The organism is Actinoplanes lutulentus (assembly GCF_003259845.1).
GTDB lineage: Bacteria > Actinomycetota > Actinomycetes > Mycobacteriales > Micromonosporaceae > Actinoplanes > Actinoplanes lutulentus.
The window spans coordinates 165888-222348 of sequence record NZ_QLMJ01000016.1 but is presented as its reverse complement, the minus strand read 5'-3'; the positions used below and the strand labels follow the sequence as shown (position 1 = coordinate 222348).

At 69.3% G+C, this 56461-nt stretch carries 55 protein-coding genes and 1 pseudogene (1 of these 56 running past the window's edge); 31 read left to right on the top strand and 25 right to left on the bottom strand.

Annotated elements, in window-relative coordinates:
• From B0I29_RS30735 to B0I29_RS30720, 5 genes are all read left to right on the top strand, one after another.
• A protein-coding gene (locus B0I29_RS30735; RefSeq protein WP_146616929.1) for a DUF5956 family protein crosses the window boundary here: on the top strand, positions 1-162 show its final stretch. The gene continues 747 nt to the left of window position 1, outside the view; only the last 162 of its 909 coding nucleotides appear in the window; its start codon lies off the left edge, out of view; it ends in the stop codon at positions 160-162.
• A 147-nt stretch (positions 163-309) separates the two neighbouring features.
• The gene (locus tag B0I29_RS47555) at positions 310-444 is read left to right on the top strand and encodes a hypothetical protein (RefSeq protein WP_260329959.1); all 135 of its coding nucleotides are present in this window, start codon (positions 310-312) and stop codon (positions 442-444) included.
• Between the two features lie 45 nt (positions 445-489).
• Complete coding sequence (locus tag B0I29_RS30730; RefSeq protein ID WP_220091439.1) at positions 490-1683, top strand: Na+/H+ antiporter NhaA; 1194 nt, start codon at positions 490-492, stop codon at positions 1681-1683.
• A 36-nt stretch (positions 1684-1719) separates the two neighbouring features.
• Positions 1720-2118, top strand: coding sequence for an NUDIX hydrolase (locus B0I29_RS30725; protein ID WP_111652660.1), 399 nt, complete (start codon positions 1720-1722; stop codon positions 2116-2118).
• 67 nt (positions 2119-2185) lie between these two features.
• Positions 2186-3559 carry an alpha/beta hydrolase gene (locus B0I29_RS30720; RefSeq protein ID WP_111652659.1) on the top strand — a complete coding sequence of 458 codons (1374 nt, stop codon included), beginning with the start codon at positions 2186-2188 and terminating at the stop codon, positions 3557-3559.
• Here B0I29_RS30720 and B0I29_RS30715 read toward each other — a convergent pair.
• The 3 genes from B0I29_RS30715 to B0I29_RS46355 form a co-directional block, all read right to left on the bottom strand.
• Positions 3552-4508, bottom strand: coding sequence for a threo-3-hydroxy-L-aspartate ammonia-lyase (locus tag B0I29_RS30715; RefSeq protein WP_111652602.1), 957 nt, complete (start codon positions 4506-4508; stop codon positions 3552-3554). The genes B0I29_RS30720 and B0I29_RS30715 overlap by 8 nt on opposite strands.
• A complete protein-coding gene (locus B0I29_RS30710) occupies positions 4505-5230 on the bottom strand; it encodes a hypothetical protein (protein ID WP_111652601.1) in 726 nt (241 codons plus the stop codon). Before B0I29_RS30710 ends, B0I29_RS30715 begins: the two co-directional genes overlap by 4 nt.
• Positions 5231-5353: 123 nt before the next feature.
• Complete coding sequence (locus B0I29_RS46355) at positions 5354-5506, bottom strand: hypothetical protein (protein WP_220091438.1); 153 nt, start codon at positions 5504-5506, stop codon at positions 5354-5356.
• Positions 5507-5855: 349 nt separating this feature from the next.
• Here B0I29_RS46355 and B0I29_RS30700 point away from each other — a divergent pair, with 349 nt between their 5' ends.
• From B0I29_RS30700 to B0I29_RS30690, 3 genes are all read left to right on the top strand, one after another.
• Positions 5856-6245, top strand: a complete 390-nt coding sequence (locus B0I29_RS30700; RefSeq protein ID WP_146616928.1) for a hypothetical protein — start codon at positions 5856-5858, stop codon at positions 6243-6245.
• Positions 6246-6278: 33 nt separating this feature from the next.
• Positions 6279-7145, top strand: coding sequence for a DUF1295 domain-containing protein (locus tag B0I29_RS30695; protein ID WP_111652599.1), 867 nt, complete (start codon positions 6279-6281; stop codon positions 7143-7145).
• A 72-nt stretch (positions 7146-7217) separates the two neighbouring features.
• Positions 7218-7976, top strand: coding sequence for a tetratricopeptide repeat protein (locus B0I29_RS30690; RefSeq protein ID WP_111652598.1), 759 nt, complete (start codon positions 7218-7220; stop codon positions 7974-7976).
• A gap of 124 nt (positions 7977-8100) precedes the next feature.
• Here B0I29_RS30690 and B0I29_RS30685 read toward each other — a convergent pair whose 3' ends face one another.
• Genes B0I29_RS30685 through metX form a run of 3 tightly spaced genes read right to left on the bottom strand, consistent with a single transcriptional unit; the run spans position 8101 to position 11020 of the window.
• Entirely contained in the window at positions 8101-8583 is a 483-nt protein-coding gene (locus B0I29_RS30685) for a CoA-binding protein (RefSeq protein WP_111652597.1), read from the bottom strand.
• Positions 8580-9866 carry an O-acetylhomoserine aminocarboxypropyltransferase/cysteine synthase family protein gene (locus B0I29_RS30680; RefSeq protein ID WP_111652596.1) on the bottom strand — a complete coding sequence of 429 codons (1287 nt, stop codon included), beginning with the start codon at positions 9864-9866 and terminating at the stop codon, positions 8580-8582. The genes B0I29_RS30685 and B0I29_RS30680 overlap by 4 nt, the downstream gene beginning before the upstream one ends.
• Positions 9863-11020: a homoserine O-acetyltransferase MetX gene (gene metX / locus B0I29_RS30675; RefSeq protein WP_111652595.1), complete on the bottom strand. Its 1158-nt coding sequence runs from the start codon at positions 11018-11020 to the stop codon at positions 9863-9865. The genes B0I29_RS30680 and metX overlap by 4 nt, the downstream gene beginning before the upstream one ends.
• Before the next feature lie 91 nt (positions 11021-11111).
• Between metX and B0I29_RS30670 the strand changes: the two genes are divergently transcribed.
• From B0I29_RS30670 to B0I29_RS30655, 4 genes are read left to right on the top strand one after another with little or no spacing between them, the layout of a single operon-like run.
• Positions 11112-11660, top strand: a complete 549-nt coding sequence (locus tag B0I29_RS30670; protein ID WP_111652594.1) for an OsmC family protein — start codon at positions 11112-11114, stop codon at positions 11658-11660.
• 2 nt (positions 11661-11662) lie between these two features.
• Positions 11663-12907, top strand: coding sequence for an NAD(P)-binding domain-containing protein (locus B0I29_RS30665; protein WP_181558049.1), 1245 nt, complete (start codon positions 11663-11665; stop codon positions 12905-12907).
• A gap of 9 nt (positions 12908-12916) precedes the next feature.
• Entirely contained in the window at positions 12917-14050 is a 1134-nt protein-coding gene (pdhA, locus tag B0I29_RS30660) for a pyruvate dehydrogenase (acetyl-transferring) E1 component subunit alpha (RefSeq protein WP_111652593.1), read from the top strand.
• 39 nt (positions 14051-14089) lie between these two features.
• Positions 14090-15136 (top strand): lysylphosphatidylglycerol synthase transmembrane domain-containing protein, encoded by a 1047-nt coding sequence (locus B0I29_RS30655; RefSeq protein WP_111652592.1) that lies wholly within the window; start codon positions 14090-14092, stop codon positions 15134-15136.
• On the opposite strand, the gene B0I29_RS30650 is transcribed toward B0I29_RS30655, so the two are convergent.
• Genes B0I29_RS30650 through B0I29_RS30640 form a run of 3 tightly spaced genes read right to left on the bottom strand, consistent with a single transcriptional unit; the run spans position 15050 to position 18146 of the window.
• Positions 15050-15880 carry a carbohydrate ABC transporter permease gene (locus B0I29_RS30650; RefSeq protein ID WP_111652591.1) on the bottom strand — a complete coding sequence of 277 codons (831 nt, stop codon included), beginning with the start codon at positions 15878-15880 and terminating at the stop codon, positions 15050-15052. The genes B0I29_RS30655 and B0I29_RS30650 overlap by 87 nt on opposite strands.
• Positions 15881-15882: 2 nt before the next feature.
• Positions 15883-16854, bottom strand: a complete 972-nt coding sequence (locus B0I29_RS30645) for a carbohydrate ABC transporter permease (protein WP_220091437.1) — start codon at positions 16852-16854, stop codon at positions 15883-15885.
• A 2-nt stretch (positions 16855-16856) separates the two neighbouring features.
• Positions 16857-18146: an ABC transporter substrate-binding protein gene (locus tag B0I29_RS30640; RefSeq protein ID WP_111652590.1), complete on the bottom strand. Its 1290-nt coding sequence runs from the start codon at positions 18144-18146 to the stop codon at positions 16857-16859.
• A 275-nt stretch (positions 18147-18421) separates the two neighbouring features.
• Here B0I29_RS30640 and B0I29_RS30635 point away from each other — a divergent pair, with 275 nt between their 5' ends.
• Positions 18422-19942 (top strand): alpha-N-arabinofuranosidase, encoded by a 1521-nt coding sequence (locus B0I29_RS30635; protein WP_111652589.1) that lies wholly within the window; start codon positions 18422-18424, stop codon positions 19940-19942.
• An 89-nt stretch (positions 19943-20031) separates the two neighbouring features.
• Here B0I29_RS30635 and B0I29_RS30630 read toward each other — a convergent pair whose 3' ends face one another.
• The 4 genes from B0I29_RS30630 to B0I29_RS46345 form a co-directional block, all read right to left on the bottom strand.
• Positions 20032-21696, bottom strand: a complete 1665-nt coding sequence (locus tag B0I29_RS30630) for a glycoside hydrolase family 43 protein (protein WP_245972835.1) — start codon at positions 21694-21696, stop codon at positions 20032-20034.
• A gap of 248 nt (positions 21697-21944) precedes the next feature.
• Positions 21945-22601, bottom strand: coding sequence for a lysophospholipid acyltransferase family protein (locus tag B0I29_RS30625; RefSeq protein WP_111652588.1), 657 nt, complete (start codon positions 22599-22601; stop codon positions 21945-21947).
• 57 nt (positions 22602-22658) lie between these two features.
• Entirely contained in the window at positions 22659-23465 is an 807-nt protein-coding gene (locus tag B0I29_RS46350) for an RNA-guided endonuclease InsQ/TnpB family protein (RefSeq protein WP_220091436.1), read from the bottom strand.
• A complete protein-coding gene (locus tag B0I29_RS46345; RefSeq protein WP_220091435.1) occupies positions 23422-23700 on the bottom strand; it encodes a helix-turn-helix domain-containing protein in 279 nt (92 codons plus the stop codon). Before B0I29_RS46345 ends, B0I29_RS46350 begins: the two co-directional genes overlap by 44 nt.
• Positions 23701-23780: 80 nt before the next feature.
• On the opposite strand from B0I29_RS46345, the gene add reads away from it, so the two are divergent.
• Positions 23781-24716, top strand: coding sequence for an adenosine deaminase (add, locus tag B0I29_RS30615; RefSeq protein WP_111652587.1), 936 nt, complete (start codon positions 23781-23783; stop codon positions 24714-24716).
• A 19-nt stretch (positions 24717-24735) separates the two neighbouring features.
• Here the strand turns inward: add and B0I29_RS30610 are convergent, their stop codons facing one another.
• Positions 24736-25539 carry an alpha/beta fold hydrolase gene (locus tag B0I29_RS30610; protein ID WP_111652586.1) on the bottom strand — a complete coding sequence of 268 codons (804 nt, stop codon included), beginning with the start codon at positions 25537-25539 and terminating at the stop codon, positions 24736-24738.
• A gap of 122 nt (positions 25540-25661) precedes the next feature.
• Between B0I29_RS30610 and B0I29_RS30605 the strand changes: the two genes are divergently transcribed.
• The 3 genes from B0I29_RS30605 (at position 25662) to B0I29_RS30595 (ending at position 29195) form a co-directional block, all read left to right on the top strand.
• Positions 25662-26888 carry an MFS transporter gene (locus tag B0I29_RS30605; RefSeq protein ID WP_111652585.1) on the top strand — a complete coding sequence of 409 codons (1227 nt, stop codon included), beginning with the start codon at positions 25662-25664 and terminating at the stop codon, positions 26886-26888.
• On the top strand, positions 26885-28453 hold the full coding sequence (locus B0I29_RS30600) for an FAD-dependent oxidoreductase (protein ID WP_111652584.1): 1569 nt from the start codon (positions 26885-26887) through the stop codon (positions 28451-28453). The genes B0I29_RS30605 and B0I29_RS30600 overlap by 4 nt, the downstream gene beginning before the upstream one ends.
• Before the next feature lie 118 nt (positions 28454-28571).
• Positions 28572-29195, top strand: coding sequence for a YitT family protein (locus B0I29_RS30595; RefSeq protein ID WP_111652583.1), 624 nt, complete (start codon positions 28572-28574; stop codon positions 29193-29195).
• On the opposite strand, the gene B0I29_RS30590 is transcribed toward B0I29_RS30595, so the two are convergent.
• Positions 29188-31719 (bottom strand): FAD-dependent oxidoreductase, encoded by a 2532-nt coding sequence (locus tag B0I29_RS30590; protein WP_146616927.1) that lies wholly within the window; start codon positions 31717-31719, stop codon positions 29188-29190. The genes B0I29_RS30595 and B0I29_RS30590 overlap by 8 nt on opposite strands.
• A 101-nt stretch (positions 31720-31820) precedes the next feature.
• Entirely contained in the window at positions 31821-32366 is a 546-nt protein-coding gene (locus B0I29_RS30585; RefSeq protein ID WP_111652581.1) for a riboflavin biosynthesis intermediates N-glycosidase, read from the bottom strand.
• A 152-nt stretch (positions 32367-32518) separates the two neighbouring features.
• Here B0I29_RS30585 and pdxR point away from each other — a divergent pair, with 152 nt between their 5' ends.
• Together pdxR and B0I29_RS30575 are read left to right on the top strand one after the other, a co-directional pair.
• A complete protein-coding gene (pdxR, locus tag B0I29_RS30580; protein ID WP_111652580.1) occupies positions 32519-34141 on the top strand; it encodes a MocR-like pyridoxine biosynthesis transcription factor PdxR in 1623 nt (540 codons plus the stop codon).
• Between the two features lie 1013 nt (positions 34142-35154).
• Complete coding sequence (locus B0I29_RS30575; protein WP_146616926.1) at positions 35155-36033, top strand: hypothetical protein; 879 nt, start codon at positions 35155-35157, stop codon at positions 36031-36033.
• 13 nt (positions 36034-36046) lie between these two features.
• On the opposite strand, the gene B0I29_RS30570 is transcribed toward B0I29_RS30575, so the two are convergent.
• The 4 genes from B0I29_RS30570 to B0I29_RS30555 form a co-directional block, all read right to left on the bottom strand.
• Positions 36047-36940 (bottom strand): hypothetical protein, encoded by an 894-nt coding sequence (locus B0I29_RS30570; RefSeq protein ID WP_111652578.1) that lies wholly within the window; start codon positions 36938-36940, stop codon positions 36047-36049.
• Positions 36930-37844 (bottom strand): hypothetical protein, encoded by a 915-nt coding sequence (locus B0I29_RS30565; RefSeq protein ID WP_111652577.1) that lies wholly within the window; start codon positions 37842-37844, stop codon positions 36930-36932. The genes B0I29_RS30570 and B0I29_RS30565 overlap by 11 nt, the downstream gene beginning before the upstream one ends.
• Before the next feature lie 109 nt (positions 37845-37953).
• Entirely contained in the window at positions 37954-38523 is a 570-nt protein-coding gene (locus B0I29_RS30560) for a hypothetical protein (RefSeq protein WP_146616925.1), read from the bottom strand.
• A gap of 158 nt (positions 38524-38681) precedes the next feature.
• Positions 38682-39794 (bottom strand): lysylphosphatidylglycerol synthase transmembrane domain-containing protein, encoded by a 1113-nt coding sequence (locus B0I29_RS30555; protein ID WP_245972833.1) that lies wholly within the window; start codon positions 39792-39794, stop codon positions 38682-38684.
• A 93-nt stretch (positions 39795-39887) separates the two neighbouring features.
• Between B0I29_RS30555 and B0I29_RS30550 the strand changes: the two genes are divergently transcribed.
• Positions 39888-40922: a hypothetical protein gene (locus B0I29_RS30550; RefSeq protein WP_111652574.1), complete on the top strand. Its 1035-nt coding sequence runs from the start codon at positions 39888-39890 to the stop codon at positions 40920-40922.
• An 84-nt stretch (positions 40923-41006) separates the two neighbouring features.
• Here the strand turns inward: B0I29_RS30550 and B0I29_RS30545 are convergent, their stop codons facing one another.
• From B0I29_RS30545 to B0I29_RS30535, 3 genes are all read right to left on the bottom strand, one after another.
• Complete coding sequence (locus B0I29_RS30545; protein WP_111652655.1) at positions 41007-41417, bottom strand: response regulator; 411 nt, start codon at positions 41415-41417, stop codon at positions 41007-41009.
• Between the two features lie 84 nt (positions 41418-41501).
• A complete protein-coding gene (locus B0I29_RS30540) occupies positions 41502-42608 on the bottom strand; it encodes an FUSC family protein (protein WP_111652573.1) in 1107 nt (368 codons plus the stop codon).
• 105 nt (positions 42609-42713) lie between these two features.
• Positions 42714-43526 (bottom strand): RNA polymerase sigma factor SigF, encoded by an 813-nt coding sequence (locus tag B0I29_RS30535; protein WP_111652572.1) that lies wholly within the window; start codon positions 43524-43526, stop codon positions 42714-42716.
• Positions 43527-43664: 138 nt separating this feature from the next.
• Here B0I29_RS30535 and B0I29_RS30530 point away from each other — a divergent pair, with 138 nt between their 5' ends.
• Entirely contained in the window at positions 43665-44123 is a 459-nt protein-coding gene (locus B0I29_RS30530; protein ID WP_111652571.1) for an SRPBCC domain-containing protein, read from the top strand.
• Between the two features lie 777 nt (positions 44124-44900).
• On the opposite strand, the gene B0I29_RS30525 is transcribed toward B0I29_RS30530, so the two are convergent.
• Positions 44901-46547, bottom strand: a complete 1647-nt coding sequence (locus B0I29_RS30525; RefSeq protein ID WP_245972831.1) for a methyl-accepting chemotaxis protein — start codon at positions 46545-46547, stop codon at positions 44901-44903.
• A 166-nt stretch (positions 46548-46713) separates the two neighbouring features.
• Between B0I29_RS30525 and B0I29_RS30520 the strand changes: the two are divergent.
• From B0I29_RS30520 to B0I29_RS30475, 10 genes and pseudogenes are all read left to right on the top strand, one after another.
• Positions 46714-47382, top strand: a pseudogene (locus tag B0I29_RS30520) (ABC transporter ATP-binding protein); the annotation flags it as partial.
• 50 nt (positions 47383-47432) lie between these two features.
• On the top strand, positions 47433-48161 hold the full coding sequence (locus tag B0I29_RS30515) for an ABC transporter permease (protein WP_111652569.1): 729 nt from the start codon (positions 47433-47435) through the stop codon (positions 48159-48161).
• A 10-nt stretch (positions 48162-48171) separates the two neighbouring features.
• On the top strand, positions 48172-49356 hold the full coding sequence (locus tag B0I29_RS30510; RefSeq protein WP_111652653.1) for a sensor histidine kinase: 1185 nt from the start codon (positions 48172-48174) through the stop codon (positions 49354-49356).
• Positions 49356-49997: a response regulator gene (locus tag B0I29_RS30505; protein ID WP_111652568.1), complete on the top strand. Its 642-nt coding sequence runs from the start codon at positions 49356-49358 to the stop codon at positions 49995-49997. Before B0I29_RS30510 ends, B0I29_RS30505 begins: the two co-directional genes overlap by 1 nt.
• A gap of 32 nt (positions 49998-50029) precedes the next feature.
• Positions 50030-51037, top strand: a complete 1008-nt coding sequence (locus tag B0I29_RS30500) for an ABC transporter permease (protein ID WP_111652567.1) — start codon at positions 50030-50032, stop codon at positions 51035-51037.
• A 2-nt stretch (positions 51038-51039) separates the two neighbouring features.
• Complete coding sequence (locus B0I29_RS30495) at positions 51040-51816, top strand: ATP-binding cassette domain-containing protein (protein WP_111652566.1); 777 nt, start codon at positions 51040-51042, stop codon at positions 51814-51816.
• Positions 51817-51852: 36 nt separating this feature from the next.
• Positions 51853-52788: a 5-dehydro-2-deoxygluconokinase gene (gene iolC, locus B0I29_RS30490; RefSeq protein ID WP_245972830.1), complete on the top strand. Its 936-nt coding sequence runs from the start codon at positions 51853-51855 to the stop codon at positions 52786-52788.
• Between the two features lie 14 nt (positions 52789-52802).
• Positions 52803-53693 (top strand): sugar phosphate isomerase/epimerase family protein, encoded by an 891-nt coding sequence (locus tag B0I29_RS30485; protein ID WP_111652564.1) that lies wholly within the window; start codon positions 52803-52805, stop codon positions 53691-53693.
• Between the two features lie 2 nt (positions 53694-53695).
• Positions 53696-54652 carry a Gfo/Idh/MocA family protein gene (locus tag B0I29_RS30480; RefSeq protein WP_111652563.1) on the top strand — a complete coding sequence of 319 codons (957 nt, stop codon included), beginning with the start codon at positions 53696-53698 and terminating at the stop codon, positions 54650-54652.
• Positions 54653-54672: 20 nt separating this feature from the next.
• A complete protein-coding gene (locus tag B0I29_RS30475; protein ID WP_111652562.1) occupies positions 54673-55527 on the top strand; it encodes a prenyltransferase/squalene oxidase repeat-containing protein in 855 nt (284 codons plus the stop codon).
• A gap of 482 nt (positions 55528-56009) precedes the next feature.
• On the opposite strand, the gene B0I29_RS46995 is transcribed toward B0I29_RS30475, so the two are convergent.
• Positions 56010-56381, bottom strand: a complete 372-nt coding sequence (locus B0I29_RS46995) for a hypothetical protein (protein WP_245972828.1) — start codon at positions 56379-56381, stop codon at positions 56010-56012.
• Positions 56382-56461: the final 80 nt, after the last annotated feature.

Here is a 56461-nt window from a genome sequence, read left to right as displayed (position 1 = left end):
TCACCCGGCGGCTGCCTGATCCGCGTGCCGGACGCCGCAGCGCTGTGGCACAGTCTCGACGGCCAGCCCACGCTGGGCCCGATCGAGGACGACAACCCGGGCATGGTCACGTTCACCCTGCTCGACCCGGACCACAACCAGCTGCTCTTCGTCAGCACCTGAACTCGAAACGACGTCACACCCACTGCGGGCGTGGCCACACCCGCAGTGGGTGTGGAGTTCGTAAAGGACATAGCCTGGGCGATGCCCGAGCGGCGGCGACATCGCTCCGGCGGCGCCCGAGCCGGTGGCGCGGATAGACTGGCGGGGATGACCATTTGGGTGCCTACCAGTCCGCCCGGAGTGCAACGGCACCCGGGCACTAACGGCTGGCTGTCCTCCTGGGGCACCAACGCGCACGGAGAGATCGCCGGCTGCCCGCCCGGCCGGGAGATGCGCGCCTAGCCGTCTCGTCTCTCCTGCCCTAGGACACCTGTGCCCTTCAAAAATGTGAAAGCCCTTCTGCGCCGCGAGTCCGTCGGTGGCGCTCTCCTCGTCATCGCCGCCGCCGTCGCCCTGATCTGGGCGAACTCGCCGTGGGCGGGCGGTTACGAGACCTTTATTCTGCCGATGCATCCGTGGGCCGCTGACGGACTGCTCGTGATCTTCTTCTTCATCGTCGGCAACGAGCTGAAGCAGGAGTTCGTCCGCGGCGAACTGCGTCATCCCCGCCGCGCCGTCCTGCCGATCGTGGCCTCGATCTGCGGCGCGGTCGTGCCCGCACTCATCTTTGCCGCGATCACTTTCGGACAGGAGGGTGCCGCTGCCGGGTGGGGCATCCCGATGGCGACGGACATCGCGTTCGCCGTGTCGGTGCTCGCCGTCGTCGGCCGGGGCCTGCCGCCGGCGTTGCGGACCTTCCTGCTCACCCTTGCGATCGTCGACGACCTGGTCGCCATCATCGTGATCGCCGTCTTCTACTCGGCCGGCCTCGCCTGGGCACCCCTACTCGGCGCCATCGCAGGCCTGGCCCTGTTCGGCTGGCTGCAACGAGGCCCGATGCAACGAGGCCCGATGCGGCGAGGCCCGATGCAACGAGGCCCGATGCAACGCCGACTGCCGATGAAAATTGTGCTCATCCCGCTCGCCGTCCTGGTCTGGTACCTGATGCACGAGAGCGGCATCCACGCCACCATCGCCGGCGTAGCCCTCGGCCTGCTCATGCGCACCAGCACCCTCCCCGGCGAAACCACCAGCCCGAGCGACCGCGCCGAACACCTGATCCGGCCCTGGACCACCGCGCTCATCCTGCCGATCTTCGCGCTGACCTCGGCCGGCGTCACTATCAGCGGCGCCGGAGACCTCCTCACCCACCCCGCCGCCCTCGGCATCCTCGCCGGCCTGATCGTCGGCAAAATCGTCGGCATCACCGGCGGTGCCTGGCTCACCACGCGTTTCACGCGCGCCGAACTCCACCCCGACCTCACCTGGCCGGACATCTTCGGCATCGCGCAGCTGGCCGGGATCGGTTTCACGGTCTCGTTGCTGATAGCCGAACTCTCGTACCCAAATGATCTTGATTTGCTCGAATCCGCGAAGGCCGCCGTCCTGCTCGCCTCCGGCATCGCGGCCACGCTGGCCACCATCACCCTCACTCTGCGTGCGGCCCGTCACCGCCGCCGCGCGCCGGACCCAGCTGGGTGATCAGCCTTCGGCCCATTCTTGGGTACGGTCGGAGCCGTGCCCATCATCGACAAGATCGCGTGGATCGTGCTGCGGGACGGCGCGATCCTGAGCACCCGTTCGGCCGGAAAGGACGTCTACTACCTCCCGGGCGGCAAACGTGAACCGGGCGAGAGCGACGCCGACACCCTGATCCGCGAGATCCGTGAGGAACTCAGCGTCACCATCGACGCCCCGACAGCGGTGCACGCCGGCACGTTCCACGCCCAGGCGCACGGGCACCCGGACGGCGTCGAGGTGCGGATGACCTGCTACACCGCCGGATTCAGCGGCGAGCTGCGGCCGGACAGCGAGATCGAGGAGATCGTCTGGCTCACCTACGCCGACCGCCACCGCGTCTCCCCGGTCGACCAGATCATCTTCGACCAGCTGCACGGGATGGGCCGGTTGCGCTGACCGATGATCGTGCCCCTACGGGCGCTACCCGATGTGCCGGGCATCGATGGTCGTCGACGATGGCGCGATGATTCGTACCCTCGCTGTTGTTCTTGCTCTTGTGGTTGCCGCGCCGCCGGGCGTGGCTCGGGCCGCGCCACCGGGACCCACGCTGGATTGGGGCGCGTGCGCCGGCGGCACCGCCGCGGTGCAGTGCGCGACGTTGCGCCTGCCGGTCGACTGGTCCGATTCTGACGGGCCGGGATTCGACCTGGCGGTGGCTCGGCGGCCTGCCCGGGTGCCGGCGCAACGGGTCGGGACGCTGGTGTTCGGGCCCGGCGGACCGGGTGACTCCGGCGTTGATCGGCTCGTGCGGGGCAGTGCGCGGTTCAGCGACGAGATCCTGGACTCGTTCGACGTGGTGAGCTTCGATCCGCGTACGGTCGCCGGCAGTGCCGCTCCCGTGTGCGCGAGGGAGCCGGTGCCGGTGATCCTGCGTGACCAGGGCGACTTCGACGCCACCGTGGCCGCGAACCGGGCCCTGTGGCAGCAGTGCCGGGAGAGCAGCCCGGTGTTCGATCACGCCAGCACGCGGAACACCGCGCGCGACCTGGACGCGCTGCGCCGCGCTCTCGGGGAGTCACGGCTGACGTTCCACGGGAGTTCCTACGGCACGCTGCTGGGGCAGCAGTACGCCGAGATGTTCCCCGGCCGGGTGCGTGCCGCCGTCCTCGAGGGCGTGTTCGACCACAGCCTCAACCTGACCGATTTCGTCCGCACGCAGGCCACCGCCGTGCAGGACTCCTTCGACGAGTTCGTGGCGTGGTGCGAGCGCGGCAGCGCCTGCCCGGCCGACGTCCGCGCCACCTGGACCGAGGTCCTGGCCCGCGCGGACGACGGCGAATACGCGCCGTTCACCGCGTTCGACGTGGCCGCCCTGCCGATCGCCACCCTGCAGGGACCGAACTGGCCGGGCCTGGCCGCGGCGATCGAAGGCCTCGCGGCCGGCCGCACCGACACGATGCGAGGCCTGCCGCCGGTGCCGACCGGGGCGTTCTGCGCCGACTTCCCGGTGCCGGTACGCGACTACCGGGAGTACACGAAACTGCTGCGGGTCGCCGCGAAGGCCGGCCCGGACATCCGGTACGGCGCCGGGCTCCTCGCGGTCTCGCTGTGCCTGGGCTGGCCGCAGCCGGTGGACAACCCGCCGCACCGGCCGCGGGTGCACACCCGGGTCCCGGTGCTGCTGCTCAACGCCCGCCACGACCCGCGCACCGGGTACGAGTGGGCCACGCACGTCGCCGGTCAACTGGGCCGCAACGGCCGGCTGGTCACCTACGAGGGCTGGGGTCACGGGGTGTACCGCGACACCGCGTGCACGACGGCGGCCGTCGACCGTTACCTGATCGACCTGGTCGTCCCGGCGCGCGGCGCGAGCTGCCCGGCAGAGCCTGTCAGCTGAGCAGAGTCGCCAGGCGGGCCGCGCCCACGTTGCCTCCGGACAGGATCACGCCGATCCGGGCCGGCAGTGGCTGGACGCGGCCCGTCAGCAGCGCGGCCAGACCCGACGCCCCGCTCGGCTCCAGAACCAGCTTCAACCGGTCCACGGCGAACCGCAGCGCGTCGCGCAGCTCGTCGTCACTGACCAGCACGATCTCGTCCACCACGTCCTTGTTGATGGAGAACGTCAGCTCACCCGGGATCGGCGCACCCTGCCCGTCGGCGATCGTCCGGGGCACCTCGATGCCGACCCGCTCGCCGGCCGCCAGACTGCGTTTGGTGTCGTCGCCGGCCTCCGGTTCGACACCGATCACCCGGATGCCCGGCTGCACACCCTGCGCGGCGATCGCGGTCCCCGCGATCAGGCCACCACCACCCACGGGTACGACGATGGCGTCCAGTGGACCGGTCTCCTCGAGGAGTTCGAGGGCGGCGGTGCCCTGGCCGGCGATGACGTGCGGATGGTCGTACGGCGGGATCAGCGCCAGCCCGCGCTCCTCGGCGAGATCACGGCCGAGCTTCTCCCGGTCGTCGGTGTACCGGTCGTACGTGATGACTTCGGCGCCGTATCCGCGTACGGCGTCCATCTTGGATTTGGGGGTGTCGGCCGGCATCACGATGACCGCGGTGCTGCCGAGCTCGCGGGCCGACAACGCGACCGCCTGGGCGTGGTTTCCCGACGAGTAGGCGACGATGCCCCGGGCCAGCTGCTCGGGGGAGAGCTGGGCGATGGCGTTGTAGGCGCCGCGGAACTTGAACGCACCGATCCGCTGGAGATTCTCCGCTTTGAGGAAGACCTGAGCCCCGACGATCTCGTCCAGCGTGCGGGACCGGATCACCGGGGTACGGTGAGCGACCCCCTCGATCCGGGTAGCAGCATCTCGGACATCCTGCAGGGTCACCGGTGTCATGAATCGATCATAGAAGCCGGGATTTCCTGGAACGCGACGTCGCTCACGTCGGCGGCCAGCTCGGTGAAGTCGGTGCCGTACGCGGCCGGCTCGACGATGCGCAGCACGAGCGCGAACGGCCGGTCGGCGCCGTACTGCCGGTCCAGCTCAGGGTGGCGTTGGGCCAGGTAACGGGCCGCCGCGAGATTGCTGCCCGCGCTCAGTCCGCCGAGGAGGAACACCGGGTGCCCGCCGGCCGGACCCCAGAACCGGGCGAGCAGGACGTAACTCGTCTCCGGGCTGAGGGCGTACTCGACGCCGCCGACAGTGAACGACATCCGGCGCTTGTCCTCGTCGAAGACCTCGTACCGCACGCCGCGCAGAATCGTACGCACATGCGTGGCGCTGCGCGGGCTGGCGCCGCCGGGGCCGCCGACGCAGAACTCGGTCAGCCGGCCGATCTCCCCGGTCGGCTGGTTCTCACCGACCCGGTCGGCGTGCGCGCCACACTCCCGGGCGATCGTCGCCAGCTCCACCAGCGCGGCGACATCCCGGCGGTGCACACTGAACTCGCGCGGCGACGACGCGTGCCGGGACACCACGAGCAGGCAGCTCGCTCCGGCGGTGAGGCCGAAGAAGGCGCGTTCCCGGCTGAGCTTGCGCCGGCGCAGCAGAAACCCCGCGAGCCAGACGGCCGTACCGGCGATGACACTCGCCAGCAGATTGATCAAAAGGTCGCCCATGCCGTCGATGATGTCCGATCCCGTCGAACGGCCGTCAGCCCGGTAGCGCCTCCACCAACGACGGAAGCCGCCGACGATGGTGAGCCGGGGAGATCGCCGCGGCCGCGAGGAGCAGGACCGGGATCAGGGCGAGTGCGGTCCGGCTTCCGTGTGCGCCGCGACCTGCGCGAAGATCGCGGCGCCTGCCGCGCCGCCGGCCATGTCGAGGCTGCTCAGCCAGGACATCGTTTCGGTCACCCTCCCGTTCGGTGCCAGGTCGCCACCGAGGGTACGCACGGAAGCGAAGAGTGACCCGATCATCCGGGTCAATGGCCGCGGAGATCGACTCGGTGGCGGCCGGGCTCCGGCTGGTGTGGGACTCACCGGAGATCTCCGGTGAGTTCACGCGGGTCTGGGAGCTGCCCGAGCCTCCCGCGGCGTGAGCGGGCGCCCTCGCAGGCCGGCCCCAATGATGATCTCCAGCCCAGGACGGCGGCGAATTTCATGGACTGTCCACATTGGGGCTTCGGCGACTGTCCATGATCGAGTAACCTCAGCGCCGCGAATCGTTTGCATAGCTGCGATGAGGGAGTCCCCTTTGCCAAGAAACAAACTTGTCAGTTCTGCGCTGGCTGTACTGGCCGGCGTGGCCGCCGCATTGATGATCAGCCCGAGTCCTGCCTCGGCTGCCATCGAAGAGGTGAAGAACGCCGTCGCCGGCACCCCGCCGGCCTCGGTCACCTCGGGCACGTGCGTCTCCTCCACGGGAGCGCTGATCTGCTTCCAGCCTTACGGTGACACCTGGTGGGTGAAGGACACCAAGGCGGACAGCGCCTCGGCGGTCGCCGACTGGGAGGTCAACAGCGGCAGCGCGATCCGCATCGGCTACTGCGTCAACTCGCTGGGCAACGGCATGTGGGGCAAGTGCGTCCACGACTACGTGGAGGGCAGCCTGGTGATGGCCGTGGCCCGAACCTGGGACAAGTCGGAAGACACGTGGACCAACAGCTACAACGTGGGCTACTGGAGCGCCTAGCTCAGGCACTGCATCAAATGCCCTGGATCTGGCGTGGGCGGCGTTCATCGCCGCCCTCGACCAGCCGATCTGGCCTATCTGGTCGCCGGGCTCGCTGCCTGGGCCGTGATCGCCGCGCTGCCTGGCGTGCATCCGCTGCTGCTCACGCTTTATGCCGACCTCGCCGCCACCCTCGTCGTCTTCGCCGCGAGCATGGCGGTCGCGAACGCCAGCCTCTACGACCCCTATTGGAGTGTCGCGCCGGCGGTCATCGCGATCGTTTGGGCCACCGGACACGGCGCCCGGCAGACCGTGGTGCTTCTGCTGGTGCTCGCCTGGTCGATCCGGCTCACCGCCAACTGGGCGCGATCCTGGCGAGGCCTCGGCCACGAGGACTGGCGCTACGTCCAGCTGCGCGAGCAGCGACAAGCGCCGTGGTGGCTGGTCAACCTGGTCGGGATTCAGCTGGTGCCGACGCTGGTGGTCTTCGCCGGGTTGCTCGGTGTCTGGCCGGCGATGACGGGGGACAGGGCGTTCGGGCTGCTCGACGACGCCGCGATCATCGTCACCGGCGCTGCCGTGGTCATCGAGGCGACCGCGGACCGGCAGCTGCACCACTTCGCCGCCGACCCGGCCAACCGCGGACGGATCATCGACCAGGGGCTGTGGCGTTACTCGCGGCACCCCAACTATCTCGGGGAGATCACCTTCTGGTGGGGGATGTGGCTGTTCGGCCTCGCGGCAGATCCCGGCTGGTGGTGGACGGTCGCCGGGCCGATCGCGATGGTGCTGCTGTTCGCGTTCGTCAGTGTGCCGATGATGGACCGTCGCTCGCTGGCGCGCCGCCCCGATTACGAACAGCACATGCGCCGGGTGCCGGCGCTGCTGCCGCATCCGATGAGCCGTCGATCGCGGTCTTGAGTTCGTTGCGCGGGCGGGGTAACCGGTCTGTCCACACCGGACCGTTTCCGGGCAGTCGCGTGAGGGAGTTCGATGGCGTCGCAGTCGGCAGGCAAGGGCAGTTCCCTCGGGCCGTGGCGCTGGCCACTTGCCGGCGTGGCGGCGACCGCCGTGGGTGCGTGCTTCATCTCCCAGGACGACCTGTGGTGGTTCCTGCCGGTCGCTGCCCTGGGTGACGTGTTCCTGCTCTGGACCGCGTGGCGCGAGTCGGTGGCGGCGAAGCGGTACCGCACCGACCCGGCCGTCCTGCAGGCCCGCCTCGGCCAGGCGCTGGCGCTGCTGACCCGGAATCAGCCCGACGCCGCGCTCGCCGCGCTCGACGACCTGCTCCCGGACCTCGATCGGGTCCTGGGCCCGGACCATCCCGGCACCCTCAGCGCGCGCACCATCCACCTGCGGCTTCGCGGTGACCGCGGTGATCTGCCGGACCGGGTCGCCGACATGGCCGCGCTGGTCACCCGCCTGCAGCGGGTCCTCGGCGCGGACCACGAGGAGACCCTCGCGTCGCGTTACCAGCTGGCCGACTGGATCGGCGAGGGCGATGACCCCGGCGAGGCGCGTTCGGCGTACCAGGCGCTGATCGTCGACGCGACCCGGGCGCTGGGCGCGGACCACTCGATCACGCTGGTCTCCCGCAGTTCGCTGGCGATCCTGCGATACCAGGCCGGTGAGCAGGCCGCCCTGACCGATCTCGCGACCGTCGCCGACGACATGGAGCGCGCCCTCGGCCCGGCCGACCCGGCAACCGTCAGCACCCGCAACCTGCTCACCCGCTGGGACACGGCCCGCTAGAACCTCGCCCGCGTCGGTCACTCTCCGTCGCTGGTCGCGCTTCTTTCTTGGGTACGCACGAAGCACTGGTGCTCTACGCGTACCCCAGCAGGTGAAGCGGGAGTGATCGTCCTGGAGGGACCACTCACTGGAGGCCGGTGCGGACCGAGGTGATGCGGTGGGTGTTGAAGCCGAGCCAGTGCATGCGGCCGACGTAGCGGGCGTGCTCGATCTTGAGGCAGCGGTCGACGATCAGGTCGAGGCCGGCGTCGGTGGCGATGCGGTTGCCCTCGTCGTTGATCACGCCGAACTGGCACCAGAGGGCGCCGGCGCCGATCGAGGCCGCCTCCTGGGCGATCTGCGGGAGAGCGGCCGGGGCGCGGAAGACGTTGACGATGTCGACCGGGCCGGGTAGATCGGTCAGGCTGGCGTAGCTGCGTTCGCCGAGGATCTCCGTCTCGCGGGGGTTGACCGGGATCACCTGGTACCCGTGGCGCTTGAGGTAGTAGCCGACGAAATAGCTGGCCCGCAGCTCGTTGCTGGACAGGCCGACGATCGCGATGGTCTTCGCGGTGTGCAGGAGACGCTGGATCGTGGTGACGTCCTGGTACTGGGCGAGATCGGTCATCGTGCTGCCTCCAACGCCTGCTTCAGGTCCCAGATCAGGTCCTCAACCGACTCGGTGCCGACCGACAGTCTGATCGTGCCCGGTCCGACGCCTGCGGCGCGCAGTTCGTCGTCGCTGAGCTGGCGGTGCGTGGTGCTGGCCGGGTGGATGATCAGGCTTTTCGCGTCGCCGACGTTCGCCAGGTGCGACCAGAGGGTGACGCCGCGGATCAGATCCTGACCGCCGTCGCGACCGCCGGCGACGTCGAACGAGAACACCGCGCCGGGGCCGAGCGGCAGATATTTCTCGACCTGGGCTTGGTACTTGTTATCCGGCAAGCCCGGATAGGTGATGTTCGACGCCAGCGGATGATCTTGCAGGAAAGCGGCGACCTTGTGGGCGTTCGCGACATGGCGGTCCATCCGCAGCGACAGCGTCTCCAGGCCCTGCAGCAGCAGGAACGCGTTGAACGGCGACAGCGCGCCACCGAGGTCGCGCAGCGTCTCGGCGCGCAGCTTCATGAGGTATCCGTAGGTGCCGAACGTCTCGTGGAACTGCAGGCCGTGGTACGCCGGCGACGGGTCGGCGATGACCGGGAAGCGCCCGTTGGACCAGTTGAACGTGCCGGCCTCGGTGACGACGCCGCCGATGCTGGTGCCGTGGCCGCCGATGAACTTCGTCGCCGAGTGGATCACGATGTCGGCGCCCCACTCGATCGGGCGGCAGAGGTACGGCGTAGCGAACGTGTTGTCCACGATCAGCGGCAGGTCGTTCTCGTGGGCGATCCGCGCGATCGTCTCGATGTCCAGGACGTTGCCGCCCGGGTTGCCGATCGTCTCGCCGAAGAACGCCTTCGTGGTCGCCTGGACCGCTTTGCGCCACGCCTCCGGATCGTCCGGGTCGACCCAGGTCAGCTCCACGTTCATCTTGCGGAACAGGTGTTTGAGCTGGTTGACCGTGCCGCCGTAGAGCGCCGACGACGCCACCACGTGATCACCGGGCTGCAGCAGCGTGAAGAAGGCGGCCGCCTGCGCGGCGATCCCGCTGGCGAACGCCACCCCGCCGGCACCGCCTTCGAGGTTCGCGATCCGCTCCTCGAAGACCGCCACGGTCGGATTCATGATCCGGGAGTACGTGTTGCCGTACTCCTGGAGGTTGAAGTACGCGGCCGCCGACTCCGGATCCTCGAAGACGTAACTGGTCGTCTGGAAGATCGGCACCGCGCGGGCGCCGGTGTTCGGGTCGGGACGCTGACCGGCGTGCAGCTGCCGGGTCTCGAAGCCGAATTCGTGGTCTTCGCTCATGTGCGGCTCTCGTCTAGGAATTTTCTGACGATGGGGGTCTGGCGGGCCTCTTCAAGGAGGAAGCAGTCGTGACCGTAAGGGGCGTCGATGATGTGTATCTCGACTGATTTTCCGGATTTTTCTAGTTGATCTGCTATTTGCCGTGATGCGACCGGCGGATAAAGCCAGTCGGAACTGAAGGCGATCAGGAGCGTCCGGGCCCGGATCTTCTCGAGAGCCTGTTCCAGTGAACCGTGTTCCCGGCCGAGGTCGAAATAGGTCAGGGCCCGGGACGTGTAGAGATAGGTATTCGCGTCGAACCTCTTCACGAACGATTCTGCCTGGTGGCGCAGGTAACTCTCCACCTCGAACTCGGCCTCGCCGATCGTGTATCCGACGTCCTCACGCCCCTGCAGGCGCCGCCCGAACTTGGTCTCCAGCGCGGGTGCCGACAGGTAGGTGATGTGCCCGACCATCCGGGCCACACCCATCCCGGCATCCGGCGCGCGCCCGGTCCCGTAGTAGTGGCCGCCCTGCCAGTCCGGATCCCGCATGATCGACTCGCGGGCGATGGCGTTCCAGGCCAGACCCTGCGGATGCAGCGCGTGCGTCGAGGCGATCACCACGATCGTGTCGACCTGACCGGGATACGACACCGCCCACTGCAGCGCCTGCATCCCGCCGAGCGACCCACCGGCCACCGCCGCGAGCCGATCGATGCCGAGCTCGTCGAGGAACGCCCGCTCGCACCGGACCATGTCGGCCACCGTGATCACCGGGAAGTCCGACCCGTACGGAAAACCGGTCTCCGGGTCGATCGAACTCGGCCCGGTCGTGCCCCGGCAGCCGCCGAGCAGGTTCGTCGAGATCACGAAGAACCGGTCGGTGTCGAACGCCTTGCCGGGCCCGATCATGCCGTCCCACCAGCCGATACCCTTCGGGCTGGCGGCGGCGCCGAAACCGTCCAGAGCGCTCTCCGCCCCGATGCCGGCCGCGTGCGCGTCGCCGCTGAGCGCGTGGCAGACCAGGATGACGTTGTCCTTCTCGGGGGAGAGGGTGCCATAGGTCTCGTACGCGACCCGGACCCCGGAAAGCGTTCGCCCGGAGTCGAGAGGCAACGGCCCAGGTAGATCCAGATATCGCGTCTCGACGATGCCGACCGATCCGGTGCTCATATCTCTTGCAAGTTAGGCCAGTTCTTGATCATTGTCTAGTATCCCGATGGGTCTTGTAGAAGCATCGGTGCAGAGGGAAGGATTCCAGCTCATGACCACCATTGATAACGGAGTCAACGTCAAGGCGCTGCTCGACGCGCGCGAAGTACTCAAGGGAGCACCAGAGGCAGCCCAGTTCACCTGGCGGGCCTCCAGTAAGTGGGAGAAGGGCGTGCGCAGCACCACGACCATCGAGAAGTTCTTCGGCCTCGGCCAGGAGCAGACCCACAAGAACGAGACCACGTTCTCCTCCGACCACCCCGAGGTGTTCGCCGCCGAGGACCAGGGCATCACCCCGATCGAGTACCTTCTGGTCGGCCTGGCCGGCTGCCTCACCGCCGGCGTCGCCTCGGTCGCGCAGAACCGCGGCATCCAGCTGCGCTCGGTCGAGTCCACCGTCGAGGGCAACCACGACATCCGCGGCATCCTCGGCGCCGACAGCGACGTCCGCAACGGATACAACGACATCAAGGTCACCTTCAACATCGACGCCGACGCGTCGAAAGAGGAGATCGAGGCCCTGGTCGCGCAGTCGCAGAAGCGGTCCGCCGTCTACGATGCGCTCACCAACCCGACCAGCGTGACCGTCGAGGTCGCCTGAGCGTGGAGCGGTTCACCACGGTGGTGGTCGGCGCCGGGCACGCCGGCCTGGCCGCCAGCCACTTCCTCACCGCCCGGTCGATCGACCACGTCGTTCTGGAACGCGGCGAGGTGGCGAACTCGTGGCGGCGGGAGCGCTGGGACTCGCTGCGGCTGCTCACGCCGAACTGGCTGAGCCGGTTGCCGGGGTTCGCCTATGCGGGCCCTGATCCGGACGGTTACATGACGAGCGGCGAGGTGGCGGGGTTCATCGCGGACTTCGCCGCCGTCAGTGGGGCGCCGGTCCGTGGCCATTCCGCTGTCACGTCGGTGCGCCGATCCGATGATGGCTATCTCGTCTCCGCCGGTGGTGGCGATGTCAGCTGCCGCTCGGTGGTGCTGGCGAGTGGCGCTTGTAACGTACCGGTGGTTCCTGCTTTATCCGGATTTATCCCACCTGAAGTACGTCAGTTGACCCCGTTCGACTATCGAGGCCCTGCCTCGGTCGAGGGCGACAAACGCGTGCTTGTCGTCGGCGCCTCGGCCACCGGCGTGCAGATCGCCGCCGAACTCCAGCGCTCCGGCCGCCAGGTCACCCTCGCGGTCGGCGAGCACGTCCGGATGCCCCGCCTGCACCACGGCAAGGACGTGCTCTGGTGGATGGACGCCTCCGGCGTGTGGGACCAGAGTTACCAGGAGGTCGACGACCTGGACCGGGCCCGCCGGCTCCCGTCGCCGCAGCTGGTCGGCACCCCGTCGCGGGACACCCTCGACCTCAACACGCTCACCGGCCTCGGCGTCGAGCTGGTCGGCCGGCTGGCGACGGTCCGCGACGGCATTGCCCTGTTCTCCGGCGGTCTGCGCAACGTCTGCTCCCTGGCCGACCTGAAGATGAAGCGCCTGCTGGCCGGATTCGATCAGTGGGGCGGTGTTGCGGAAAAGACCGACATCGAACCGACCCGGGTGCCCGCCAATGCCCGCTGGAAACTCGACCTGGGCAGCGGCGAGATCAGCACGATCATCTGGGCCACCGGGTTCCGACCCGACTACAGCTGGCTCGACGTCCCGGTCGTCGACGAGAAGGGCCGGCTGCGCCACGAGGGCGGCGTCGTCGACAGCCCCGGCCTCTACGCGCTCGGCCTGCCGGTGCTGCGCCGGCGCCGGTCGACGTTCATCAGCGGCATCGAGGACGACGCCCGCGCGGTCGTCGGCCACCTGGCCGCAGAGCTGGGCGTTGATGCGCCTGCGGCGGCCTCCCAAACGGGCTAGCGTCCGACTGTGGATCTAGATGGCACCGACGCTCCGGCCGGCGGATATGTGCAGCTCCTGACCCCGGACGGCACCCGGGTCGACAGCGTGACCACCGCCGACGGAACCACGTACAGCGTCAGCTTCACCGACGAGGAGTACCGGGACCTGTACCGCGACCTGGTCACCGTGCGCCGGCTCGACGCGGAAGGGCTCGCCCTGCAACGCCAGGGCGAGCTGGGCCTGTGGGCCAGCCTGCTCGGACAGGAAGCCGCCCAGGTCGGCTCCGGCCGGGCGCTGCGCGAGCAGGACATGGCGTTCCCGACGTACCGCGAACACGGCGTCCTCTATTGCCGGGGTATCGACCCGATCATGCCGTTCGGCCTGTTCCGCGGCGTCGACCAGGGCGGCTGGGACCCCGACGAGCACAAGTTCCACCTCTACACCCTGGTCATCGGCTCGCAGACGCTGCACGCGACCGGGTACGCGATGGGCGTCAGCATGGACGGCAGAACCGGCGGCTCGGACGGTGAGGCCGTCATCGCGTACCTCGGTGATGGCGCGACCAGTCAGGGTGAGGTGAACGAATCGTTCGTGTGGTCCGGGGTTTTCAACGCGCCGATCGTCTTCTTCTGCCAGAACAACCAGTACGCGATCTCCCTGCCCTTGGAGCGCCAGGCGCGCGCCCCGCTCTATCAGCGGGCCGGAGGGTACGGCTTCCCGGGCATCCGGGTCGACGGCAACGACGTGCTGGCGAGCTACGCGGTGACCCGGGAAGCCCTCGATCACGCGCGGCAGGGGCAGGGTCCGACGCTGATCGAGGCGTACACGTACCGGATGGGCGCGCACACCAGCTCCGACGACCCGTCGCGGTACCGCATCGCGAGCGAGGTCGAGTCGTGGAAGGTCAAGGACCCGATCAGCCGGGTCAAGGCGTTCCTGCTCAAGGAGAAGGTCGCCGACGACGCGTTCTTCGGCGAGGTCGACGAAGAGGCCCGCAAGGTGGCGCTCGACCTGCGGGAACGGGTCCTGGCGATGCCCGATCCGCAGCCGGTGGAGATGTTCGAGCACGTCTACCCGGAGGGTTCGCCCGAGGTCGACTCCCAGCGCCGGGCGTTCATCGAGTACGAAGCGGCTTTCCAGTCCGGCCACGGCCTTCGGTAGACGACGTGCGTTGTTGACACGATCGGCAATTGTCGAGGCGTGTCAGCCAAAGCGTGGAAGGTGGTCGCGGCCGTTGGGCTCGGCGTCGGTGCGGTCGAGCTGATGCGCCGGCAGTTCCCCGACCTGTCCTCGCTGTCCGCGGCGGTGCGGGCGATGAACCCGTGGTGGGCGCTGCTCGCCCTGGTCGCGGGGGTGGCTTCGCAGCTGGCTTTCGCGTACCAGCAGCGGGCGCTCGTGGTTGCGTTCGGTGTCCGGCTGGGGCAGCGGGACGCGATCGCGCTGACTTACGGCGGTGCCGCGATCAGCATGGTCGCCCCGGCCGGCGCGGCGGTGTCGGCGGCGTACACGTTCCGCCACTACCAGCGCCGCGGCGCCACCTCGGCGGTCGCGACCGTGGTGACGGTGTTGTCCGGTGTCATCTCGCTGCTGACCCTGGTGCTGCTCTACGGGGCCGGGGCGCTGGTCGCCGGCTTCCTGTCGGCGCGCTCGTGGGAGCCGATCGGCATCAGGACCGCGGCCGTGGTCGTGGCGGGCGCGGGCGTGGTGTTCCTCGGCCACCGTTACGGACGGAGGCTCGACTGGCGGGCGCTCACCCGCTGGGCGCCCGCGGCGAAGCTCCTCGACGCCCTGCGGGCAGCCCGCGCGGTCCGCGGCCGGGAGTGGGCCGCGGTGACCGGGTTCGCCGCCGCGAAGTGGGTGCTCGACCTGGCCTGCCTCATGGCGGTGGCCGCCGCGTTCGGCGCCGATGTCGGGTGGGCGCGACTGGCCGGTGTCTACCTGACCGTGCAGGTGGTCCGGCAGGTGCCGCTGACACCGGGCGGCATCGGCCTGATCGAGGCCAGCCTGCTGGCCGGCCTGGTCGCGGCCGGTGCCACGAGCGCGACGGCGGTGGCCGTGGTCCTCGGGTACCGCCTGATCACCTTCTGGCTGACGCTGCCGGCGGGCCTGGGCGGCCACCTGCGCCTGCGGGCCGCCCGCCGGGCCGGGCCGGCGCTCGGATCATCCTTTGACCGCGCCGGTGAGGCCGCCGACGATGCGGCGTTCGAACAGGCTGAAGAACACCAGAGCCGGAATCATCGACAGTGAGGTGAAGGCGAGCACCTTCGCGGTGTCGACCGAGTACTGCGAGGCGAACGCCTGCACACCCAGCGGCAGCGTGAAACCGTCCTGGTCGTTGAGGATGAACAGCGGCAGCAGATAGCTGTTCCAGCTGTTCACGAACGCCAGGATCCCGGTGGTGATCAGACCGGGCACCGAGAGTGGCAGCACCATCCGCCAGAAGAATCCGAGCCGGCTGCACCGGTCGATCGCGGCGGCCTCCTCGATCTCCTTCGGGATCGCCTGCAGGAACGGGACCAGGATGATGATCGTGGTGGGCAGCCCGAAGGCGATCTGCGGGAGGATGACGCCGGGCAGCGTGTTCACCAGGCCCAGGTTCTTGACCAGAATGTACAGCGGGGTGATCGCCACCGTCGCCGGGAACATCAGGCCGGCGGCGAACAGCGCGTACATCGCTCCCCGGCCGCGGAACCGATAGCGGGCCAGGACGTAACTGGCCATCACGCCCAGGCCGACGACGCCGATGGTGGTGGCGGTGGCCGCGAGCGTCGAGTTGCCGACCTGGCGCCAGAAGGTGTCGCTGGTCAGCACGTCGGTGTAGTTGCCGAACACCCACGGGTCCGGCAGGGCCGCCGGGTCGGAGGTGATCTGTGAGTTGGTCCGGAACCCGCCGATGATGATGTAGATGACCGGCCCGAGCATCAGGCCGACCAGCATCAGGGCGCCGACGTACACGACCGGGTTGCCCCAGGCATTGGCTCTCCTGGACATGTCTATCGGCCTCCGGTGAGCGCGCCCTCGGTGTCCCGGCGCAGAACGAAACGCTGGTAGACCAGCGCGATGAGCATGGAGATCAGGAAGAGCACGACGGCCACGGCGTTGCCGTACCCGTAGTTGCCGGCGTTGCGGCCCTCGGTGACCATGTACGTCGCCATGGTCGAGGTGCCGGCGGTCGACGCGACGTACTGACCCCAGATGATGTAGACCAGGTCGAACAGCTGCAGCGCGCCGATGATCGACAGGAAGGCCCAGATCCGGATGGTCGGCCCGAGCAGCGGCAGGGTGATACTCCGCTGGGTCTGCCAGTAGGACGCGCCGTCGACAGCGGCGGCCTCGGACAGCTCGGCCGGGATGTTCTGCATGCCGGCCAGGAAGAGGATCACCGCGAACCCGACGTACTTCCAGGTCAGGATGAGCATCAGGGTCCAGATGGCGATCGCCGGATCGGACAGCCAGTCCTGGGCCAGCGCGCCGAGGCCGATCGAGCGCAGCACGTCGTTGATCGCGCCGCTGCTCTGCAGCATCAGGCTCCAGGCCGTCCCGACGATCACCTCGGAGATGACGTACGGAACGAAGATCAGCACCCGGATGAGCGACTGGCCGCGCATCCGCTGGTTGAGCAGCAGGGCGAGGCCGAGCGCGATCGGGCCCTGCAGAACGATCGACAGCACGACGATCTGCCCGTTGTGCCACAGGGCCTCGTGGAACAGGGTGTCCTGCAGGATCGTGACGTAGTTGTCCAGGCCCACAAAGTCGGTCGGCGGCCCGAACCCTTTCCACCGGTAGAAGCCGTAGTACGCGGCCATCAGCACCGGGAAGATCACGAAACCGGCGAAGACCAGGATCGCCGGGCCGGACAGCGCCAGGATCTCCAGACGCATGCCCCAGCCGATGCCACGCCGGCGGGGCCGGACCGGCGGCGGCGCCTGGACGCCACCACCGGCCCGAACCTCGGTAACCGTCACCGTCAGCCCTTCTTGGCCGCGTCGTTCACGGCCTGGATGATCCCGGCGACGTCGCCCTTGCCGGCGAGCAGGTTCACCACGCCGACGTTCAGCGCGTTGCCCACGTTCTGCCCGTAGATCGTGTCGAGCCACTGCGAGACGTACGGCGCCTTGTTGTAGGCGTCGAGGACCGCCTTGAGGTAGTCCTCGGTGACCGCGCCCTGCGCGTCCTTGCTGACCGGCAGCGCGTTGAAGGCCTTGTAGTAGCCCTCCTGCACGTCCTTCGTGAGGATGTAGTTGAGGAAGTCCGCGCACTGTTTGGGCGCCTGCGCCGAGCAGGAGTAACCATCAGCGCCGCCCATCAGCGCCGCCGGGTCACCCTGGCCGCCGGGCACCGCCGGGAACGGGAAGAAGCCCAGGTCGGGCAGGGGCTTGGCGTCCTTCGTGAGGGAGGCGATGACGCCCGGGTCCCAGGCGCCCATCAGCTCCATGCTCGCCTTGTAGTTGGCCACCAGACCGGCCGAGCTGCCCGCGCCCTGCTGAGCGGAGGTGGTCAGGAATCCGTCGTTGAACGGCTTGGTGTCGGCGAAGGCCTTGAGGTCCTCACCGGCCTTGGTCCAGCAGGCGTCGCCGAAGTTCTTGTCCTTGGCGGCCGCGTCGAGGGCCGCCTTGCTGCACGCGCGCAGTGCGAAGAAGTAGTACCAGTGCGCGGCCGGCCACGCGTCCTTGCCACCGAGCGCGATCGGCGTGCTGTTCGCCTTGAGCTTGGTGACCGCCTGGTTGAGATCGTCCAGCGTGGCCGGCGGCGTCGTGACGCCCGCCTTCTGGAACACGTCCTTCGAATACCAGAAACCCCCAGGCAAGATCGACACGGGTACGGAATAAGCCTTGCCGTCGACCTGCCCCGTCCCGAGCACGGCCTCACCGACCGCCGCCTTGGTCTCGGCGGTGATGTCGGCGGTGATGTCCTTGAGCTGGCCCGCCTCGACCATCGCCGCCATCTTGCCGCCGCCGCGCTGCAGGAAGATGTCGGGCGCGGAGCCGGAGTTCAGCGCGGTCTGCAGCTTGCCGTCCAGGTCCTCGTTCTGCACCTGCTGAATCTTGATCTTGATATTCGCGTGCGAGTTCTGGAAGTCGGTGACGGTCTTCTCCCAGAACGCCTTGCCGGGGCCGGTCGTGGCGTTGTGCCAGAACTGCATGGTGACGGCGCCGCCCGCGTCGGTGTCGTCGTCGTCACTGCTTCCGCAGGCGGTCACGCTCATGGCGCTCAACGCCACCGCGGCAACCACTGCGAGGGTCCTTCTAGGTGCCATGAAGCCCCACCTTTCGGTCGCGAAAGTTTCGGAAGTATTCCGGAAGATGGTGGCAAAGCTATGAAGTGGTTACCGGGATGTCAAGACATTCATCGTGATCAGAAGTCACACGCCCGTAACAGTCGCGGCACAGTAGGTGGCGGGACCCGGCGCTTTTGAAAGCATTCAGTCGGCACCGCGCCTGTTGGAATCGGCAGCAGGTTTTCGGAAGTTTCGCTGGACCTGGATCTATCCGGCTCTTACCCTGAGGGCCTCATCGACGGGGAAGGCACCTGATGACCATCGAAGCCGTGATCAACCTGGACCTCGGCGGCCCGCGGATCAACCGGCACGTCTACGGGCACTTCGCCGAGCATCTGGGCCGGTGCGTCTACGGCGGTTTCTACGTCGGCGAGGACTCCGAGATCCCGAACCAGGACGGCATCCGGCTCGACGTCGTCGACGCCCTGCGTGCGCTGGACATCCCGAACCTGCGCTGGCCGGGTGGTTGCTTCGCCGACGAGTACCACTGGCAGGACGGCATCGGGCCTCGGCCGTCGCGCCCGGCGATGGTCAACACGCACTGGGGCGGTGTCGAGGAGAACAACCACTTCGGCACCCACGAGTTCATGGCCCTGTGCGAACTGCTCGGCGCCGAGCCGTACATCAGCGGCAACGTCGGATCCGGCACCGTGCGCGAGATGAGCGAGTGGGTCGAGTACCTGACCCGCGACGGTGACTCGCCGATGGCCCGGCTGCGCAAGGCCAACGGCCGCGACGAGCCGTGGCGGGTGCGGTTCTGGGGCCTGGGCAACGAGGCCTGGGGCTGCGGCGGCACCATGACCGCCGAGCAGTACGCACAGGAGGCCCGCCGGTACGGCACCTACTGCCGCGACTACGGCGACAACACGCTCTACAAGATCGCCGCGGGAGCCAACGGCGACGATTACGCCTGGACCGAGACGCTGATGAAACAGCTCGGGCCGCTGGGCTGCCGGCACATCCCCGGTACGACGTACCACGCCGTGTCCGTGCACCACTACACGATCACCGGGCCGAACTGGGAGAACAAGGGATCGGCCACGGTCTTCGACACCGGCGAGTACTACGCCACGATGGTGTCCGCGGCCCGCATCGAGGAGATCCTCGCCGGCCACGCGGCGGTGATGGACTGCTACGACCCGAACCGCGGCGTCGGCCTGGTTCTGGACGAGTGGGGCACCTGGTTCGACGTCGAGCCCGGCACCAACCCCGGCTTCCTGTACCAGCAGAACACGCTGCGCGACGCGCTCGTGGCGAGTGTGCACTTCGACGTCTTCCACCGGCACGCCGGCCGCCTCGTGATGGCCAACATCGCGCAGACGGTGAACGTGCTGCAGGCCATGATCCTCACCGATCCGGACACGAACGCCCTGGTGCTCACCCCGACCTACCACGTGTTCGCGATGAACCGTGGTCATCAGGACGCTACGTCGCTGCCGGTCGGGTTCCGTACCGCGTTGCCTGCCCGCCCGGTCGGCGACACGACGCTGACGACCGTGTCGATGTCGGCCAGCCGCACGGACGGCCGGCTGCTCGTCTCGCTGTCGAACCTGGACGCGGCCGAGGCCGCCGACGTGGCGATCGACCTGCGCGGGGGAGTGGTCGAGGCGGTCGAGGCCCTGATCCTCACCTCGGAAGCGCTGCAGGACCACAACACGCCGCAGGCGCCGTCGGCAGTGGCGCCGCGCCCCCACGACGGGGTGTCGATCTCCGGCGGCACGCTGCGGGTTCACCTGCCGGCCCACTCCTTCGTAACCGTGAGCGGCACGCTGTGAGCGAGAGGCTGTGAGCGAGAGGCTGTGAGCGACGATCCGGGCCGCCGATCGACCCGGACCGTCGCCCACAGGTCAGGGCGAGCCGTGTGTCAGCCGGTGCGGTAGACGGCCCGGTCGAAGTCGGCGTGGCAGCCTTGCGCGCCCAGGTCCTGCACCCAGAGCCCGGCGAAGGCGCCGGTGAAGCCCCAGGCCTCGGGCTCGCCGGGCGCCATCGTGGCGGCGTACTCGTCGGACAGGGTGGTGGCGTCGAAGGTCGTGCCGAGCTCGTGCCAGGGGTGCTGGCCGATCCGGTACGCGAAGGTCAGCTCGGGGCCGTCGAACCGGACCCGCAACGCCACCCGGCGTGTCCCGCCCAGCGGTGTACGGGTGCCCGGAACCGCTGTGACACGGCCGCTGTCGCACCGCAGCAGACCGAGCACCGGTGTGCCGTCGTCGTCCGCGGTCATGTGCAGGTAGTACCAGTTGCGGGTGTTGTAGTACGCCGTGACGCCCGCCAGCTGGAGATGATCGCGGGGCTCGAACTCACACGTCGCCTCGAAGACGCACCGCGATGCCGTCACCCGGCGGGCCACCAGGCTCGGCCGGTGCCGGGCCATCGGTGACTGTCCGCCCACGATCCTCAGGTGCGACGGGCGGCTCGACAGGTCGATCCAGTCCGGCGTGGCCGGCCGGCGCAGCGTCGACCAGTCCGGGCCGAGCACCGGCGCGTCGAAGTCGTCGACCTGCTCGGAAGGCGTGGGCAGGGCCGGTGCGGCGTCGCCCGCAGGGGCTTCAACGTGCACGGCCGGCACACCGTCGTGGACACGCGGCCATTCGCCGGTCTCCCAGTCCACCTTCTGCAGGGCGGTCTCGCGTCCGAGCACGCACCGGCGGGACGGCGCGTACGGGCGGGCGACCAGGTGTGCCAGGTACCACTCGCCGGCCGGGGTCCGCACGAGGCTGCCGTGCCCGGCCTTCTGCAGAGCCAGATCCGGGCGTCCGGACGAGGTCAGGAGCGGCCCGGCCGGGTCCGCTTCGTACCCGCCGAGAAGGTGCCGGGACCGGGCCACGGTGACCTGATGGGTCCAGCTGGTGCCACCCTCGGCGGTGAGCAGGTAGTACCAGCCGTCCTTGCGATAGATGTTGGGTGCTTCGGTCAGACCCGCGCCGGTGCCTTCGAAGATCAGATGGGCCGGTCCGGTGAGGCGGCGAACGCCGGCGTCGTAGCGCTGGATCTCGATGCCGGCGAACCGGTTGCGGCCGGGACGCCAGTCGGCGCGCATCGACAACATCCAGGTGGCGCCGTCCTCGTCGTGGAACAGCGACGCGTCGAAGCCACGGCCGTGCAGCACCACCGGGCCGGACCAGGGTCCGGTCACGCTCGGCGCGGTGACCAGGTAGTTCTGCGGATCCCAGTAGCCGCCCGCGAACGTCGCCACGTCGGTGTACAGCAGGTGGAACAGCCCATTGGCGTACGAAAGGTTGGGTGCCCAGATGCCGCAGGAATCGGCGGTCCCGGTGAGGTCGAGCAGCCGCCGTTCGGTCAGCGCGCCGCCGAGCGGCTGCCAGCTGACCAGGTCGGTCGACCGGTGCAGTCGCACTCCCGGGTACCACTCGAACGTCGAGGTGGCGATGAAGTACTCGGATCCGACCCGCAGGATCGACGGGTCCGGATGGAACCCGGGCAGGACCGGGTTCTGGATCATGCGCTGGCCGGTTCCGCCGTCGCCGGGGACGGGGACGACGGTGGAACCGGCGGTCTTGGCGATCGTCATGAAAGACCTTCCGCTGACCGGTGACGGCCATCGAGGTCCGTCACTGCAAGATCGTGGCGTGCCGGTCACCGGCTTGTCAACAACTTCCGGAAACAATACGGAAATGCCGAGCCTGATCCAGTCAGCACGAAACCCAGCATCCGGCCAGCTCTCGGCCGTTTACTGGGCTTCGGTGTCAGCGAATTTCGGCGCAGAAAGCGAAACCTGGCGCGCCGATGGTGCGGTCTACTCCGAAAGTTTCGGAGAGGTCAGGAGCGTCGGCCCGCCGTCGCGATCGGGGCCACCGCGCGGAGTTCCTCGGTCAGGCGTACCGACAGCTGCTGGGCGGTCTCGCCCACCGGGGCCGGCGTCGGCTCGAAGAACGTCACCGTGAGGCGGGGGCGGCGGGGGAAACGGGCGATGTCGACCGTTCCGGTGACCGCCGCGCAGACGATGCGGGCCTCCGGCACCGCCTGGGCGAGGCGTCCGGCGCCGCTGCGGGCGCGCAACTGCTTGCCCTGCGATCGGGTGCCCTCCGGGAAGATCCCGAGGCAGCCCCCGGATTTGAGGCACTCCACCGCGGCGTCGAGCGCGTCCATGTCGGCCTGGCCGCGCCGGACCGGGATCTGGCCCATCCCGTCGAGAACCCACGCGAGCACCGGGTTCTTCCACAGCGACGCCTTCGCGAGAGCCTGGATCTGACGGCGCTTGCGGACCGCGCACGCGATCACCACCGGGTCCCACGCGCTGTCGTGGTTGGCCGGGACGATCGTCGCGCCGTGCGTCGGCACGTTCTCCGCCCCGACCACCTCCACGCGGCCCCACCAGCGGACGATCGGCACCGCTGCCGCCATCACCGCGCGATAGACCGGCGAGATCCGGGCGGCATCGGTCGTTCCGGCGGCGGCGGAACTGTTGCGGTCCATGACTCACTCCCAGTGTTCGATGCCCAGGCGGCAGGCGATGTTATCGTGGCGTCGTGATCACGACGTGCTGCCTACGCCCCCGGCGTCGCACGTCCGTGTTCGGTGATCACTCGTACCGCAAGGATTTCTACCATTGACATCCTCGCCGTTCTGAGGGACGGCGATTGCCTCGCTGCTGCGCGTGGACCGCACGGCACTGAGGCTGGTTACCGTTTCATCGCGCGGTGCCCGGACGAGTCCTGGTCTTACCTGCGCTCCGCGGTCGTTTGAGTTGTCCGCCTGCCCGGCGGCCAATACATTTCTGGCGGCGTTGACGTCCCGGTCGTGGTGGCTACCACATGGACACTGCCACGCCCGCACGTTCAGTGCCATCTTGTCGCCGACACGACCGCAGTCGGAGCACATCCGGGTGGAGGGAAGGAACCGGTCGACCCGAGCAAAGACGCGCCCGTAACGCGCCGCCTTGTATTCCAGCATGGCGGTGAAGCTGGCCCAGCCCGCATCGTGCACGGACTTAGCCAGCCAGGTGCGGCCAAGACCGGCAATGCACAGGTCCTCGACGTACACCGCTTGGTTGTCGCGGATGATCGTCGTGGAGAGCTTGTGCTGCCAGTCCCGCCGGGTATCGGCCACCTTGGCATGGGCCTTGGCGACTTTGATGACGGCTTTCTTGCGCCGGTTCGATCCTGGGGACTTGCGAGACAGGCTCTGCTGCAACCGTTTGAGCTTGTGAGCTGTCCGGCGCAGGAATTTCGGGGCAGTCACCTTCGTGCCGTCGGAGAGGACCACGTAGTGGGTCAGTCCCAGGTCGATCCCGACCTCAGATGCGACCGTGGGCATTTTCTCGTCCTCGGTCGTCTGCACGACGAACGACGCGAAATACCTCGCCCAGCCATGATCGCTGCTCGGTCGCCTTGGCCTGCGTGATGACCTGCTTCGACAGTGCGCCGTCGGATATGTATGTCTCGCCGCGCTCTCGGGCGGCCTGCCGAGCGCGAAGCCCGTCGTTGAAAACCACCCTGGCGCACCCGAATGCCTGTGCCAGCGCGGTGCGCTGGCTGGCGTCCGGGTAGATCCGGTAGTTATACCGCAACTGCACACTGGACAGCGTGTCATGCGACCACCATGAAGTCGAGACTGTTCTTACCGCTTCTGTTACTCGATACTCAAGGACGACCTGTGCTCATCGATCTTCACCGCCACCTCGAGGGCACCCTCCGGGTGGCGACCACTCTGGAACTCGCCCACCGCGACGGTCATCCGCTCGCCTCCGCCGCCGACCCCGAGGACCTGCTGGTCGCGCGGGGGCCGCTCGGTGGCCTGCTGCCGTACCTCGACAAGGTCGACGCGGCGCCCTCGGCCTTCCCGCGCCTCGACGACTGGGTGCGCGCGGCCCGCGAGTGCGTGCAGGACGCCGCGGACGACGGCCTCGACTATCTGGAGATCCGCTTCAGCCCGTGGTTCATCAACCAGGAGACCGGCCTCGCGCCCGAGGCGGTCATCGACGCGGTCGCCGAGGGCGCCCGCTCCGCGAGCGACACCCCGATGCGGGTCGGGCTCATCGGCATCCTCCTGCGCGATCTCGGGCCAGAGCAGGGGTACGCGCAAATGAGCACCCTCCTGAGCAGGAAGAACGTCCTGTGTGGCGTCGACATCGCCGGTAATGAGGCGGGTGTGCCGGCCGCCGAGTTCGCCGGCCCGTTCCGGCAGGCCCGCGACGCCGGGTTGCGGATCACCGCACACGCCGGTGAAGCGGCCGGCCCGGCCAGTGTCTGGGACGCCGTGCGGCACCTGGGCGCCGAGCGCATCGGCCACGGTGTGCGTGCCGTGGAGGACCCGGCGCTGCTGGACCACCTGGCGTCGCACCGGATCCCCCTGGAAGTGAGCCTGACCAGCAACCTGCACACCAGCACCGCACCGAGTTACGCCGAACACCCGGTGAAACGCCTGGTGGACGCGGGCGTGCCGGTGGCCCTGTCGACGGACGACCCGAGAACGTCGGCGATCACCCTGTCCGGCGAATACGCAGTGGCCGCACCCCAGGCCGGCCTCACCCCGGCCGACCTGGACCGCATCCGCTCCGATGCCCGGCAGGCAGCGTTCGCCTGGGACTGAGCCCGCCGCGCCCACCTCGTCAGCGGGCGGTCTCGCGCACCGCCCGCTCGATGAACGCCACCGTGGTGTCGGGCTGAGAAACGAAGACCAGATGCGAGGCCCCGCGCACCACCTGGATCTTCGCGCCGGCCCGCTTCGCCATGAACTCCTGCGCGGCCGGCGGGATGATTCTGTCGGCGCCGGAGATCAGGTCGTAGCTCGGGATGTCGTGCCAGGCCTGCGGTGCCGACGCCGGTTCGCCGAGCGCCGCCCCGGTCGCCGGGCGCTGGGCGATCGCGTACAGGGCGGCGTCGCGGGCCGGCAGGTCGCCGGCGAAGTTGGGGTGGAACACCGCCGGGTTGATGTAGAGGTCGACCTGGCCGTCCGGCAGCGGCACCGGCTTCAGCGACGTGCCGACGGTGCTGCCCGGGAACTTGCCGGCCAGCTGCTCGGCGGACTCCCCGGTCTCCGGGACGAACGCGGCCAGGTAGACCAGGGCCTTCACGTTCGCGTTCCCGGTCGCCGCGGTGGAGATCACCGCACCGCCGTACGAGTGCCCGACCAGCACGATCGGGCCGCTGATGCTGTCCAGCAGCGCGCGTACCTGGGTGGCGTCGTGGGTGAGCCCGCGCAGCGGGTTCGGCGCGGACACCACCGGGTACCCGCCGGCGAGCAGCCGTTTCGCGACGGCGTTGAAGCCGCTGCTGTCCGCGAACGCGCCGTGCACCAGCACGATTGTTGGTTTCGGTCCGGGCCGGCCACCGGCCTCGGCGGCCGGCATGGTGAAAAGGCCGATGGCGGCGACAGCGGCGAACGCCGCCGTGGTCTTGATGGCTCGCAACATTTCCTCAGATCCCCTCGTCGGCTTGTCGGACGCCGACGCTAGGAGCCGCTTGTGGACGGCCACTGGACCGCGATCACGAGCGAAGGAAGAAGCGGTTCACTGCCGGGCCGCAGGATCCGGGGATGCATCAGCATGCCTACGCACCCCAGTGCGCCGCCGAGGAGAGCCGGCACCGCACCACCGGAATCCGGAACCCGAGACTGACGCTGCTCGCCCTGGCGCTCGGCACGTTCGCGATCGGCACCGGCGAGTTCGGCAGCAACGGCATCATCCAGCTGTTCTCCGCCGACCTCGGCGTGTCCCTGCCGGTCGCCACTCATGCGATCACCGCGTACGCGTTCGGCGTGGTCATCGGCTCGCCGGCGATCACTCTGCTCGCGGCTCGGGTGAATCGGCGTACCCTGCTCCTGGGTTTGATCGTGCTCTTTCTGGCCGGAAACGGCCTGTCAGCGGTGGCTCCCAGCATCGAGTCGCTGGTGGTTTTCCGGTTTGTCGCGGGCTGTGTGCAGGGCGCGTTCTTCGGCGCCGGCGCGGTCGTGGCGGCCTATGTGTACGGTCCGGGGCGCGGCGGCAAGGCGTTCGCGACAGTGATGGGCGGGCTGACCGTGGCCACCATCGTCGGCTCGCCGCTCGGCACGTTCATCGGCCAGAACGCGGGCTGGCGGGCGATGTACTGGACGGTCGTGGTGATCGGGGTCGCCGCCGGACTCGCGTTGGTAGCGTGGCTGCCGCGGACCGATGATCTGCGCGGCGGCTCGGTCGCCGGTGAGCTGAGCGCGCTGCGCCGCGGTGGCGTGTGGCTGATGGTCGCGGTCGCGGCGCTCGGCATCTCCAGCATCTTCGCGGTCTACACGTTCATCGGCCCGTTCGTCACCGACGCGGCCGGCCGGGACGCCGCGCTGATTCCGATCGCGCTGGCCGTTTTCGGTCTCGGCATGGCCGCCGGCAACTATCTCGGCGGCCGGGTCGCCGACCGGCACCCGCACCGGGGCCTGATTCACGGGTACGCCGGCGTCCTGGTCCTGCTGGTGCTGATCGGCGTGGCCGGGGAGAACCTGGTCGTGCTGTTCCCGTGCCTGTTCGGCGTCGGCGCCACGATGATGTACGCGATCCCCACGATCCAGGTCCGGCTGACCGGTTTCGCCCCGGACGCGCCGACGCTGATGGGCGCACTCAACCTGGCAGCGCTGAACCTGGCGAACTCGCTCGGCGCGATCGGTGGTGCGTTCACCATCGACGCCGGCTGGGGCCCGCTGTCCACGGTCTGGGCGGGATTCGTGCTCACCGCGGCGGGCCTTCTGCTGTACGTCGTGACGGTCGCCCGCCGTGCTGTTCCGGTGCGGGCATGAGCAGGCCGCCGAGCGGGCCCTCGCTGGACGCCGGCCAGTTCCGGCGGCTGGCGGTTTACGGCACGGCCGAGACCGTGGTGGCCGGTGAGGATCTCTTCGCGGCCGGCGACGACTCCTACGACTTCTTCCTGCTCGGGACCGCGAGCGTCGACATCGTCCTGGACTCGGTGGTGATCTACCAGGGTGTCCCGGGAGACTTCCTCGGCGAGCTCAGCCTGCTGACCGGCCAGAACGTCTATTTGACCGCCCGGGTCGTCGCCCCGGGCACGGTGATCCGGATCGAGGACGGCCCGCTGCGCCGGGCGCTGGCCGAGCAGGTGGACATCGCCGACGTGCTGATCGAGGCGTTCCGGGTGCGGCGTGACGTCATCCGTACCGCGGCCGGCGCCGCGCTGGAGATGATCGGCCGGGACGGCGACGCCGCCTCGGCGGCGCTGCGGACCTACGCTGGCCAGCTGCTGCTGCCGCACTCGTGGGTGGACGCCGCCTCCGCACCGGGACTCGCGCTGATGCGGTCGGCCGGGCTCGGCGACGGTGACCTGCCGGCCGCGCTGGTCCGGGGCACGGTGCTGCGCCGCGCCACCCCGGGAACGGTCGCCGACGCGATCGGCCTCACCTACCGGACCGGCGGCCCACCGGCTGACCTGGTCGTCGTCGGTGCCGGACCGGCCGGGCTGGCCGCCGCCGTCTACGCCGCGTCCGAAGGCCTGAACACCGTGCTGCTGGACCGCGCCGGCATCGGCGGGCAGGCCGCGAAGAGCGCCCGGATCGAGAACTACCTCGGCTTCCCGCAGGGCATCAGCGGCGAGGACCTGGCCCGGCTCGCGATGGTCCAGGCCCTGAAGTTCGGCGTGCGGATCTATGCGCCGTGCGCGGTCACCGGCCTCGACCTGGCCGAACCGCGCCGGCCCGCGGTGCTGCTGGCCGACGGCTCGCGCATCCCGGCGGCCGCGGTGATCGCCGCGACCGGCGCCGGCTATCGCCGGCTGAACATCGACGGCTGGTCGCGCTTCGAGAGTTCCGGTTGCATCCGGTACGCGGCCAGCGAGCTCGACGTCCGAGGGTACGAGAACCAGCCGGTCACCGTCGTCGGCGGCGCGAATTCGGCGGGGCAGGCGGCGTTGTCGCTGGCGGCGCGGGGTGCGTTCGTGGATCTGATCATCCGGGGGAGTGATCTGGGTGCGCGGATGTCGTCCTATCTGACCGACCGGATCCGGGCGCATCCGGGGATTCGGTTGCATGTGGGGACGGCGGTGTGCGAGCTGGCGGGTGATGAGTTGCTCACGTCGATCGTGGTGGAGCGGCCCCGCTCGGCCCGGGAACGCCTCGATTGCCGGGCGCTCTTCTGCTTCATCGGCGCCGACCCGGTCTCCGACTGGCTGACCGGTGTCGACAAGGACCCGGACGGGTTCGTACCCACCCCGGGACCTCTGCCGTACCAGACCAGCGCCCCGGCCGTCTTCGCTGTCGGCGACTTGCGATCAGGCTCGACGAAGCGGGTGGCCACCGCGGTCGGCGAGGGCGCGGCCGCTGTTTCGTCGGTGCACGCGGTTATTGCGGGCTGATGACGAGAATGCTCTTTCGCTGACGCGTACCCAAGCTGTTGATCTTTGGGCTGGACAGATTGTCCAGTCAGAAGACATCACATAGCGCAGATCGCGCGCCCGCCTTGATCATTATCGGGTGACAACGGAAACCCTTCACCAGCCGACGACCCTGCGCCACACCCCGGTGGAGGACGCGGTCGGCATCGTCACCGGGGCGTTCCTGGCGTCGTTCGGCCTGTTCCTGCTGAAGTCCGGCGGCATCGCGACCGGCGGCACCGCCGGGCTCGGCCTGCTCATCGAACAGGCCACCGGATGGCCCCTGGCCGCCGTGTTCGTCGTGGTGAACGTGCCGTTCGTGCTGCTGGCGATCACCCGGCGCGGATGGTCGTTCACGGTCCGCTCGGCCGCCGGGATCGGTCTGGTCTCGCTGTTCTCCCTGCTGCACCCGGCGATGATGTCACTGGTCCAGCTGACCCTGGTCTACGCCACCATCGCCGGCAACCTGGCGACCGGTATCGGCATCCTGATCATTTTCCGCCATGGCGCGAGTCTCGGCGGCTTCAACGTGATCGCCCTGATCAGCCAGGACCGGTGGGGCTGGCGCGCCGGGTACGTCCAGATGGCCCTCGACGGCGTCGTCATTCTGCTGTCGCTGCTCGTGCTGCCGATCGGCGCCGCGCTGCTGTCCGCGGCGGGCGCCGTCGTCCTCAACATGGTCCTGGCGATGAACCACCGCCCGGGCCGATATAGCGTCAGCTGAGCGTCACCGTCAGATCCTCGGTCGGCAGGGTCTGGCAGGCCAGTCGCCACCCGGCGGCCAGCTCCTCGGTGGAGAACATGCCACGCGGATCGGTCTCGTAGGCGCCCGCGACGATCCGCACCCGGCACGTGCCGCAGGCACCCTCACCGCACGACTGCGGGAACGGCTCGCCGGCGGCGTTGGCGGCGTCGAGCACGGTCTGCCCCGGCGAACAGGGGAAAGTCGTGTCGTCGTCGCGGATGTTGAACCGGGTCACACCCGCTTTCTCGGCGGCCAGAGCGATGACGTGCGCGCGTTCCCGGCGGGTCTCCCGGCTGCGTCCGGACACAAACGCCTCGGTGTGCACGGCATCGCGGGGGACACCGAGGCTGGTCAGATGCCCGATGACGTCCTGCATCATCGCGGCCGGGCCGCAAAGGTGAACCCTGGTGACATCTTGGTAGGCGCGCAATGCCTCCAGATCGATGCGGCTGCCGTGTCCCACTTGGGAGAGGAAGTAGACGACCTCCAAACCCGGCAACCGGCCCTGGAGCTGCTTCAACTCACCCCGGAACGGGATCTCCTCCTCGGTCCGGCAACCGGCCAGCAGCACGATGCGTCCGGTGTGGCCGGCGTCCGCGGCAGCGGCCAGGACACTCATCAGGGGCGTGATGCCGATGCCGCCGGCGATCAGCAGCAGCGTTCCGTCTTCGTGTTCCCACACGAATTCGCCGACCGGGCCGGTCACCCGCAACGCCTGGCCCGGCTCCAGCTCGTCGTGCAGGAACGTGGAGCCGAGACCGTCCGGCTCCCGCTTCACCGCGATCTCGACATGGTCCGTGACACCCGGCCCGCTGGAGATCGAATAGGAGCGTTCGATCGGTTCGACCGCCACCGGCAGGTCGATCTTCAGGTACTGCCCGGCGCGGAACGTGAACGGGATCGGCCCGCCGCCCATCGCCGCGAGCCGGATCCGGCGGATCGACGGGGTCAGTTCCTCGACGGCGGCGACCGTCAGATAACCCTGCCACTCACCGTCCTTGTGTGGCAGCGGCTTCGGCGATGCCTTCTGCAGGGCGCGCCACATCGCGCCGACCTGCCTGCCCGGGAGCACCACGTTCGCGGCCATCAATCCGCCGGACAGCGCGCCCACCACCCCCGTGCCCCACGCGTCCTGGCCTGCGACAACCAACCCCTTCACTTCGGTACGCGGACCGGCCACCGTCGATCGCAACCGTTCCGGAGTCGCCGCCAGCCCGTAGAAGGAACCGAGAACACTGCGCTGGTACGTCTCGAACGACAGCGGTGTGGCGAGCTCGGCGAACGCGATCATCTCCCGGATGCCGGGCCACTGTTTGTCGAGACGGGCGATCAGACGTTCGGTCAGCTCCTCCTTGAGCCTGCGGTACTCCTCCGGCCGCTGCTCCGGGTCGGTGCCCCGCCACCGGTCGAAGGTGGACGGGTCGACAAGTTCGAGGATCTCCACGGTGTGGTGGCGGGCAGCCGGGTTGTTCAGCGAGGCGAACGAGACGTACACGGTGTGGCCGTCATCGATGAGCCAGTGGTTCTCACCCCGGGGGCCCAGCTCCGCCGGTGACCGGTTCAGCCCGAGGAACAGCATCACCGCGGACGGCTCGGAGGGCAGGCCGGGCTGCTCCCGCCCGAGCATCGCGTAGGTGTTGCGTACCCCGGCCGCCGACACCACCGTCGGCGCGTTCACCCGATAGCGGCGGCCGGTGGCGGTGTCCTCGACGTCGACGCCGGTCACCCGGTTGTTCTCCGTGCGGATCGCGGTGACCTGCTGCCGGGCCCGTACCTCGACACCGAGCCGCCCGAGGATTTCCAGAACGATCCGGTTCACCTCGTGCGGGCCACCGACCGGATGCGCGGTGCCCTCCAGGAAGAACGTCGTCGGCACCGCGGCGTGATAACCGAACGCGCTCCGCTCCGGCGGGGTGCCGTAGAGGCCCCAGCGCGCGGCCAGGATCGCCCGCAGCCGCGGGTCCCGGATGCTGCGTTCGAGCTGGTCCCGCGAGGTGCGATAGGTAGCGGGAGAGAGCAGTTCGGCGGCGGCGAACCCGAGCCGGCGTACCGGCGCGGAGAACGAGGAGAAGATGTTGCGAGCGACCAGACCGACCGTGGCCCGCCGGACCGTACGGAAGTAGCGGTCGATGGCGCGAGCTTCGGCGGGGAACCGCTCCTTGAGGCGGGCGGCGTACTGTTCCCGCCCGGCCGGCACGGCGAAGTCGAAATCCGGGAAGTGCAGCAGGTCGTAGTCGTCCGGCAGCGGCTGAAGCTGCACCCGCCCGTCGGTCATGAAGTTCAGGAACGGCCCGGCGTTGGCGGCGATGTAATGCAGCCCGGTCCCGAACCGGAACCGCCCCTCCCGCGAGAACTCGTGAGTCATCCCGCCGAGCGTGTAGTGCTGCTCCAGCACCACCACCCGCCGCCCGCCGAACTGCGCCAGCATCCGCGCCGCGGCCAGCCCACCCATCCCCGACCCGATGACGACGACGTCGGCCTCTTCCACTGCGTTCGATGTCACGCCAGCAAGCTAGGCAACCCCACTGCACAGCGACTGGACTCTCTCTGAATCGCTGTCCGGAGTGAGCGGCGAGGAACGGCGACAGGGCCTCGGCCGGAGGCCTATCCGAGCCGGTCGCGGACCTCCATGAGGGCGAAACCCAGCAGGTTCAGGCCACGCCACCGGCGCGGGTCGGCGGCGCGTTCGTCGTCGCGGCCCAGGCCGATGCCCCAGATCCGGTCCATCGGGCTGGCCTCGACCAGCACCCGCCCGCCGGTGCCGAGCAGATAGGTGCCGAGCGCCGGATGCTGGGTGAACTTGGCGAGGTTGCCGTCCACCACGATCGCGAACCGGTGCTCGTTCCAGGTCTGCTGATCAAATCCGGTCGCCCGCCCGCCGAGGTCCTTCGCCGCCTTCGGGTGCGGCGCGGCCAGGATCCGCTCGGCCGTGGCCTCGTCGCCGAACAGCGTCGCCTTGCGCCACATCATGTAGTGCTCGGCGGTCGAGAACCGCCGCCCGTCCACGCTGAACGACTCCGCCGACCACTGACTCAGACACCCGGCACCGACACTGCCGTCCCGCTCCGGCTGATGCCCCCAGAAATAGAGGTACTTGAGCTTCGTATCGATCGTCAGCAGTTCAGTGACGCTGCGGGGTGTCGCGGACATGCCCGCGAGTGTGCCTCATCGGCCTCCAGAACCGCCTCCGATATCTTTCGTCCCTGCTCCCGGACAGGTGCGCAGTCAGGCCGATGGCCATCGCGAGATGCTTCATGCCTTCACCGTAGGAATCATCTGGACCATCGATATAGTCCAGTCGCATGGCGGATCAGTGGGCCAGAACCGGCTGGGATCTTCACCTGCGCATCGACCGGGAGCACGGCCGGCGCCACGGGCTCGAACAGGCCCTGCGCGAGGCGGTACGCAGTGGACGGCTCGCGCCCGGTGACCGGCTGCCCTCGTCGCGGGCTCTGGCCCAGGAGCTCGGCTTCGCGCGGGGAACCGTCACCCAGGTCTACGAGCAGCTCGCCGCCGAGGGATATCTGACCGCCCGACCGCGATCCGGCATGCTGGTCGCGCCCCGGCACGGTCCGGCGCCCCGTCCGGAGCTGCCGCCCACCGGGCCGTTCCGGCCGCCGGTGCCCGGGTTCGACCTGCGGCCCGGGCTGCCGGATCTGTCGATGTTCCCGCGCCGCGAGTGGCTGGCCGCGACCCGGCACGTGCTGCAGACCATGCCGAATGACGCGCTGGCCTACGGCGACCCCACCGGATCGCGGGAACTGCGCGCCGCCCTCGCCGACTATCTCGGCCGGGCCCGGGGTGTGATCACCGCACCGTCGAACATCATCGTGTGCGCCGGGTACACGCACGCCCTGCGCCTGATCCTGATGGTGGCCGGGCAGACGGTGGCCTTCGAGGATCCGACGCTGCTCGACTACCCGGCTCTCGCCGGACACCTGGGCCACCGGGTTCGCCGGGTGCCCGTCGACGCCGATGGCCTGGTCGTCGACGACCTCGGCGATGCGGCGGCCGTCGTGCTCACCCCGGCGCATCAGTTCCCGCTCGGGGTCACCCTCGGCCCGCAGCGGCGGGTCCAGCTGCTCGACTGGGCGCGGCGTACCGGCGCCGTCGTCGTCGAGGACGACTACGACGGGGAGTTCCGGTACGACCGGCAGCCCGTCGGCGCTCTGCAGGGCCTCGCGCCCGAGCACGTCGTCTACACCGGAACGGTCAGCAAGACGGTGGCGCCGGCGCTGCGCATCGCCTGGATCGCCGCTCCGACCGCGCTGGTGCCGGCGTTGCGCGAGGCGATGCGGTACGACGAGGCCTACGTCAACGTGATCGATCAGCTGGCCCTGGCCCACATGATCCGCCGCGGCGATCTCGACCGGCACCTGCGGCGCTGCCGTCTCCGGTACCGCAAACGCCGCGACCACCTCGGCCACGCGGTGGCGGCGCGCCTGCCCGGCGCCCGGCTCTCGGGGATCGCCGCCGGCCTGCACGCGGTCCTGCACCTGCCGGCCTCAACAGGCACCGAGAGCGAGATCCTGGCACACCTCTCCGACCGCGGCATCGCCGTAGACGGCCTCAGCCGCTTCTATTCCCGCCCCCAGGACTCGCCACTGGGCATCGTCGTCGGCTACGCCACGCCGCCGCAGCACGCCTACGACAGCGCGATCGACACCCTGACCAGCACCCTCGCCCCCCGCGAGCCCGAACGGCTAGCCGCCAGCCCGCCAGCCCGCCAGCCCGCCAGCCCGCCAGCCCGCCAGCCCGCCAGCTCCGCGACCCGCCGCGCCGACCGCCGCGCCGCGCCGCGCCGCGCGCAGGGCCGTTTCGCAAGAGCCCGCGTCCTTGATCCCGCGTGCGGAACTGCCAATGTAAGTACGTCCGGAGTCACTCCCATTCAGGTGCGGAATGTGGAGGCGGCGTCAATTTATTAGCCGGGTGGACCGCGTTTCTGAATGCGCTGTTTTCGGTGCTGATTCTGCTGGCGGTTAGTTGTGGTGCTGGGCCGTGATGCGCGTGTCTCGGGATGCCCGCTCTGGTAGGTGGGCCGGGTGGGTCCGAGGTTTTGTCGCACGGGCAGTTTCAGAGTGCCGGGGTTCGGGGTTCGCCGGTGGCTGGCCGTAGTCCGGTCTCGGCGGTGCGGGCTTCCGGGTGCCGGGCGGTGTTGACCTCGCCGGCCTGGGCTCCTCGCTCGGCGCGAGCGCGCGGCGGGACGTGGCATGCCGAGCGTCGATGTCGGATCGGCGGTCTTCGCCTCGGATAGAGGATCGCGGACGGTCTGGTCAGGATCGTCGTGGCCTGGGCCTTCGCCCGCCGCAGGCACATTGTCGGGCCTGGCCGGTGCTGGCCCGGGTGTCACCAGCGGTGCTGGCCCGGGTGTCATCAACGGTGCTGGCCCGGGTGTCATCAACGGGGCTGGCCCGGGCGTCACCATTGGTGTCGGCCCGGGCGTCACCGTTGGGGCCGTCGTGGGCGACACGCCCTGGTCTGTCTTGCTACGTGGCGTTTCGGCGGGAGGCCCTGGTGGACAAGCATCGCCGACGGGTGAAGGGAGCCCGGAAATCGCCGCGGGAGCGCTGTTGCCCTGGTCTCGTAACTGGTGCAGTCGCCGGGCGTGCCGTTGTGTGAGACCCCAGGACCGGTGCCGCTCGTGCTCCCGCCGGAACTCCTCGGCCGATGCCGAATAATTGCGGCGCAGCGTCCGATCCCGGAGATGCCTGGTCGGGAACAAGGAAAGCTGCTGCGCCATGCCTCCATTGTCCGCGGCCTCGCCGGTATCACCGACGGCATTTGCCCGATCTTCACATTAAGAAATGTTGTGGAATAAACGCGATGATCGCGAACCTGCGCACACCGAAAGCTTTCAAGAATGACAATACCGAGTCGCCTCTTCCGCCGGCACGGTGAGGCGACGTATCCGGCGCGCGCTCTGGTTCGTTGACCCGTCGTGAAGTCTCGGCTGGTGGCGGTGGTGTCGTGGATTCTGGTGCTTGCTGGTGGGAGCGCGCCTGCGGCGCCGCCCCGGGGTGCGGGGGAGTCGCGGTTTGACCTGGTGGCCGCGGCTGCGCGTCTTGACGCTCTGCACATCAGCATCGCCGGCGACCTGGCGGAGTTGCGGGCCACGCAGCTGCTGAACTATCACCGTGTCGAAGGCGGCACCGCGGAGTGCATGCGTGCTCACGGCCGTCCCTACAACAAGCTGCCGTACGCCGATTTCTATCGCGATTTCACCGACGCTGATCTTGGTTACGGCAATGGCCGGGCGACGATCGTCGACTCCTTGACCGCGGGTACCCGCCGGTTTGAGCTGAACGAGTACGCGGGGGTGCATCTGCGGCAGGCGGGTGTCACCGATGACGTGCCGGTCAGGCCCGAGGACGTGGGTGTCCTCAACGGATGCAGGAGCCCGTACGAGTACCGGTCATATCTCGATGTCGATCCGCCTGCCGGCGCCTATGAGCTCGCCGCCTTCGAGGACATGCTGGCGCCGGTCTATCGGGACCGGACGGTCGTCGACGCCTGGCGAGGGTACGACGATTGCATGAGGAGCCGCCACGGCTATGACGTCGGCGACGACCGCTCGGACTTCCTGTTCGCGTGGAGGTTCGAGGGCGTACCGGACAGCCCGGAATGGCGGCGCGGGCTGGCCGAGATGAAGGCGATCTTCGCTGCCGACGTGGACTGCCGGCGCCCCGCGTACACCGCTGCGATGCGGCTGGTCGACCAGCGACTCGACGCCTGGAAAGAGAAGCACCGTTCGGAGTTGCTCGCCATCCGGCGTGAGTGGCGAAACCGGGTGGCGGCGGCCGCGAAGCTGCCCCGATAGCGGCCACCGGCGTTCAGGGGAGCAGCTGGACGCGGATCTCGTCGTCGAAGGGGAGGACGAGGGTCTTACTGGTGGCTGTCCACGGCGCCGGGACCAGGTACAGGCGGCCGTCGGCTTCGATGAGCAGGCGCAGGCCGGTGTAGCGATACGTGAAGCCCTCGTTGGTGAGTGGGGTTTCGGTCACGCCGGCCGGGGGTTCGGTCAGGCGTTCCTTCGTGTCGATGATCAGTTCCGGACGGCTGGCCAGGTTGCCGGCTTCCTCGTACGCGCGGCCGGTGCCGAAGGCCCAGGCGAAGCTGTTCGCGGCCCAGAACAGGCCGACCACCAGCAGGCCGGCCACCGCGGCCAGGGCCACCAGGCGGACCTGACGCATCGGTGGGCTGGCGTGCCAGGTCAGCAGGCGGGAGCCGGGGGCGGCCTGGCGGTGCACGACGCGCCAGCCGATCCAGGTGCCGTACGCCAGCAGCAGGGGACCCAGTGCCAGGGCCAGGGGTGTCGTGCCGGGCGTCTCCACGCGGGAGACCTCGACGTTGAACAGGCCGATCAGCGCGCGGCCGATCGCCAGGACGCCGAGGGTGACGACGACAGCGGCGAACACCAGGGTCTCCCGGTCGCGCTGCGGTGCGGAGAGCAGCCAGGTGACGACGCCGTGCATCAGGGCGCCGGCCAGCAGCGCCAGGAAGATCATCGCGGCCGGGAAGTAGACCACCTCGAGGCCGGACATCACCAGGTCCTGGTTCGACAGGCCGGTCATGTCGAGGTAGACGCCGAAGTATTCGAGGCGGGCGCGCGTACCGATGTAGCCGAAGTAAAGCAGGAGCGCGGTGACCAGGGTGACCGGCGCGACGATGTTCGCGAGTTCCCGGGCGTGCGTGAGGAACCCGGTGGGCTGCGGCTCAGCCGCCATTGGGGGAGGGGCTCGGGGGTTCCTCGTCCACGAGGAGGGATCGGGTACGCCCCGGATCGGTCCACGTGACCTCGACCGGCGCCGCCGCCGACGGCGCGAACCGGGCCGGCAGCGACGCGCACGGCTGGCCGGTGCGGGAGGTGCAGGTGGCCCGCAGCGTCAGCTGGAGGGTGCCGGTGTAGAGCACGGCTTTCAGGCCGCCGTCCGATTCCGGTGGGCCGCCGGGACGCACGCCCACGCCGGAGTCGCAGCCGGTGCCGCCGGGCTGCAGCGTCGCGCCGTCGCAGGAGCGGAACGAGTGGCCGAGCAGGTCCGGGTCCTGGCAGCGTTCGCTCTCGCTCGCGATCATGAACGCGGGGCCGTCCGGCACATCGGCGCCGACGACGCGGACGGGCTGGTCGAATCCGGTGTTGGTGAAGGTGAGGCAGCGGTCGTCGTTCGGCACCGAGTTGTCGAGGCGGACACCGCCGACGGTGATGGTGGCGCGTTCCGGCTTGGGCGGGTTGACCGGCGACGGGGACTGCCCGGGTGCGGCGGGAGTCTGTCCTGGTGACGTGCCTGGTGACGTGCCGATGGTGGTGCCCGGAGCCGCGCCCGCAGTGGAGCCCGGCGCTGAGCCTGGGGAGTGGCTCGTGGACGTGCCGGGGGATGCGCTGGTGCCGGGAGCGGTTCCCGGGCCGGCGCTTCCGGCGCTTCCGACGGGTGCGGCGGTTCCGGCAGGCCCGCCGGGTTCTCCGGGTTCGCCGCTTGATGCGGCGGCGGATCCGAGGACCGCCGCGGCCGACGGCGAGGAGATCGCGACGCCGGTCGTGGACGACATCCGCAGCAGGTAGGTCACCCCGCCGGTGAGCAGCAGCACCGGCAGAGCGGCCAATGCCACGATCTTGAGCTGGGGGCGCCACATGGGACGGGGTTCCCTCCGGGTGGGAGCGCCGGTGTGGCGCGAGGCACCCGGCATCCTGCGCGCGGTGCGGCCGGAGGACAAGCCGTGAGTCAGCGGACCGACAGTTCACTCACCTACTTGAATGAGTCTCCGGTGAGGGCTGCTGTTCCCGCACGAAGACGGTGCGTTCCCGGCCGCCGTCGGTCCAGGAGACCTCGATCGGTGCGGTCACCGTCGGCGAGAAGCTGTCGTCCAGCGATGAGCACGGCGGGCCTTCGCGGGATGTGCAGGTGGCCTCAAGGGTGAGCCGGATCGTCGCGTCGCGCTGGACGGCGTCCGGACCGCTGGCCTCCGGCGGGCCGTCCGGATCGAGTCCGATGCCGGTGTCACAGCCGGGGCCGCCGGGCTCCAGCACCGCGTCGTCGCAGGACCGGAACGGATGCGGGAGCAGGCTGGGGATCCGGCATTCGCTGTCGTCGACCACGATGTAGTCCGGCCCGTCGGTGACCACGACGCCGGCGGCACGCACCGGCTGATTCAATGCGGTGTTCAGGAACGTCACGCAGGTGTTGCTGCTCGGGATGCTGTTGTCGAGCCGGACACCACCCACGGAGATGGTGGCGTGTTTCGGCAACGGCGGCCGCGGCGAGGCCGTTGGGGAGCTGGTCGAGCTGAGTCGCTCGGTCTCGGTCGGCGTCACCGGCGCGGGGACGGGAACCGTGTCCGGGCCGGAACCGGAACCCGGGCCAGGATTCGAGCCCGGGTCCGTGCCGGGACCCGAGCCGGGATCGGTGGCCGGTCGGCTGGCGACGATGTGGCTCGACTCAAGCTCCGCCGGGGACAAGGGGTGAGTCGCCGTCACGACACCTGGGCGCGGGCCGCCAGGTAGATGCGGTGGCGGCGCCGCATGATCAGCCAGGAGATCCAGCCGACGCCGATGATGAAGCCGAAGCTGATGATCCGGTAGAGGACCACCGCGGCGATCGCCGTCGAGGTGGCGATCCCGCCCGTGACCAGGCCGAGGATCAGCGCGCTGTCGATGATGCCGAGGCCGCCGGGGATGATCGTCACCGTTCCGGCTGCCATCCCGGCGCAGAACGCGAGCAGCAGCTGGGTGGCGTTGATCTCCTCGTTGCTGACGGCGCGGACGCACATCCACAGGCAGACGGCGTCGAGGCCCCAGTTCAGGACGGCGAAGACGGCGGCCGCGAGTCCTCGGCCCGGGGTCAGGCGGGCGGCGCCGAGCTGGCCGACGAAACTCCGTACGTGGTCGAGGCCCGCCTCGGCGGGGCGGCGGCGGAGGCGGTTGACCAGGGACAGGATCGCGCGGGCTGCCGGGTCGAGTACGGACGGGTTGCGGCTGACCCGCTGGGCGCCGACGACCAGGAGCACGATCACGGCGGCCAGCGCCGTCAGGCCGTACCAATGGGGTGTGCCGTCGGAGGCGAGCGCGCCGCCTGCGGTGACCACCGCGAGGGCCGTCGTGGAAAGGATGCCGGACAGGGCGATGCACCAGGAGGCGACGGCCGGGGTGGCGCCGAAGCGGCGCATCTGCTGGTAGTTGAAGCTGGTGGAGAACGCCGGGCCGCCGGGCAGGGTCTCGTTGAGGGAGTGCGCGGCGTACGCGAGGGCGACGCTGCGGTACAGCGGCACGCGCAGGCCGGCCGAGCGCAGCAGGGTGTGCTGCATGCGGGCGTACATGCCCATGGCCATCAGCTCGGCGACGACCGCGCCGGCGAGCCAGCGCGGGTCCGGGGCCTTGAGCTGGCCGACGGCGGAGGAGAGCGACGGCCAGCCGATGACCAGCTCGACGGCGAACAGGACGATCACCGCGAGCACCGCACCGCGCCGGAACCAGCGGCGGCGGCCGGTGGCGCGGCCGGCGGGGCGTGGAGTGTCGAGCGACGCGGTCACGACATGTGTTTCGGCGCGAGAAGCCATCGCCTGATCTTTCGTCGCTGCTCGGGGCATGTCTCGAATCTAAAGCGAACGTTCATTCTTGACAAGTCGCGCCAAGCCTGTGCACAGTTTAAAACGAACAGTCGTTCTCTTAGGGAGTTCATCATGGTCTCACAGGCCCCGCTCACCGACGACGCGTCGGTCTCGTCGCCCTGGTCGGTCGTGACCCGGGCCGTCGTCCTGCTCACACTGATCATCAGTGTGCTGCTGACCGCGTTCGCCTGGCCGTCCGTGCGGTCGTCGGTGCACGACGTGCCGATCGCGATCGCCGGTCCCGCCGCCGCGGTCCAGCAGGTCAGCGCCGCACTGTCGCAGCGGCTGCCGGACGCGTTCGACATCACCGTGGTGGCGGACACCGCGGCCGCCGAGCAGCTGATCCGCGACCGCGAGGTGTACGGCGCGATCGACGTCAGCACCGGCACACCGCAGGTCCTGACCGCCTCGGCGGCCGGCGTGGCGATCGCGCAGACCCTGCAGGGTGTCGGCACCGCGCTGAGCCAGGCACAGGCGGACGGCGTCGCCCCGGCCGTCGCGGTCCGGGACATCGTCAGCCTGCCCGCCGACGACCCGCGCGGCGCCGGCCTCGCCGCCGGCGCGTTGCCGCTGGTCATCGGTGGCATGCTCGCCGCCGTCCTGCTCACCCGGCTGGTCCGGGGCAGCGCCCGCCGGGTCGTCGGGGCGCTGGCCTTCGCGGTCACCGGTGGCCTGGCGATGGCGGCGATCCTGCAGTTCTGGTTCGGGTCGATCGACGGTACGTACCTCGCGAACGCCGGTGCCATCGCGCTGACCGTGGCGGCGACGTCGCTGACGATCCTGGGCCTGGAGTCGCTGTTCGGGTACGTCGGGTTCGGCGTCGGCGCGGCCACCATGATGCTGGTCGGCAACCCGCTGTCCGGCAGCGCGTCGGCGCCGGAGATGCTGCCCGGCTGGTCCGGTGCCCTCGGCCAGCTGCTGCCGCCGGGTGCCGGGGGCCAGTTGCTGCGGTCGACAGCGTTCTTCGACGGCAACGGCGCCGCCCACTCGATCATCGTGCTGGCGGGGTGGGTCATTGCCGGGCTGGTGCTGTGCGTGATCGGAGCTCAGCGGGTCCGCCGGACCGCGGCGCCTGTCGCCGAGCAGCCGGTTCTCGCCACGGTCTGACCGGAACAGACCAGAAAACGCTGATGGCCGGGCTCCAGGAGCCCGGCCATCGCTGTGCTTCGTGCGTACCCAAGAAAGTGGCTCTTAGGGCAGGACCGCGATGTCGCCGTAGAAACGGTTGATCTGGCGGACCGCGTTCTCGAAGGCCTCGAGCTCCAGCGGCTTCGTGACGAAGGCGTTGGCGTGGTGGTTGTAGCTGGCCATCACGTCGAGCTCGGCCTGCGAGGTGGTCAGGACCACGACCGGGATCGTCTTGAGGTCCGCGTCGTTCTTGATCTCGGCGAGGACCTCGCGGCCGCCCATCCGCGGCATGTTGAGGTCGAGCAGGATCAGGTCGGGGCGCTTCGTGCCCGCGCCACGGAGGTATTCGAGGGCCTGGACGCCGTCCGCGACACGGTGGATCACCGGAGCCATCGGGCTCGCCTCTAGGGCCTCTTCGATGATCAGGCTATCGGCGTCGTCATCGTCGACGATGAGAACCGACAGCGTCCGAATAGCAGGCACCAGGGCCGTCCTTCCTTGAAACAGTTGTATGAGGGCAACAGTATGCCCTGGGCAAATCCCAGTAAACAGGCAGGCCTAATCGTGACCCCATCCGAAGGCCTCATCCACCCTGCTGAGGACGTCGGCGTCATCCTGGCCCACGCCGCGCAGCAGATCGACGGCTGCCGTCCGGATCTGGCCGATGACGAGAGTGAGCGTCGGCGACGGGCCTGATTCGAGAAGCTTCCCGGCGATCCGGACCGCGTCCAGGGCATCGGCGTCGGCCTGCCCGGCGTGCCGGTCCGGATCGCCGCCGGTCAGATCGGTGGCGAGGGATTCCCCGGCCGCGCGGACCGCGTCGCTCAGCGCCTCGATCGCGCGCCGCAGGTCGGGCGGCGTGACGGTGTTCAGCCGGATCGCCGCCGCCGCGTGGCGGGCCAGCATCCCGACGTTGCGGACCACGTGGTCGAGCTGGTGCGCGGTCTGCTCGACGTCGCGCAGCTGGTCGAGCCGCCTGCGGCGGCGGATGCGCAATCTCACCGTCTCGGCGGCGGCTTCCACTTCGGTACGCAGATGGTCCGCACAGTCGTGCAGCCGATGCGCCCGTTCGAGCACGTCCTCGGCGGCCGGCTCGTCGCTGGTCTCCAGCGCGTCGTTGAGGTCACCGAGCAGATCAGCCACGTCGGCGTACGTCTGCCGGGCCGTGGCCACCAGCGGCGCGAGCGGCCGGCGTGCCACGGTGAGCTGACTCGCCGCGATCGCGATCGCGCCGCCGATCAGCGCGTCGATGAACCGGAACGGGATCAACTGGCCCTGCGGTGCCGCGACGACGACCAGGTAGAGCGCGGACAGCGAGGCCTGGCCGACGAGGGTGCTGCTCGCGCCGGCCACGATCATCGGGCCGATGGTGAGCAGCAGGACGATGAAGAGCGTGAGCGCGCCGGGACCGAGGGCGAGGACGGTGAGCTCGGCGATCAGGATCCCGGCTGCCACGCCGAGGACGATCTCGGTGGTCTGGCGAAGCCGGCGGCCCCGGGACTCGCCGAGGACGACGAGGACGGCGGTCGGGGCGAAGATCGGGTCGGGGTGGCCGATGACGTCGGCGGCCAGGAGCCAGGCGACGGTGGCGGCGCCGGCGGTGATCAGGGCAGGCCGGCCGCCGCGGCGTAATCGTTCCCAGGCGGCGTCTATCCAGTATTTCATGGTTGTTGATCTACCCGAACGAGAAGTTGATCAATCCATGTGCGACAAAGGCGCCATCCCGGTGGGGATGGCGCCTTTGTCAGTTTTTTTTACGATTTACTTTTATCAGGCCACCGAGTCGAGCTCGCGACGCAGCTTCGTCAGCGCCCGGGTGAGCAGCCGCGACACGTGCATCTGCGAGACACCGACCTGCTCGGCGATCTGCGTCTGGGTGAGGTTGCCGTAGAAGCGCAGGCTGACGATCTTCTGCTCGCGCTCGTCCAGGCGGGCCAGCGCCGGGCCCAGCGCGACACGCAGCTCGGCGACCTCGAACTCGGCGTCCAGGCCACCGAGGGTCTCGCCCAGCTCGGTGCCGCTGTCCGCCACCGGGGTGGAGAGGCTTGTCGAGTTGTACGCCCGGGCGCCCTCAAGACCCTCGAGAACCTCGTCCTCGGTGATCTTCAGGTGCTCGGCGATGTCGGTGACCGTGGGGGAGCGGCCCAGCGTGTGGCTCAGCGAGCTGTTCGCCGCCGTGATCGCCAGGCGCAGCTCCTGCAGGCGGCGCGGTACGCGTACCGACCAGGTCTTGTCCCGGAAGTGCCGCTTCAGCTCGCCGACGATCGTCGGGATCGCGAAGCCGGCGAAGTCCACGCCGCGGTCCGGCTCGAACCGGTCGGTCGCCTTGATCAGACCGACGATGGCAACCTGGTAGAGGTCGTCGCGGGGCTCGCCCCGGTTCGCGTACCGGTTGGACAGGTGCCGGGCGAGCGGCAGCCAGGCCTCGATGGCCCGGTCCCGCAGAGCGGCGCGCGAAGGGTGTCCGGCGGGCAGGGCCGCCATCGCGTTGATCAGTTCGCTGGCACGGTCGGTGCTCGCGGAGGAGTCGACAGCTTTTGTCGGCGCCTCGACGACGGCAGCGGTTTCAACGGCGACGGTCATGCTCGTCTCCTCGTAGTTCGGCTTCGTCGCGGGGCGGGAGTGACGGTGCCCCGTGATCGTGGCTCCCCTACTGCCCAGCCACAGTGGTACCGCAAACCACTCATTCGAGTGATCGCGACCACAACTATCCTGACGTCCATGTACTCGACGCAGGTGTCTCGTCGTATCAGTGCCCCGCGGGCGTCGATCTACTCCGCCCTTCTTTCGGCGGACGCGATCGCCCGCTGGCGGGTCCCGGTCGGGATGACGAGTGTGGTCCACGAATTCGACGCGCGGGAGGGCGGTGCTTTCCGAGTGTCGCTCACTTACGATTTTTCCGACGGTGTCGGGAAATCTGGTTTTTCAACGGACACATACCGCGGGCACTTTGTCAGGCTTGTGCCCGACGAGCAGGTGGTCGAGACCCTGGAGTTCGAAACCGGCGACGAATCGATGCGCGGCATCATGACGATCACCACGACCCTGGTGGACGCGGGCGCTGACACCGAGGTGACCATGCTCCACGAGGGCGTCCCCGACGCCATCCCGCCCGCCGACAACGAGGCCGGCACCCGGATGGCCCTCGACAACCTGGCAACCCTCACCGAGTCACCCTGAGCGGTTCCGCTCACGCTCCTTTCCGGGGTACGCCTCGCCGGCCCCTTTCTGGGGTACGCCTCGACAGGGCCGACGCGGGTTGCGGGCGCCGGATCGTGGCTGGCCGGCACTGACGGCTGCCTCGCGATCACTGAAACAACCGCAACAGCCAGCCGACCAAGGTCGAACCGAGGCGACCGCGGCGACCACGGCGACCGAGGCAACCGGGAGCGGATCTCTCCTCAAGATCTAGGCGAGCTGCGCCCACAGCGCGACTGCTGGTCGACTAGCTATCGACGCCGGCTGGTAGCGGCCGACCGCGTGCCTCCCGCAGCGCGGGTTGTAGCCACGTCAAGCGAGATCGCTGCCCGCCCGGCTCGCGCTCGTGGTCGTGCGAGGGCCGAGAATGCGACCCCAAGCGCGAACCGGTCACGGTCGGCTTGTGCTTGTGGTCGTGCAGGGGGCGGAAACGCGACCGCAAGCGCGAGCCGGTCAGGGGCGGCTTGTGCTTACGGTCGTGGGCCGCTAAGTCGGACCTCACGTCGACGCGGGCGGGTGGCTCCCTGCGTGCGTGTCGACTTTCGGTTCGTTCGGCGCCTGAATTCGACACGGTTCCGGCGATGGCACGTGTGTGTCGAGTTCGGGTGCGGAGCCGACATGTCCGGAGCCGACCGGTGCGGAGCCGACATGTCCGGAGCCGACCGGTGCGGAGCTGGCAGGTCCGGAGCTGACATGTGCGGAGCCGGCATGTGCGGAGCCGACCCGAAGCCGGCACGCTGCCTCGGAGCGGCCGCGTAATTACACGCGGAACTGGGAGACCACCGTCTGGAGCTCCGCCGCGATGCCCGCCAGCTCGGTTGCTGTCTCGTTGGCCTCGTCCAGGGCTGCCGTCGTCGTCTGTGCCGCCGTGGCCACCCCGTCGATGTTGCCCGCGATCGCTGATGTGCCCTGGGCCGCGTCGCCGACGCTGCGGGCCATCTCGCCCGTCGTCGCCGTCTGCTCCTCGACCGCCGACGCGATCGTCGTCTGGTAATCGCTGATCCGGGCGATGATCGACGAGATCTCGCCGATCGCGGCCACCGCGTTCGAACTGTCCGCTTGGATCGCCTCGACCCGCCGGGCGATGTCCTCGGTGGCCCGGGCCGTCTCCTGGGCCAGGTCCTTCACCTCGGACGCGACGACCGCGAAGCCCTTGCCCATCTCGCCGGCCCGAGCGGCCTCGATCGTCGCGTTCAGGGCGAGCAGGTTCGTCTGCTCGGCGATCGCGGTGATCGTCTTGATGACGTTGCCGATCTCGGCGCTCGACGTGCCCAGCTGCGACACCGTCGCGTTGGCGCTGTCGGCGACACCGACGGCCTCGCTGGCGACCCGGGCCGCCTCGGAGGCGTTCGACGCGATCTCGCGGATCGACGCGCCCATCTGCTCGCTGCCGGCCGCGACGGTCTGCACGTTCAGGGACACGTCGCCGGCGGCGATCGTTGCCACGTTCGCCTGGGTGGCGGCGTCCTGTGCGGACTGTCCGATGCGTTCGGTGGCCCGGCTGAGCCGTCCGGTGCTGGTGCCGAGCGTCTGTGAGCTCGTGGTGAGCCGGCCGACCATGGCGCGCAGGCTGTCACGGGCGGTGTTCACGGCGACGGCCATGGCGCCGAGTTCGTCACGGGCGTGCACCTCGGCGCCGACGGTCAGATCACCGCGGGCGACGGCGGCGAGCGACCGGGAGACACTGCCGAGCTGCCGGCCGATGAGCCGGGAGATGAACGTGCCAAGTGTGAGGGCGAGCACCAGGCCGACGATCAGGAAGCCGATCACCTGGTTACGGGCGGACTTGTACGCGTCCTCCGCGTGAGTCGCCATGGCTGTCGATTCGGCGTCCTCGGCCTCCTGGAGGGCAACGATCGACGTTTTCAGATCGGACTGGGTCTGGACCCAGAGTGGGACGACCTGGTCGGCGGCCGGCGGGTCGAACCCGGTCGCGGTCTCCTGGAACAGCGCGTAGTTCCGCAGGTTCTGGAAGTAGGCGAACGTCTCCGCCACGTCCGCGGCGGCGGCTTCCCGGCTCGCCGAGTTGGTCGCCAGTTTCTGGTACGCCACGATGGCGGCGGTCGTCGCCTCGTCGGTCGTGGTCACGGCCTCGCGAGTGTCGTCGGTCCGCTGCGCCGCCGGTGTCACCGCCCAGACGAACAGGGACGAGAACCCGTCGCCGGCCGCACCCCGCAGCGTGCTCAACGCGAGGCTGCTGTCGACGTGCTGCGTCTTCATCGCCTTGATGTCGTCGTTGAGGGTGGACAGCCGGGTCAGCCCGACGACACCGACGACTGCGGCGACCACGGCGCAGCACAGCACCGCGGCATAGATCTTCGTACCCACGCGGAAGTCGGCCAGCGCTCCGGTCAACCCGTTGCGCCGTGCCGTGACCTCCACCTTCGCGCTCGGCCCACTGTTCACATAATCATGATCGGCAGGAAGAACCGGACGCTGAGCCGCTGTCGCGGACCGATCGGTCCGGACCACAACCCACCGATCGGTGGGTTCTCCGGACCCACCGGATGGCGCATCCGCCCCGTCCACCGGTGACTGCCCGCCGGAGCCCGCTGCCGGAAAGCTCTTTCGCATGGCAGTCATCGAAGTTCGTGACCTACACAAGCGTTACGGGGACACCGTCGCCGTCGACGACGTCTCGCTCACCGTCGAAGAGGGCGAGATCTTCGGCATCCTCGGCCCGAACGGCGCCGGCAAGACCACCACGGTCGAGTGCATCGAGGGCGTCCGGGCCGCCGACCGGGGCTCGATCAGCGTCCTGGGTCTCGACCCGATGCGCGACCGGCAGGAGCTGACCCGGGTGCTCGGCGCTCAGCTGCAGGAGGGCCAGATTCCCGAGCGCCTCCAGGTCGCCGAGGCCCTGGAGCTCTACAGCTCCTTCTATCCGTCACCCGCCGACTGGCGCTCGCTCATGGCGGACCTCGATCTCACTTCCAAGGCCAGGACACGGTACGGAAAACTCTCCGGCGGCCAGAAGCAACGGCTCTCGATCGCTCTGGCACTGATCGGCAACCCGAAGGTCGCCATCCTCGACGAGCTCACCACCGGCCTCGACCCGCAGGCCCGCCGCGACACCTGGGCCCTGATCAAGCGGGTACGCGAGAACGGCACCACGATCGTGCTGGTCACCCACTTCATGGAGGAGGCCGAGCGCCTCTGCGACCGCCTGGCTCTGATCGACGCGGGCCGCGTCGTCACGGTCGACACCCCGCAAGGCCTGATCGCCCGAGTGGGCGGCGAGAAGACCAGCCTCGAAGACGCGTTCATCCAGCTGACCCGCAAAGGACTGTCATGATCTGGCGCCTCGTCAAGACCGAGACCACCCTCTCGCTGCGGGACAAGGTCGGCCCGCTCTGGGGCGTCGGCCTCCCGCTCGTCCTGCTCGTCGTCCTCGGCAACGTCCCCTCGCTGCGCGAACCCGACCCGGCGCTCGGCGGGCTGACCCTCTTCGACCTCTACGTGCCGGTCCTGGTCCTGTTCAACCTGGCGATGCTGGCGCTGGTCGCGGTGCCGACAGTGCTCGCCGGATATCGGGAGAACGGGGTGCTGCGCCGCCTGCGGACCACCCCGATCGGCCCGGCCCGGGTCCTCGCCGCCCAGCTCGTCGCGAACCTCGGCATCGCCGTCGTCGCCACGATCGTCTTCCTCGGCACGGCCCGGCTGGCGTTCGGCGTAGGGCTGCCGCAACCCGGGTTCCTCGTCGCCTGGATCCTGGTCGCCGCCGCGATGCTCGCCATCGGGCTGCTCATCACCGCCCTGGCACCGGGCCGTCCGCAGGCCACCGCGATCGGCACGGTCCTGTACTTCCCGCTGATGTTCTTCGCCGGGCTCTGGGTGCCGATCAGCCAGATGCCGCCGACGCTGCGCGACATCGCCCACGTCACCCCGCTCGGCGCCGGCATGCAGGCCTTCGAAGCCGCGTACGCGGGTGGCTTCCCGGCCGCCCAGCCCCTGCTGGTCCTCACCGCCTATGCCGTGGTGTGCGCGGCGGCGGCCATCCGATTCTTCCGCTGGTCCTAAAGTGACGATGATGGACGCGACAGTGAGCAGCGAGCCGCCGCGCCTGCTGGTGACAGTGGTTCCGTACGGGCTGCTGGGCCTGCTGACCGTCTACACGGCGGCCAGCGGGCGGGCTACGGTCGCCTCGCTGCTGCTGTGCGGACTGACCGCCGTGTGGATGCTGGGCATGTTCGCCTGGCGTTGCGCGTACCGAAGTGTGCTGTTTGTGGGGTTGGTTCTTCTCACCGGATTGCTGGTGCTGGGGGATCCGGCGTTCGGGTTCTTCACGACCGCGGCCTACATCTACGCGTTCGCCTTCCTGCCCTGGCCGTGGCGGGTGCCGGGGGTGGCGGCGGTCGCGGTCGTGGCGGGGATCGCGCAGGCGTCGAGCGTGGACAAGGGCGACGCGGCCGGGTGGACGATCACGGCGACGATCATCGCGATCAACATGCTGATCATGACGGCGATGGCGGCGGTGCTGCGCCGCGAGGAACGCGTCCAGGCCGACCTCGGGCGGGCGAACGAGCTGCTCACGGCGTCGATCGCGGAGAACGACGAGCTGCACACCCGGCTGCTCGCCCAGGCTCGCGAGGCCGGGATCCTGCAGGAGCGGCAGCGGATGGCGCGCGAGATCCACGACACCGTGGCGCAGGGCCTGACCGGCATCATCGCGCAGATGCGGGCTGCCGAGCAGCGGCATGAGGTTCCGCAGGAGTGGCGGCGGCCGTTCGACGCGGTCACCCGGCTGGCCCGGGAGAGCCTCACCGAAGCCCGGCGGTCGGTGGACGCTCTCCGTCCGGAGACCTTGGCGACGGTACGCCTGACCGGCGCACTCTCCGAAGCAGCCGAGCGATGGTCGGCGCTGCACGGGCTGCCGGTGACGGTCACGACGACCGGGACGCCCCGGCCGGTCGCGCCGGACGCCGAGTTCGCCCTGCTGCGCACCGCCCAGGAGGCGCTCGCCAACATCGCCAAGCACGCCGAAGCCACCAGAGCGGGCGTCACGCTGTCCTATCTCGGCGACGAGGTGGCCCTGGACGTGCTGGACGACGGCTCGGGCTTCGCGGTGGGCGGCCGTTCCGAGGGGCACGGCCTTACGATCATGCGGCAGCGGGTCGAGGAGCACGGCGGCACGCTGCGGATCGAGTCCGAACCCGGCGCCGGCACCGGCATCTCGGCCCGGATCCCCCTGCTGCCGACCGGGAGCCAGCCCTGATGAGCGAGACCACGATCCGGCTGCTGATCGCCGACGACCATCCCGTGGTCCGCGACGGCCTGAGCAGCATGTTCGCCTCGGTGCCCGGGTTCACCGTGGTGGGTGAGGCCGCCGACGGCGCGGAAGCGGTCCGGATGGCGCAGGCGCTGAACCCCGACGTCGTCCTGATGGACCTGCGGATGCCCGGCACCGACGGCCTCGCCGCGATCACCGAGCTGGCCCGCCTCGGCAACCCGGCCCGGGTCCTGGTGCTGACCACGTACGACAACGACGCGAACGTGGTGCCCGCCCTCGAAGCCGGCGCGACCGGGTACCTGCTCAAGGACGCGCCCCGCGACGAGCTCATCCGCGGCGCCCGCGCGGCGGCCCGGGGCGAGACGGTCCTGTCGCCGGCCGTGGCGATGCGGCTGGTCACCCGGGTGCGTACGCCCGCACCCCAGGTTCTCAGCCAGCGCGAGCTGGAGGTGCTGCAACTCGTGGCCGGTGGCAACACCAACCGCGAGGCGGCGAAGCGGCTGTTCATCACCGAGGCGACAGTGAAGAGCCACCTGCTGAGCATCTACGCCAAGCTCGGGGTCTCGGACCGCGCGGCAGCCGTGGCCGAGGGCTTCCACCGGCGTCTGCTGGTCCCGGACTCTTGACCTTCACGCCGGCGAGACGGTACAGCTCATCCATGAGCGTCACATGGTCGAACCGTATCCTCGCCCGGCCTGATGTGGGCGCGTTCGTCGCCGCGCTCGCCATCTTCGTGTTCTTCCTGGCCGTGGCGCCGTCGCTGCGGTCCGCCGACTCGTTCTTCACGGTGCTCTACCAGTCGTCGGTGATCGGGATCGTGGCGGCCGGCGTCGGGCTGCTGATGATCGGCGGCGAGTTCGACCTGTCGGCCGGTGTGATCGTCTACAGCGCCGGCCTGGTCAACTCGATGTTCTGCTGGTACCTCGGCGTCAACCTGTGGATCGGCGCGCTGCTCTCGCTGATCTTCTGCCTGGCGGTCGGCCTGCTCAACGGCTGGCTGGTGATGCGGACCGGCATCCCCAGCTTCCTGATCACGCTCGGCACGTTCTTCGTGCTGCAGGGCGCCAACCTCGGCGTGACGAAAATGGTCACCGGCTCGGTGTCGTCCACCGACATCAGTGCGATCGACGGGTTCAGCAGCCTGCGGGCCGTGTTCGCGTCCAACTTCACTGTCGGTTCGGTGACCGTCTGGTGGACCGTGCTGTTCTGGCTGGTCTTCATCGCTCTCGCCACCTGGATCCTGCAGCGGACCCGCCCCGGGAACTGGATCTTCGCGGTGGGCGGGGCGGCGGACAGTGCCCGGGCGGCGGGGGTGCCCGTTGTGCGTACGAAAATTGGGCTTTTCATGGGGGTTTCGTTCCTCGGCTGGTTTGTCGGCATGCACCAGCTCTACCGCTTCAACACGTTGCAGGCGGGTGGCGGCGTCGGCAACGAGTTCCTCTACATCATCGCCGCGGTCGTCGGCGGCACCCTGCTCACCGGCGGTTTCGGCAGCGTCATCGGTGTCGCGATCGGCGCGTTCATCTTCGGGATGACCAGCCTCGGCATCGTTTACGCCGGCTGGGATCCGAACTGGTTCAGGGCCTTCCTCGGCGTGATGCTGCTACTCGCCGTGCTGGTGAACCTGTACATCAAACGAATCTTCACCGCGCGAAGGGCCGGCTGACCATGGCGCTGATCGAGATGACCGACGTCGGCAAGAGTTACGGCGCGATCCGCGCGCTCGCCGGCATCAACCTGCGGGTCGACGCCGGCGAGGTGACCTGCGTACTCGGCGACAACGGCGCCGGCAAATCCACCCTGATCAAAATCATCTCCGGCCTGCACCCGCACAACGAGGGCACGCTGCGCGTCGAAGGCACCGAACAGTCGTTCTCGTCGCCGCGCGAAGCCCTCGACCTGGGCATCGCCACCGTTTACCAGGATCTCGCGGTGGTGCCGCTCATGGAGGTCTGGCGCAACTTCTTCCTCGGCTCCGAGCTGACCCGCGGCCGCTTCCCGCTCGCCCGGCTGCGGATCCGGGAGATGAAGGAGATCGCCGACGCCGAGTTGCGCAAGATGGGCATCACGATCAAAGACATAAACCAGCCCATCGGTACGCTCAGTGGCGGCCAGCGTCAGTCGGTGGCGATCGCCCGTGCCGTGTATTTCGGCGCTCGCGTGCTCATCCTGGACGAGCCGACGGCGGCCCTCGGCGTCAAGCAGTCCGGGGTGGTGCTCAAGTACATCGCCGCTGCCCGGGACGCGGGTCTCGGGGTCGTTTTCATCACCCACAATCCGCATCACGCGTACCTGGTCGGCGACCACTTCGTGATCCTGAAGCTGGGCCGGGCCGTGCTCGACCGTCAGCGCTCCGACGTGGATCTCGACGAGCTGGTCACCCAGATGGCCGGTGGGGACGAGCTGACCGAGTTGTCCCACGAGTTGCGCCGCCCTACGGGTTGACACGGGCTCGTTACAGCCCGTTGCATGGGTGGAACCATGCTCGAAGTCCTGACGATGGGGCGCATCGGCGTCGATCTGTACCCCGAGCAGACCGGGGTGCGGTTGCCTGCGGTCCGCAGCTTCGCCAAGTTCCTCGGGGGCAGCCCGACGAATGTGGCCGTGGCGGCATCCCGGCTCGGGCGGACTTCCGCGGTGATCACGCGTACCGGGGCTGATCCGTTCGGGGATTACCTGCACGAGGCGTTGCGCGGGTTCGGGGTCGACGATCGTTTTGTGACGGCGGTGCCGGGGTTGCCGACGCCGGTGACGTTCTGCGAGATCTTCCCGCCGGACGACTTCCCGTTGTACTTCTACCGCTATCCGAAAGCTCCTGACCTGGAGATAACCCCGTCGGAACTGGACCTGGACGCCATCGGTTCGGCCGGGATCTTCTGGGTCACCGGGACCGGGTTGTCCGCCGAGCCGTCCCGGGCGGCCACTCTGCACGCCCTGGTGTCGCGCGCTCATCGGGGGATCACGGTTCTCGACCTCGACTACCGGCCGATGTTCTGGGCTTCCCGCGATGAGGCCCGGTCGTTCTACCGGCAGGCGCTGCCGCACGTGAGTGTCGCCGTCGGGAACCTCGACGAGTGCGACACCGCCGTCGGTTTTCGCTCGCCGGGTGCGGCCGCTGACGCTCTGCACGACGCCGGTGTGGACCTGGCCGTCGTGAAACAGGGACCGGACGGTGTGTTCGCGTCGCGACGGTCCACGGGGGAGCGGGTGACCGTGCCGCCGGTGCCGGTCGACGTCGTCAACGGGCTCGGTGCCGGGGACGCGTTCGGTGGCGCGCTCTGCCACGGCCTGCTCGCGGGCTGGGAACTGCGGGACGTCATGCGCTTCGGCAACGCGGCCGGTGCGCTGGTCGCCACCCGGCTGGCCTGCGCCGATGCCATGCCCACCGAGGACGAGGTACGCCGGCTGATGATCTAGGAAGGGATGTTCCGATGCTTCTTGGCAGCTGCCCCGATTCGTGGGGGGTCTGGTACGCGTCCGACCCCCGGCAGACCCCGTGGAATCGGTTCCTCGACGAGCTCGCCGCGGCGGGGTATTCGCGGCTGGAACTGGGGCCCTACGGCTATCTGCCCACTGATCCCGGCCGGCTGCTGGACGAGACGGCCGCCCGCGGATTGTCGATCGTCGCCGGGACGGTGGCCGGGGCGGGCGGGCCGCACAAGGACTTCGAGTTCGTCCTGGCCGAGACGCGGAAGGTCGCCGCGCTCACCCAGGCCGTCGGCGCCACGAATCTGATCTTCGTGCCGGTGCCGGGGTATCGCGACGACGTCACCGGGGCGTACACCGGTTCCCCTTCACTGGATTCCGGGCAGTGGCAGGCTTTGATCGACAACAGCAATGCTCTGGGCCGGATCCTCTTCGAGGAGTACGGGCTGTTTCTGCGGTTCCATCCGCACGCCGACTATCAGGTCGAGACGCAGGCGCAGACCGAGCGGTTCCTGGAGGAGACTGATCCGCGGTACGTTTCGCTGTGCCTGGACATCGGGCACCTCGCATACCGGGCAGCCGACGTGCCGGGGCTGATCCAGAAATATCCGGATCGTGTGGGCTATGTCCACATCAAGCAGATGGATCCGGTTATCGCCGCCCGGGCGGCCGCCGAGGATCTGGCTTTCGGGCAGGCCGTCGCGCAGGGTGTCAGTGTCGAGCCGCCGTCGGGGAGCCCGGACATTCCCGCGGTGCTCGAGGCTCTCGCGACCCTCTCCGATCGGGCTGCGGATCTGGTCGTCGTCGTCGAACAGGACATGTACCCGGTCGGCTTCGACGTGCCGCTGCCGATCGCCCGGCGTACCCGGCAGTACCTGCAGTCCCAGGGCCTCTGACCATGCTCCGGGTCGGAGTCATCGGGACCGGGATGATCGGCCAGGACCACATCCGGCGGCTGACCTCGGTGCTGTCCGGCGCCCGGGTCGTCGCCGTCACCGACGTCGACACCACCCTCGCCGCCGGCGTCGGCGCTGCCGTGGGCGCGGCCGTGCATCCCACCGGCGAGGACGTCATCGCCGCCTGCGACGCCGTGCTGGTCTGCTCGTGGGGGCCCAGTCACGAGCAGTACGTGCTCGCCGCGATCGACGCCGGCAAACCCGTGTTCTGTGAGAAACCCCTGGCCACGACCGCTTCAGCGTGCCGGCGGATCGTCGACGCCGAGGTCGCGTGCGGTCGCCGGCTTGTTCAGGTCGGCTTCATGCGGCGGTTCGATGACGCGTACCGAAAGCTCCGGAACGAAGCCGGCGGCGGCGCGATAGGCGCGCCCCTTCTCATGCATTGCGCCCATCGCAACCGTGACGTACCCGCCTATTACCGCACCGAGATGGCGATCGTCGACACGGCCGTCCACGAGTTCGACATGGTGCGCTGGATGTTCGGCGAGGACATCGTCGCGATCCGCGTGCTGGTGCCGCGCAGCAACCGCAACGGTGCCGGCCTCCAGGACCCGCTCCTGATCATCCTGGAGCTGGCGAACGGGATCATCGTCGACGTCGAGACCAGCGTGAACATCCGCTATGGGTACGACATCCGCGGCGAGATCGTGGGGGAGAACGGCACCCTGACCCTCGGCGGACCGGTCGCTGTGGACTGGCGCGATCGTTTCCAGGCGGCTTACGACACCGAGCTGCAGGAGTGGATCGACGCGCTCGGGGTCTCCGGGCATCCCACCGGCCCGAGCGCGTGGGATGGCTACGCGGCCACGGCGGTGTGCGAGGCGGGCGTCCAATCGCTGCGGACGGGTTCCCGGGTCGAGGTGGCGCTGGCCGAGCGACCATCCCTGTTTTTGTCATAGGTGCTGTTTATGGTGGGCCGGTGGATGATGCATCAGGCAGGGCGGAAGCGTTTCTCCAGGTCAATGGGCGTCTGCTCGACCGGGTCCGGTTCGACCATCATTTCCGGGGTGGACCCGCGGGGCGGGTGATCGACGCCCTGCGCCCCTATCAGAACTCGGACGGCGGCTTCGGCCACGCCCTCGAGCCCGACCTGCGCGGCCCGGAGAGCCAGCCGGTCCCGGTCGAGATGGCGCTGCAGGTGCTGGACGCGACCGGCGAGATCGACGCCGACATGGTCGACGGGATTCTGCGATACCTGGAGTCGATCACCCGTCCGGACGGCGGGGTTCCGTGGGTTCTGCCGTCGCCGAGCCCGCGCGGTCCGTGGTGGGTGCCGGTCGACGGGCTGCCCGGCTCACTCAACCCGACCGCGTCCATCGCCGGCCTGCTGCTGAAACACGGCGTGTCACATCCGTGGGTTACCCGCGCCACCGAGTTCTGCTGGACAGCCATCGACGGACTCAGCGCGCCGGACCCGTTCGACGTGCTGTCCGTCCTGAAGTTCCTGGAAAACGCCCCAGACCGCCCCCGAGCGGACTTGTCCTGGGCATTGCTTCGCCCGCTGGTGCTGAGCGTCGCCGAGCTGGATCCGCAGGCCGAGGGCTATGTGCACGGACCCCTCGACTTCGCACCGCTCCCGGGCAGCCTGGCGCGCGCGGCCTTCCCCACCGACGTGATCGCCCAACATCTGGACGCGCTGTCGGCGAAGCAGAAGGACGACGGCGGCTGGGACTTCGCCTTCCCGGCCTGGACCCCGATCACCCGCTTCGAGTGGCGCGGCTGGGTGACCGTCGATGCCTTACTGACCCTGCATGCGAACGGCCGCCTCTCGTAACCCTCCTCAAGCCCGCGACCCGCCTGCCGATACCTGCTGACACGGCAGCCGGCACGTTGCCGTCGGCGCGTGACGGGTTGCGGAGGGCATCGGCATGGTGGCAGGCGGCAGGTGCCCTGGTGGCGGTGGCCGCTGCCCTCGCCTCGCAGGCGGCCTGCGCCGGAACTCCCGGGCAGATCTCCTCAAGCGCCTATCCGAGTGCGCCCACTGCGGCGGGGACCAGCTCGTCCGGCGAAGACTCCGCCGCCCTCATGGCGTCACAGGAACCGTCCTCGTACGCCTGAGTGATCAAACCGGCGCCTGGAACGGGACATTCGGCACCATCGCCGACACTGCCGCTCTCAACATCCTCATTACCTGCGACGGCGACGGGTTCGTCACCGCCTCCTACCGCGTCGCGCCGGCAGACGAAGTCGCGATGAAGGTCAGCTGCGGCCGCCCTCACTGGCAACCCAGAGACGAAACCGGTGGGCCTGGCCCGATCACCGTGTCGATCGAGCCTGACGGCGATCAGCGCTGGTCACTGTTCGTCTTCCGCCGGGAGCCGCTGCCCGGCTGACTCCTCGATGGGCTGCCGTCTGCTGCCGTGGTCCTGCTCGGGCGGCCAGCGGGCGGCCTACGCGGGAAACGTCGCCTGGGTGCTGGTTCATCTCGGCCGCTGCAGCGGCCAGCAGGTTCCAGAGCGTCGTTTCGGCGGCGCAGGAATCGCCGAGCTCGGTGAGGATGCCGAGCGCCATCTCGTACTCGTTGTGGACGAGGTAGTCGATGGCGTCGGCCGCGGTCGAGCCGTTCTCACTCGTGGCCTGCTCCGGAACCATGACGGCGGCTTGGCGCAGCGGATCGGGGATGTCCACGCACATGATTGTGCAACGGGCCGGGCGGCTCGGGAGCCGGCCCGGCCTGCTGCTCGCGTCAGCTGTTCGTCGACGGCTGC

What these genes read in the sequence shown, in the direction of transcription:
- B0I29_RS30555 (WP_245972833.1), bottom strand. Translation starts at nt 39,794, where the DNA reads ATGCCCCGAGCAGCGACGAAAGATCAGGCGATGGCTTCTCGCGCCGAA.
- B0I29_RS30630 (WP_245972835.1), bottom strand. Translation starts at nt 21,696, where the DNA reads ATGACGATCGCCAAGACCGCCGGTTCCACCGTCGTCCCCGTCCCCGGC.
- B0I29_RS30635 (WP_111652589.1), top strand. Translation starts at nt 18,422, where the DNA reads ATGACCATCGAAGCCGTGATCAACCTGGACCTCGGCGGCCCGCGGATC.
- B0I29_RS30510 (WP_111652653.1), top strand. Translation starts at nt 48,172, where the DNA reads ATGGACGCGACAGTGAGCAGCGAGCCGCCGCGCCTGCTGGTGACAGTG.
- metX (WP_111652595.1), bottom strand. Translation starts at nt 11,020, where the DNA reads ATGAGCACCGGATCGGTCGGCATCGTCGAGACGCGATATCTGGATCTA.
- B0I29_RS30600 (WP_111652584.1), top strand. Translation starts at nt 26,885, where the DNA reads ATGAGCAGGCCGCCGAGCGGGCCCTCGCTGGACGCCGGCCAGTTCCGG.
- B0I29_RS30625 (WP_111652588.1), bottom strand. Translation starts at nt 22,601, where the DNA reads ATGGACCGCAACAGTTCCGCCGCCGCCGGAACGACCGATGCCGCCCGG.
- B0I29_RS30485 (WP_111652564.1), top strand. Translation starts at nt 52,803, where the DNA reads ATGCTTCTTGGCAGCTGCCCCGATTCGTGGGGGGTCTGGTACGCGTCC.
- B0I29_RS30500 (WP_111652567.1), top strand. Translation starts at nt 50,030, where the DNA reads ATGAGCGTCACATGGTCGAACCGTATCCTCGCCCGGCCTGATGTGGGC.
- B0I29_RS30585 (WP_111652581.1), bottom strand. Translation starts at nt 32,366, where the DNA reads ATGTCCGCGACACCCCGCAGCGTCACTGAACTGCTGACGATCGATACG.
- B0I29_RS30515 (WP_111652569.1), top strand. Translation starts at nt 47,433, where the DNA reads ATGATCTGGCGCCTCGTCAAGACCGAGACCACCCTCTCGCTGCGGGAC.
- pdxR (WP_111652580.1), top strand. Translation starts at nt 32,519, where the DNA reads ATGGCGGATCAGTGGGCCAGAACCGGCTGGGATCTTCACCTGCGCATC.
- B0I29_RS30480 (WP_111652563.1), top strand. Translation starts at nt 53,696, where the DNA reads ATGCTCCGGGTCGGAGTCATCGGGACCGGGATGATCGGCCAGGACCAC.
- B0I29_RS30605 (WP_111652585.1), top strand. Translation starts at nt 25,662, where the DNA reads ATGCATCAGCATGCCTACGCACCCCAGTGCGCCGCCGAGGAGAGCCGG.
- B0I29_RS30720 (WP_111652659.1), top strand. Translation starts at nt 2,186, where the DNA reads ATGATTCGTACCCTCGCTGTTGTTCTTGCTCTTGTGGTTGCCGCGCCG.
- B0I29_RS30710 (WP_111652601.1), bottom strand. Translation starts at nt 5,230, where the DNA reads ATGGGCGACCTTTTGATCAATCTGCTGGCGAGTGTCATCGCCGGTACG.
- B0I29_RS30715 (WP_111652602.1), bottom strand. Translation starts at nt 4,508, where the DNA reads ATGACACCGGTGACCCTGCAGGATGTCCGAGATGCTGCTACCCGGATC.
- B0I29_RS30670 (WP_111652594.1), top strand. Translation starts at nt 11,112, where the DNA reads ATGACCACCATTGATAACGGAGTCAACGTCAAGGCGCTGCTCGACGCG.
- B0I29_RS30540 (WP_111652573.1), bottom strand. Translation starts at nt 42,608, where the DNA reads ATGAAATACTGGATAGACGCCGCCTGGGAACGATTACGCCGCGGCGGC.
- B0I29_RS30680 (WP_111652596.1), bottom strand. Translation starts at nt 9,866, where the DNA reads ATGAGCGAAGACCACGAATTCGGCTTCGAGACCCGGCAGCTGCACGCC.
- B0I29_RS30685 (WP_111652597.1), bottom strand. Translation starts at nt 8,583, where the DNA reads ATGACCGATCTCGCCCAGTACCAGGACGTCACCACGATCCAGCGTCTC.
- B0I29_RS30535 (WP_111652572.1), bottom strand. Translation starts at nt 43,526, where the DNA reads ATGACCGTCGCCGTTGAAACCGCTGCCGTCGTCGAGGCGCCGACAAAA.
- B0I29_RS30610 (WP_111652586.1), bottom strand. Translation starts at nt 25,539, where the DNA reads ATGTTGCGAGCCATCAAGACCACGGCGGCGTTCGCCGCTGTCGCCGCC.
- B0I29_RS30640 (WP_111652590.1), bottom strand. Translation starts at nt 18,146, where the DNA reads ATGGCACCTAGAAGGACCCTCGCAGTGGTTGCCGCGGTGGCGTTGAGC.
- iolC (WP_245972830.1), top strand. Translation starts at nt 51,853, where the DNA reads ATGCTCGAAGTCCTGACGATGGGGCGCATCGGCGTCGATCTGTACCCC.
- B0I29_RS30650 (WP_111652591.1), bottom strand. Translation starts at nt 15,880, where the DNA reads ATGTCCAGGAGAGCCAATGCCTGGGGCAACCCGGTCGTGTACGTCGGC.
- B0I29_RS30495 (WP_111652566.1), top strand. Translation starts at nt 51,040, where the DNA reads ATGGCGCTGATCGAGATGACCGACGTCGGCAAGAGTTACGGCGCGATC.
- B0I29_RS47555 (WP_260329959.1), top strand. Translation starts at nt 310, where the DNA reads ATGACCATTTGGGTGCCTACCAGTCCGCCCGGAGTGCAACGGCACCCG.
- B0I29_RS30550 (WP_111652574.1), top strand. Translation starts at nt 39,888, where the DNA reads ATGGTCTCACAGGCCCCGCTCACCGACGACGCGTCGGTCTCGTCGCCC.
- B0I29_RS30570 (WP_111652578.1), bottom strand. Translation starts at nt 36,940, where the DNA reads ATGGCGGCTGAGCCGCAGCCCACCGGGTTCCTCACGCACGCCCGGGAA.
- B0I29_RS30690 (WP_111652598.1), top strand. Translation starts at nt 7,218, where the DNA reads ATGGCGTCGCAGTCGGCAGGCAAGGGCAGTTCCCTCGGGCCGTGGCGC.
- B0I29_RS30505 (WP_111652568.1), top strand. Translation starts at nt 49,356, where the DNA reads ATGAGCGAGACCACGATCCGGCTGCTGATCGCCGACGACCATCCCGTG.
- B0I29_RS30530 (WP_111652571.1), top strand. Translation starts at nt 43,665, where the DNA reads ATGTACTCGACGCAGGTGTCTCGTCGTATCAGTGCCCCGCGGGCGTCG.
- B0I29_RS30565 (WP_111652577.1), bottom strand. Translation starts at nt 37,844, where the DNA reads ATGTGGCGCCCCCAGCTCAAGATCGTGGCATTGGCCGCTCTGCCGGTG.